44 protein-coding genes and 2 tRNA genes (2 of these 46 cut by a window edge) are annotated in these 57671 nt (G+C 66.7%); 39 read left to right on the top strand and 7 right to left on the bottom strand.

Translation table 11 applies throughout. The annotated features are described in order from the left end of the window. Positions 1 to 231: the 5' portion of a ribosome assembly RNA-binding protein YhbY gene (yhbY, locus tag D577_RS0104460; RefSeq protein ID WP_018946365.1), read on the bottom strand. 72 nt of this gene lie to the left of the window's left edge; the window shows 231 of its 303 coding nt (coding positions 1-231); the start codon lies at positions 229 to 231; its stop codon lies beyond the left edge, outside the window. 72 nt (positions 232 to 303) lie between these two features. Between yhbY and rlmE the strand changes: the two genes are divergently transcribed. The 28 genes from rlmE (at position 304) to truB (ending at position 28664) form a co-directional block, all read left to right on the top strand. Continuing rightward, positions 304 to 930 carry a 23S rRNA (uridine(2552)-2'-O)-methyltransferase RlmE gene (gene rlmE, locus D577_RS0104455; RefSeq protein ID WP_018946364.1) on the top strand — a complete coding sequence of 209 codons (627 nt, stop codon included), beginning with the start codon at positions 304 to 306 and terminating at the stop codon, positions 928 to 930. Between the two features lie 58 nt (positions 931 to 988). Next, entirely contained in the window at positions 989 to 2965 is a 1977-nt protein-coding gene (ftsH, locus tag D577_RS0104450) for an ATP-dependent zinc metalloprotease FtsH (RefSeq protein WP_018946363.1), read from the top strand. 114 nt (positions 2966 to 3079) lie between these two features. Continuing rightward, positions 3080 to 3964 carry a dihydropteroate synthase gene (gene folP / locus D577_RS0104445; RefSeq protein ID WP_018946362.1) on the top strand — a complete coding sequence of 295 codons (885 nt, stop codon included), beginning with the start codon at positions 3080 to 3082 and terminating at the stop codon, positions 3962 to 3964. 11 nt (positions 3965 to 3975) lie between these two features. Further along, entirely contained in the window at positions 3976 to 5316 is a 1341-nt protein-coding gene (gene glmM / locus D577_RS0104440) for a phosphoglucosamine mutase (RefSeq protein ID WP_018946361.1), read from the top strand. Between the two features lie 120 nt (positions 5317 to 5436). Continuing rightward, positions 5437 to 6201: a triose-phosphate isomerase gene (gene tpiA, locus D577_RS0104435; protein ID WP_018946360.1), complete on the top strand. Its 765-nt coding sequence runs from the start codon at positions 5437 to 5439 to the stop codon at positions 6199 to 6201. Beyond that, complete coding sequence (secG, locus tag D577_RS0104430; RefSeq protein ID WP_018946359.1) at positions 6198 to 6584, top strand: preprotein translocase subunit SecG; 387 nt, start codon at positions 6198 to 6200, stop codon at positions 6582 to 6584. Before tpiA ends, secG begins: the two co-directional genes overlap by 4 nt. An 18-nt stretch (positions 6585 to 6602) precedes the next feature. After that, a tRNA-Leu gene (locus tag D577_RS0104425) sits at positions 6603 to 6687 on the top strand. 266 nt (positions 6688 to 6953) lie between these two features. Further along, positions 6954 to 7310, top strand: a complete 357-nt coding sequence (locus tag D577_RS0104420) for an NADH-quinone oxidoreductase subunit A (RefSeq protein ID WP_018869963.1) — start codon at positions 6954 to 6956, stop codon at positions 7308 to 7310. Further along, complete coding sequence (locus D577_RS0104415; protein WP_018869962.1) at positions 7301 to 7777, top strand: NADH-quinone oxidoreductase subunit B family protein; 477 nt, start codon at positions 7301 to 7303, stop codon at positions 7775 to 7777. The genes D577_RS0104420 and D577_RS0104415 overlap by 10 nt, the downstream gene beginning before the upstream one ends. Before the next feature lie 17 nt (positions 7778 to 7794). Next, the gene (locus D577_RS0104410; RefSeq protein WP_018946358.1) at positions 7795 to 8520 is read left to right on the top strand and encodes an NADH-quinone oxidoreductase subunit C; all 726 of its coding nucleotides are present in this window, start codon (positions 7795 to 7797) and stop codon (positions 8518 to 8520) included. After that, entirely contained in the window at positions 8513 to 9766 is a 1254-nt protein-coding gene (locus D577_RS0104405) for an NADH-quinone oxidoreductase subunit D (RefSeq protein WP_018946357.1), read from the top strand. Before D577_RS0104410 ends, D577_RS0104405 begins: the two co-directional genes overlap by 8 nt. Further along, positions 9766 to 10296 carry an NAD(P)H-dependent oxidoreductase subunit E gene (gene nuoE, locus D577_RS0104400; protein ID WP_018946356.1) on the top strand — a complete coding sequence of 177 codons (531 nt, stop codon included), beginning with the start codon at positions 9766 to 9768 and terminating at the stop codon, positions 10294 to 10296. Before D577_RS0104405 ends, nuoE begins: the two co-directional genes overlap by 1 nt. 4 nt (positions 10297 to 10300) lie before the next feature. Then, positions 10301 to 11581 carry an NADH-quinone oxidoreductase subunit NuoF gene (gene nuoF, locus D577_RS0104395; protein ID WP_018946355.1) on the top strand — a complete coding sequence of 427 codons (1281 nt, stop codon included), beginning with the start codon at positions 10301 to 10303 and terminating at the stop codon, positions 11579 to 11581. A 34-nt stretch (positions 11582 to 11615) separates the two neighbouring features. Continuing rightward, positions 11616 to 14021 (top strand): NADH-quinone oxidoreductase subunit NuoG, encoded by a 2406-nt coding sequence (gene nuoG / locus D577_RS0104390; protein ID WP_018946354.1) that lies wholly within the window; start codon positions 11616 to 11618, stop codon positions 14019 to 14021. A gap of 14 nt (positions 14022 to 14035) precedes the next feature. Continuing rightward, positions 14036 to 15100, top strand: coding sequence for an NADH-quinone oxidoreductase subunit NuoH (gene nuoH, locus D577_RS0104385; protein ID WP_018946353.1), 1065 nt, complete (start codon positions 14036 to 14038; stop codon positions 15098 to 15100). Between the two features lie 10 nt (positions 15101 to 15110). Next, a complete protein-coding gene (gene nuoI, locus D577_RS0104380) occupies positions 15111 to 15599 on the top strand; it encodes an NADH-quinone oxidoreductase subunit NuoI (RefSeq protein ID WP_018946352.1) in 489 nt (162 codons plus the stop codon). Positions 15600 to 15613: 14 nt separating this feature from the next. Next, positions 15614 to 16252 carry an NADH-quinone oxidoreductase subunit J gene (locus tag D577_RS0104375; protein ID WP_018946351.1) on the top strand — a complete coding sequence of 213 codons (639 nt, stop codon included), beginning with the start codon at positions 15614 to 15616 and terminating at the stop codon, positions 16250 to 16252. Between the two features lie 73 nt (positions 16253 to 16325). After that, positions 16326 to 16631, top strand: coding sequence for an NADH-quinone oxidoreductase subunit NuoK (nuoK, locus tag D577_RS0104370; RefSeq protein ID WP_018869953.1), 306 nt, complete (start codon positions 16326 to 16328; stop codon positions 16629 to 16631). Between the two features lie 6 nt (positions 16632 to 16637). Then, entirely contained in the window at positions 16638 to 18632 is a 1995-nt protein-coding gene (gene nuoL / locus D577_RS0104365; protein ID WP_018946350.1) for an NADH-quinone oxidoreductase subunit L, read from the top strand. A gap of 52 nt (positions 18633 to 18684) precedes the next feature. After that, on the top strand, positions 18685 to 20199 hold the full coding sequence (locus tag D577_RS0104360; protein ID WP_018869951.1) for an NADH-quinone oxidoreductase subunit M: 1515 nt from the start codon (positions 18685 to 18687) through the stop codon (positions 20197 to 20199). Between the two features lie 13 nt (positions 20200 to 20212). Next, a complete protein-coding gene (gene nuoN, locus D577_RS0104355; protein ID WP_018946349.1) occupies positions 20213 to 21661 on the top strand; it encodes an NADH-quinone oxidoreductase subunit NuoN in 1449 nt (482 codons plus the stop codon). A gap of 18 nt (positions 21662 to 21679) precedes the next feature. Further along, positions 21680 to 22024, top strand: coding sequence for a DUF2818 family protein (locus tag D577_RS0104350; protein WP_018869949.1), 345 nt, complete (start codon positions 21680 to 21682; stop codon positions 22022 to 22024). Positions 22025 to 22079: 55 nt separating this feature from the next. After that, positions 22080 to 22156, top strand: a tRNA-Met gene (locus D577_RS0104345). 174 nt (positions 22157 to 22330) lie between these two features. Beyond that, complete coding sequence (gene rimP, locus D577_RS0104340) at positions 22331 to 22801, top strand: ribosome maturation factor RimP (protein WP_018946348.1); 471 nt, start codon at positions 22331 to 22333, stop codon at positions 22799 to 22801. Positions 22802 to 22849: 48 nt separating this feature from the next. Continuing rightward, positions 22850 to 24343: a transcription termination factor NusA gene (gene nusA, locus D577_RS0104335; protein WP_018946347.1), complete on the top strand. Its 1494-nt coding sequence runs from the start codon at positions 22850 to 22852 to the stop codon at positions 24341 to 24343. A 66-nt stretch (positions 24344 to 24409) separates the two neighbouring features. Next, positions 24410 to 27241 carry a translation initiation factor IF-2 gene (infB, locus tag D577_RS0104330; RefSeq protein WP_026288906.1) on the top strand — a complete coding sequence of 944 codons (2832 nt, stop codon included), beginning with the start codon at positions 24410 to 24412 and terminating at the stop codon, positions 27239 to 27241. Further along, positions 27241 to 27693 (top strand): 30S ribosome-binding factor RbfA, encoded by a 453-nt coding sequence (gene rbfA, locus D577_RS0104325; protein WP_018946345.1) that lies wholly within the window; start codon positions 27241 to 27243, stop codon positions 27691 to 27693. The genes infB and rbfA overlap by 1 nt, the downstream gene beginning before the upstream one ends. Before the next feature lie 11 nt (positions 27694 to 27704). After that, a complete protein-coding gene (gene truB, locus D577_RS0104320) occupies positions 27705 to 28664 on the top strand; it encodes a tRNA pseudouridine(55) synthase TruB (protein ID WP_018946344.1) in 960 nt (319 codons plus the stop codon). A gap of 18 nt (positions 28665 to 28682) precedes the next feature. Here truB and D577_RS0104315 read toward each other — a convergent pair whose 3' ends face one another. Next, on the bottom strand, positions 28683 to 31316 hold the full coding sequence (locus D577_RS0104315; protein WP_018946343.1) for an EAL domain-containing protein: 2634 nt from the start codon (positions 31314 to 31316) through the stop codon (positions 28683 to 28685). A gap of 172 nt (positions 31317 to 31488) precedes the next feature. On the opposite strand from D577_RS0104315, the gene rpsO reads away from it, so the two are divergent. The 6 genes from rpsO (at position 31489) to D577_RS14215 (ending at position 43402) form a co-directional block, all read left to right on the top strand. Next, the gene (rpsO, locus tag D577_RS0104310) at positions 31489 to 31758 is read left to right on the top strand and encodes a 30S ribosomal protein S15 (protein ID WP_018934781.1); all 270 of its coding nucleotides are present in this window, start codon (positions 31489 to 31491) and stop codon (positions 31756 to 31758) included. 127 nt (positions 31759 to 31885) lie between these two features. Continuing rightward, a complete protein-coding gene (pnp, locus tag D577_RS0104305; protein ID WP_018946342.1) occupies positions 31886 to 33976 on the top strand; it encodes a polyribonucleotide nucleotidyltransferase in 2091 nt (696 codons plus the stop codon). A gap of 62 nt (positions 33977 to 34038) precedes the next feature. Then, on the top strand, positions 34039 to 34656 hold the full coding sequence (locus D577_RS0104300) for a class I SAM-dependent methyltransferase (protein WP_018946341.1): 618 nt from the start codon (positions 34039 to 34041) through the stop codon (positions 34654 to 34656). Between the two features lie 107 nt (positions 34657 to 34763). Beyond that, positions 34764 to 38024 (top strand): hybrid sensor histidine kinase/response regulator, encoded by a 3261-nt coding sequence (locus D577_RS0104295; protein WP_018946340.1) that lies wholly within the window; start codon positions 34764 to 34766, stop codon positions 38022 to 38024. Further along, on the top strand, positions 38021 to 38941 hold the full coding sequence (locus D577_RS0104290) for a diguanylate cyclase (RefSeq protein WP_018946339.1): 921 nt from the start codon (positions 38021 to 38023) through the stop codon (positions 38939 to 38941). The genes D577_RS0104295 and D577_RS0104290 overlap by 4 nt, the downstream gene beginning before the upstream one ends. Before the next feature lie 15 nt (positions 38942 to 38956). Then, on the top strand, positions 38957 to 43402 hold the full coding sequence (locus D577_RS14215) for a response regulator (RefSeq protein ID WP_018946338.1): 4446 nt from the start codon (positions 38957 to 38959) through the stop codon (positions 43400 to 43402). 15 nt (positions 43403 to 43417) lie between these two features. Here D577_RS14215 and D577_RS0104280 read toward each other — a convergent pair whose 3' ends face one another. From D577_RS0104280 to mgtE (D577_RS0104265), 4 genes are all read right to left on the bottom strand, one after another. Further along, the gene (locus D577_RS0104280; RefSeq protein ID WP_018946337.1) at positions 43418 to 43714 is read right to left on the bottom strand and encodes a hypothetical protein; all 297 of its coding nucleotides are present in this window, start codon (positions 43712 to 43714) and stop codon (positions 43418 to 43420) included. Continuing rightward, positions 43711 to 44937, bottom strand: coding sequence for a flavodoxin-dependent (E)-4-hydroxy-3-methylbut-2-enyl-diphosphate synthase (gene ispG / locus D577_RS0104275; protein WP_026288905.1), 1227 nt, complete (start codon positions 44935 to 44937; stop codon positions 43711 to 43713). The genes D577_RS0104280 and ispG overlap by 4 nt, the downstream gene beginning before the upstream one ends. 108 nt (positions 44938 to 45045) lie before the next feature. Further along, complete coding sequence (gene mgtE / locus D577_RS0104270) at positions 45046 to 46404, bottom strand: magnesium transporter (protein WP_018946335.1); 1359 nt, start codon at positions 46402 to 46404, stop codon at positions 45046 to 45048. A gap of 13 nt (positions 46405 to 46417) precedes the next feature. Further along, positions 46418 to 47779, bottom strand: a complete 1362-nt coding sequence (gene mgtE, locus D577_RS0104265; protein ID WP_018946334.1) for a magnesium transporter — start codon at positions 47777 to 47779, stop codon at positions 46418 to 46420. Positions 47780 to 48137: 358 nt separating this feature from the next. Between mgtE (D577_RS0104265) and D577_RS0104260 the strand changes: the two genes are divergently transcribed. From D577_RS0104260 to D577_RS0104245, 4 genes are read left to right on the top strand one after another with little or no spacing between them, the layout of a single operon-like run. Further along, positions 48138 to 48884: an ABC transporter ATP-binding protein gene (locus D577_RS0104260; RefSeq protein WP_246863894.1), complete on the top strand. Its 747-nt coding sequence runs from the start codon at positions 48138 to 48140 to the stop codon at positions 48882 to 48884. Further along, complete coding sequence (locus tag D577_RS0104255; RefSeq protein ID WP_018946332.1) at positions 48881 to 51427, top strand: ABC transporter permease; 2547 nt, start codon at positions 48881 to 48883, stop codon at positions 51425 to 51427. Before D577_RS0104260 ends, D577_RS0104255 begins: the two co-directional genes overlap by 4 nt. Continuing rightward, complete coding sequence (locus D577_RS0104250; RefSeq protein WP_018946331.1) at positions 51427 to 52629, top strand: lipocalin-like domain-containing protein; 1203 nt, start codon at positions 51427 to 51429, stop codon at positions 52627 to 52629. Before D577_RS0104255 ends, D577_RS0104250 begins: the two co-directional genes overlap by 1 nt. Before the next feature lie 5 nt (positions 52630 to 52634). After that, positions 52635 to 53309, top strand: a complete 675-nt coding sequence (locus D577_RS0104245; RefSeq protein ID WP_018946330.1) for a cytochrome b/b6 domain-containing protein — start codon at positions 52635 to 52637, stop codon at positions 53307 to 53309. A gap of 1265 nt (positions 53310 to 54574) precedes the next feature. On the opposite strand, the gene D577_RS0104240 is transcribed toward D577_RS0104245, so the two are convergent. After that, positions 54575 to 57352, bottom strand: coding sequence for a valine--tRNA ligase (locus D577_RS0104240; RefSeq protein WP_018946329.1), 2778 nt, complete (start codon positions 57350 to 57352; stop codon positions 54575 to 54577). A 187-nt stretch (positions 57353 to 57539) separates the two neighbouring features. Here D577_RS0104240 and D577_RS0104235 point away from each other — a divergent pair, with 187 nt between their 5' ends. Beyond that, positions 57540 to 57671 carry the beginning of a porin family protein gene (locus D577_RS0104235; RefSeq protein WP_018946328.1) on the top strand. 468 nt of this gene lie beyond the right edge of the window, so the window shows 132 of its 600 coding nt (coding positions 1-132); its start codon is at positions 57540 to 57542; the stop codon falls past the right edge of the window.

Genomic DNA, 57671 nt, shown 5'->3' with positions numbered 1-57671 from the left:
GCGCTGAACCAGCTCCGCGCCGGTGCGCTCGCACATGTCGTGGATGACCTCGGCGCGGGCGTCACGGTCGCCGATCCCGACCTTCACCTTGACCAGTTCGTGATGGGCCAGCGCCTGTTCCAGTTCGGCCAGCACTGCCTCGGACAGGCCGTGGCGACCAAGGGTCACGACGGGCTTGCGCGGGTGGGCGAGGCTGCGCAGATGGCGGCGTTGCGCGTCAGTCAGATTCACGGGAGGCTTGCTTCATTTTGAAACGGTACGAGTGTAGCACGCCGCCGCCGGCACGAAACCGGGGGGCGGGCGATGCCTAAGCGCAAGCGCTCCAGTCAGCGCTGGCTGAAGGAGCATTTCGATGACCCGTACGTGCAGCGCGCGCAGCAGGAAGGGTATCGTGGGCGTGCGGTCTACAAGCTGGAAGAGCTGGACCAGCGCGACCGCCTCCTGCGGCCCGGCATGCGCGTGGTGGATCTGGGGGCGGCCCCCGGAGGGTGGACCCAGTACGCGGCCGGGCGCGTCGGGCGCAAGGGCGTGCTGGTCGCCTCCGACATCCTGCCGATGGACCCAGTCCCCGGCGCGGAGGTCGTGACCGGGGATTTCCGCGAGGACGAAGTGCTGGACCGCATCCTCGAGACCCTGGGCGGCGAGGGTGCGGATCTTGTGCTTTCCGACATGGCCCCCAACCTTACCGGTACGGATGCCGTTGACCAGCCGCGTTCGATCCATCTGTGCGAGCTGGCGCTGGATCTGGCGCTGCGCGTCCTGAAACCGAATGGCGCGTTTCTGGTCAAGCTGTTCCAGGGGGAAGGCTCGGATGCCTACCTTGCGGAGCTGCGCCGGTGTTTCGCACAGGTGAAGGTGCGCAAGCCGAAGGCGTCGCGGCCCCGCTCACGCGAAGTGTACGTATTGGCGCGGAACCCACGGGATGTGTAACGATCCATTAGTATCCACGCATACGCGTTCGGCCCAGCACAGCTTTTGAGGTGTCGTTTTGAATGGCCTGGTAAAGAATCTGATCATCTGGGCGGTGATTGCCGTCGTCCTGATGTCCATCTTCAACAATTTCGCGCCCGATCCCGAGCAGCAGGCGACGCGCAGCATCACCTACTCGGAGTTCATCCAGCAGGTGCAGAGCGGTCGCGTGGACAGCGTCACCATCGAAGGTGACAAGATCTCCGGGCAGATGGCTGACGGAGAGCGCTTCTCCACTGTTAACCCCAACGATTCGGGGCTGATCGGCGATCTCCTCAACCACAACGTGGAGATCAACGCCGAGGAGGAGGCCGAGCGCGGCCTGTTGATGAGTATCCTCATCAGCTGGTTCCCGATCCTGCTGCTGATCGCCGTGTGGATCTACTTCATGCGGCAGATGCAGGGCGGTGGTGCCGGCGGCAAGGGCGCGATGTCCTTCGGCAAGTCCAAGGCCAAGCTGATGTCGGAGGATCAGGTGAAGGTTACCTTCGCCGACGTGGCCGGCTGCGACGAGGCCAAGGACGAGGTCGTGGAGCTGGTCGACTTCCTCAAGGACCCGGGCAAGTTCCAGAAGCTCGGCGGCCAGATCCCGCGCGGCGTGCTGATGGTCGGCTCCCCGGGTACCGGGAAGACCCTGCTGGCCAAGGCGATCGCCGGAGAGGCCAAGGTGCCGTTCTACAGCATCTCCGGCTCCGACTTCGTCGAGATGTTCGTGGGCGTGGGCGCCTCGCGCGTGCGCGACATGTTCGCCGAGGCCAAGAAAAACGCCCCGTGCATCATCTTTATCGACGAGCTGGACGCCGTCGGGCGTCAGCGCGGCGGCGGCATGGGCGGTGGCGGTCACGACGAGCGGGAGCAGACCCTCAACCAGTTGCTGGTCGAGATGGATGGCTTCGAGGGCACCGAGGGCGTGATCGTGATCGCCGCGACCAACCGTCCCGATGTGCTGGACCAGGCGCTGCTGCGTCCGGGCCGCTTCGACCGTCAGGTCGTGGTGCCGCCGCCGGACGTGCGCGGTCGCGAGCAGATCCTCAACGTGCACATGAAGAAGACGCCGATCGCGGAAGACGTGAACCCGCACAAGATCGCGCGCGGCACGCCGGGCTTCTCCGGTGCGGACCTGGCCAACCTGGTCAACGAGGCGGCGCTGTTCGCTGCCCGCGCCGGCAAGCGCCTGGTGGACATGAGCGACTTCGAGCGCGCCAAGGACAAGATCATGATGGGCGCCGAGCGCCGCTCCATGGTGATGTCCGAGGACGAGAAGAAGCTGACCGCCTATCACGAGGCCGGGCACGCGATCGTGGGGCTGACGGTCCCCGAGCACGACCCGGTGTACAAGGTCAGCATCATTCCGCGCGGCCGGGCACTGGGTGTCACCATGTTCCTGCCGGAGGAGGATCGTTACAGTCACTCCCGGACCAAGCTGGAGAGCCAGATCGCCAGCCTGTTCGGCGGGCGCCTGGCCGAGGAGATCATCTTCGGCGAGAAATCGGTGACCACGGGGGCATCCAACGACATTGAGAAGGCCTCGCAGATCGCGCGCAACATGGTGACCAAGTGGGGCCTGTCGGAGAAGCTGGGACCGCTGGACTATGGCGAAGACGAACAGCAGTCCTTCCTCGGACCGTCGATGGGCAAGCCGAAGCAGATGTCGGACGACACCGCCAACGCGATCGACGAGGAAGTGCGCAAGATTATCGATACCCATTACAACCATGCGCGTCAGATCCTGGTAGACAATCTCGACAAGCTGCACGCGATGGCGGGCGCGCTGATGAAGTACGAGACCATCGACGACAAGCAGATCGGGGACATCATGGCCGGTCGCGAGCCGCGTGAACCCGCCGACTGGAACGATGGTTCCTCCGGCGGCGACGATGCCGGCACTCCGGCCGGTGAAGGCGAGGCCGGGGACGGCTCTGACGATTCTCGCGACAGCGACAGCGACAGCGACAGCGACCGCGGGGTGGTCGGCGGGCCCGCGCCGCAGTCCTGATCGACGTTCGGCTCCGCCGCACTCCGGGGGGGCTGCCCGCGCATCATCATGGCCGCCGTGGCTCTGTCGCGGCGGCCTTTTCTGTTGCCGTGTTTCGCTTTCATGGGAGGACTGATGACGGTTCCAACGGCACCCACACTGCTGTATGGCCCGGCCGGTCCGCTGGCCTTCGATCGCCCGCGGGTGATGGGTATCCTCAACGTGACGCCGGATTCCTTCTCGGACGGTGGCGCACATGACCGCGTGGATCGGGCCGTGGCCCGTGCGCGGCAGATGCAGGACGAGGGCGCGGATCTGATCGACGTGGGCGGGGAATCTACCCGCCCGGGGGCCGAACCGGTGTCGCTCGCGGAAGAACGTCGACGTGTCCTGCCGGTGCTGGAGGCGCTGGCGGCGGAGGTTTCCTTGCCGGTCTCGGTCGATACCATGAAGCCGGAGATCATGCGCGACGCGGTGCGGGCGGGCGCGGCCATGCTCAACGACGTGAATGCCTTCCGTCGGCCGGGCGCCGAGGAGGAGGCGGTGGCGGCCGCCCGGGAGCACGGCGTGGCCCTGTGCGTGATGCACATGCAGGGCGAGCCGCAGTCCATGCAGCACGCCCCGCATTACGGCGACGTGACCGCCGAGGTCCGGGCGTTCCTCGACGCACGCTGCAGTGCACTGCAGGCCGCGGGGGTGCCGCCGGACCGGCTGGTGGTGGATCCGGGTTTCGGTTTCGGCAAGACGCTGGAGCACAATCTGGAACTGTTTCGCCATCTCCCGGACCTGGTCGGTGATGGTTGGCCAGTGCTGGTCGGGGTCTCGCGCAAGTCGATGATCGGGGCCCTGCTGGGACAGCGGCCGGTGACGGAGCGTGGCAGCGGGAGCGTGGCCGCCGCGTTGCTCGCCGCGCAGCAGGGGGCGCGCATCCTGCGTGTGCACGACGTCGCGGCCACGGCGGACGCCCTCGCGATATACTCCGCGCTGGATCCCCGCGGTACTGACGGGGTCATGTCTTAGGGAGGAACCGCATGGGACGTTATTTCGGGACCGACGGCATCCGCGGGCGAACCGGCGAATGGCCGATGACGCCGGAGTTTGCCCTGCGCCTGGGCTACGCCGTGGGCGAGATCCTGGGCGAGAACGGACATGCCCAGGGGCCGGTGCTGGTCGGCAAGGATACCCGGGTCTCCGGCTACATGTTCGAATCGGCGCTGGAGGCGGGCCTGTCGGCGGCCGGGCTCGACGTGGCCCTGCTGGGCCCGATGCCCACGCCGGCCATCGCCTATCTGACCCGGACCTTCCGCGCGACGGCGGGCGTGGTGATCAGTGCCTCGCACAACCCTTTCAACGATAACGGCTTCAAGTTCTTCACTCCGGAAGGCGACAAGCTGCCGGACGCGGTGGAGGCCGCGATCGAGGCGCGCCTCGACGAACCCGCGCAGGCCATCGACGGGCGGCGCCTGGGCAAGGCGGTACGCATCTCCGACGCTGCCGGGCGCTATGTCGAATTCTGCAAGAGCGCCATACCCGCGCGGTCCGAATTGCGCGGCATGCGCATCGTCCTCGACTGTGCCCACGGGGCGACCTACAACGTCGCGCCGCATGTCTTCGAGGAGCTGGGGGCGGAGGTCGAGCTGACCGGCGCCATGCCCGATGGCTACAACATCAACGAGGGTGTGGGGGCATTGCACCCCGACCGCCTCGCGGAACGTGTACGCGCGACAGGATCCGATCTGGGCATCGCTCTGGACGGGGATGGTGACCGCGTGATCCTGGTGGACGCTGCCGGCCAGATCGTGGACGGTGATCGCATCCTCGGGATCCTCGCCCTGGAACGCCTGCACCTGGGTACGCTGGGCGGTGGCGTGGTCGGCACCCAGATGACCAATCTCGGCCTGGAAAACGCGCTGGCGGAGGTCGGAGTGCCGTTCGTGCGCGCGCGGGTGGGGGACCGCTATGTCCTCGAGGAACTGCGGCGCTACGGCTGGTTGCTGGGCGGTGAGAGTTCCGGACATATCATCTGTCTGGATCACACCACCACCGGTGACGGCACCGTGGCCGGACTGCAGATCGCGCACCTGATGCAGCGCAGCGGCCGGTCCCTGGCCGAACTGGCCGCGGCCATCCCGCAGTTCCCGCAGGCCCTTGTCAACGTGCGCCTGGACGAGGGAGCAGACGAACGTCTGGATGCGCCGCCGGTCCGCGCCGCCGTGGCCGAAGTGGAATCCGAGCTGGGTCGCCGCGGCCGGGTGCTGTTGCGACCGTCGGGCACGGAACCCCTGATCCGCGTCATGGTCGAGGCGGAAGACGCAGGCGCCACGCAGGCTGCCGCGGAACGCATTGCGGACGCGATCCGCGCGGTCGCCTGACTCCCGCCACCCGGTGCGCGTGACGCGGCGCCCGGGTGGTCGGTTGATTTGCCGGGAACGCGCCGGTAACATCCCGCCGCTCAATCATGGAACCCTGGCCATCGCAGGAGGAACCACCGCATGCGCAAGCCGCTGGTCGCCGGAAACTGGAAAATGAACGGCTCCCGCGACGCCAATCGCGAGCTTCTGTCCGCGCTCCAGTCGGAGCTGGACGGGCTGGCCGGCGTCGAGCTGGCCGTGTGCCCGCCTGCGGTCTATCTGCCCGAAGTGGTCGAGGCCCTGGCCGACAGCCCCATTGAGGTCGGGGGGCAGGACTGCTCCGATCAGGCTTCCGGCGCTTACACCGGCGAGGTCGCCGCGGCCATGCTCAAGGATGTGGGCTGCCGTTATGTGATCGTGGGGCACTCCGAGCGCCGCGACCGCCAGGCCGAGGACAGCGCCTGGGTGGCGGCCAAGTATCAGGCGGCCCTGGCCGCCGGCGTGACCCCGATCCTGTGCGTGGGCGAGCAGAAGGAAGAGCGCGAAGCCGGCCGCACCGAAGCGGTGGTGGGCGAGCAGCTCGATGCCGTGCTGGATGCCGCCGGAGTCGAATCGCTGGACCGCGCCGTGATCGCCTACGAGCCGGTCTGGGCGATCGGCACCGGCCTGACGGCCACCCCGGAGCAGGCGGCCGAGGTGCATGCGTTCATCCGTAACCGGGTCGCCGGCCGCGATCCGCGCGTGGCTGCCGACCTGCGCATCCTGTATGGCGGGTCGATGAAGGCCGACAACGCCGCCGGGCTGCTGGCGCACGATGACATCGATGGCGGCCTGGTGGGCGGCGCCTCGCTGGATGCCGCGAATTTCGCCGGGATTGCACGGGCCGCGACCGGGGCGGGCGAATGATCTACGGGATCCTCCTGGTCGTTCAGGTGGTGGTGTCGATCTCCATCATCGCGCTGGTGCTGATGCAGCACGGCAAGGGCGCGGATGCCGGGGCCGCATTTGGCAGCGGGGCTTCGGCCACCGTGTTCGGTGCCCAGGGGTCGGCCAACTTCCTGAGCCGCGCCACGGCCTTTCTGGCCGCGGTGTTTTTCATCAACGGGCTGGCGCTGGCCTATATCGCTGCGTCGGAACCCGAGGCGCGCAGCCTGATGGATGAACCGACGCCCGAAGAGGCGGTCGAGGACGATATCCCGATCGGGGATGTTCCGGGCATGGCGCCTGACGATTCCCCTGCCGACGAGCCGGCGGATCCGCCCTCGCGGCCGCAGGACGTGCCACAATAGGGCTTCAGTCAGGAATACGCAGATGTGGTGGAATTGGTAGACACGCTATCTTGAGGGGGTAGTGGCGCAAGCCGTGTGGGTTCGAGTCCCACCATCTGCACCATTTTTCAGGGAAGGTTCCGTCCGGAGGTCCGGGCGGAACCTTTTTATTGTAAAGCCTTTATAAACAATAACTTGGCGTTTTAAGTGAGCTTGACACCGTTTTCCGGCTTCACCTAGACTGCCTCACCGGTGAGCGCACCGGCCCGATCGCCCGAGGGCCGCGGCCCCGGCGCATTCACCCAGCAACGCTGAACCGCCCATGGTCCGGCCCTCCTGTTCGGCCGACCCGTGGACCTGCCCGCCCGAGGCGGCGTACGGGAGAGAGACATGCTGGAAGGATATCTGCCCATCCTGCTGTTCATTGCAGTAGGCATCGTGATCGGTATCGTGCCGCTGGTGATCGGCATGGCCGTGGGGCCCCGCAAGGCGGATGCCGCCAAGGATTCGCCGTATGAATGCGGCTTCGAGGCGTTCGAGGATTCGCGCCTCAAGTTCGACGTTCGGTTCTATCTGGTCGCCATCCTTTTCATCATCTTCGATCTCGAGATCGCCTTTCTGTTTCCCTGGGCCGTCTCCCTCGATGCCGTAGGCCTGTTCGGGCTTCTTGCGATGGCGCTGTTTCTGCTGATTCTGGTAGTCGGCTTTGTCTACGAATGGAAGAAGGGGGCGCTGGAATGGGAATAGAAGGCGTTCTGGAAAAGGGCTACGTCACCACCTCGGCTGACAAGCTCATCAACTGGGCCCGCACCGGCTCCCTGTGGCCGATGACCTTCGGCCTGGCCTGCTGCGCGGTGGAGATGATGCACACGGGTGCCGCGCGCTACGACATGGACCGGTTCGGGGTGGTGTTCCGCCCGAGTCCGCGCCAGTCCGACGTGATGATCGTGGCGGGTACGCTGGTCAACAAGATGGCACCGGCGCTGCGCAAGGTGTACGACCAGATGTCGGAACCGCGCTGGGTGATCTCCATGGGCTCCTGTGCCAACGGCGGTGGCTACTACCACTATTCGTATGCCGTGGTTCGGGGGTGCGACCGCATCGTGCCGGTGGATATCTACGTGCCGGGCTGTCCGCCGACGGCCGAGGCTCTGCTTTACGGCATCATCCAGCTTCAGAACAAGATCCGGCGCACGAACACGATCGCGCGCTGAGCGACCCGGGGTGGCAGATGGCTGAACAACAGACCTGGATTGACGTACTGCGCGCGAAGCTGGGCGAACGCCTGGACGGAGTGCGGGTGGTCAACGGCGAGGCAACCATTGAAGTACCGGCGGACGCCTGGCGCGAGATCGCCGAGACCCTGCGCGACGACGAGGATTTCGGATTCGAAATCCTGATCGACCTGTGCGGGGTGGACTATCTCGAGTACGGACAGACCGAGTGGGCCACCGATGACGCCTCCAGTGAGGGTTTCAGTCGTGGCGTCCAGTCCGCCACCTCGGGCCGGTTCACGTTCGATGATGCGCCCGGCGAATCGTGCTGGGACGGTCCGCGCTTCGCCGTGGTGGTGCATCTGCTGTCGGTGCAGAACAATCGTCGCCTGCGCATGCGTGCCTGGCTGCCGGATGACGAATTCCCGGAGCTGGAGTCGCTGGTGGACGTCTGGGCGTCGGCCAACTGGTTCGAGCGCGAGGCCTTCGATCTGTTCGGGATCCTGTTTTCGGGGCATCCGGACCTGCGTCGCATCCTGACCGACTACGGTTTTGTCGGCCATCCGTTCCGCAAGGACTTCCCGCTGATCGGGCACGTGGAGATGCGCTACGACACCGAGCAGGCGCGCGTGGTGTACCAGCCGGTGACCATCGAGCCGCGCGTGCTGGTGCCGAAGGTGATCCGCGACGACCATCGCTACACCGATGGCGACGCGCCGGCGGAAGGAGCCGATCATGCCTGAGATTCGCAATTTCACCCTGAATTTCGGTCCCCAGCATCCGTCTGCACACGGCGTGCTGCGGCTGGTCCTGGAGATGGACGGCGAGGTGGTGCAGCGCGCCGATCCGCATATCGGCCTGCTGCATCGGGGGACCGAGAAACTTGCCGAGAGCAAGCCATATAACCAGTCGATCGGCTACATGGATCGTCTGGACTACGTGTCCATGATGTGCAACGAGCACGGTTACGTGCTCGCCATGGAGCGTCTGCTTGGTATCGAAGCGCCGCTGCGGGCGCAGTACATCCGGGTGATGTTCGACGAGATCACCCGAATCCTGAATCACCTGATGTGGCTGGGCGCGCACGCTCTGGACATCGGCGCGATGACGGTGTTCCTGTACGCGTTCCGCGAGCGCGAGGACCTGATGGACTGCTACGAGGCGGTCTCCGGCGCGCGCATGCACGCCACCTACTACCGGCCCGGAGGGGTCGCCCGCGACCTGCCCGGCACCATGCCGAAATACCAGCCCTCGGCCTGGAAGTCGCAGGAAACGGTCGACGAGCTTAATGCCAATCGCCAGGGCTCGCTGCTGGACTTCATCGAGTCGTTCACCGAGCGGTTCCCGGGGTGCGTGGACGAATACGAGACCCTGCTGACCGACAACCGTATCTGGAAACAGCGGACGGTCGGTATCGGGGTGGTGGATGCCGACCGGGCGAAACAGCTCGGTTTCACCGGCCCGATGCTGCGCGGATCCGGGGTGGAATGGGACCTGCGCAAGAAGCAGCCCTACGAGGTCTACGATCAGCTGGATTTCGACATCCCGGTCGGGGTCAATGGGGACTGCTACGACCGTTACCTGGTGCGCATGGAAGAAATGCGCCAGTCCAACCGCATCATTCGGCAGTGCGTCGACTGGCTGCGCAGGAATCCCGGCCCGGTGCTGCTGGAGGATCACAAGATCACGCCGCCGAAGCGCGAAGAGATGAAGGCGGACATGGAATCGCTGATCCATCACTTCAAGCTGTTTACCGAAGGGATGTGCCTGCCGGAGGGCGAAGCTTACGCCGGCATCGAGCATCCCAAGGGCGAGTTCGGCTGCTATCTGGTGTCGGATGGCGCCAACAAACCGTATCGCCTCAAGGTGCGCCCGCCGGGCTTTGTCCACCTTTCCGCCCTGGACGAGATGGCGCGGGGCCACATGCTGGCCGACGTCGTGGCCATTATCGGAACCCAGGATATCGTCTTCGGGGAGATTGATCGCTGATGGCTGCCGAACCCAAACCCGTTGCCTTTCACAAGCCGGCCGAGCACAAGGTCGACCTGAGCGACCACGAGCGCGAGGAGATCGATCACTGGCTGGCCCGCTATCCGGAGGACCAGAAGCGCTCGGCGGTACTCGCCGCACTGCGGGTGGTCCAGCACGAGGACGGCTACGTTTCCACCGCGAAGATGGACGCGGTTGCCGACTACCTGGGGCTCCCGGCGATCGCCGTCTACGAAGTGGGTTCGTTCTACTCGATGTTCGAGCTCGAGCCGGTGGGCAAGCACACCATCGCGGTGTGCAACAACATCTCCTGCAGTCTGCGCGGCTCGGCCGGGATTATCGAGCATCTGGAAAACCGGCTCGGCATCACCCTGGGCGAAACCACGCCCGACGGGAAGTTCTACCTGAAGAAGGAAGAAGAATGCCTCGCCGCGTGTTGCGGGGCGCCGATGATGCAGGTGAACCACGTCTATTACGAGAATCTGACGCCGGAGCGCGTGGACGAGATTCTCGACGGCCTGGAGTCCTGAAACGATGGCCAACCAGATCTGTTTCGCGACCCGCTACCTGGATGACCCGTCGTCGCTCGAGACCTATCGCAGCGTCGGCGGTTACCAGGCGCTGGAAAAGGTGTTCGGCGGCAAGATGGCCGCGGAAGACGTGATCGAGGAGGTCAAGACCTCCAACCTCCGCGGCCGCGGAGGCGCGGGGTTCCCGACCGGGATGAAATGGTCGTTCATGCCGCGCAATTCCCCGGGCCAGAAATACATCGTCTGCAACTCGGACGAATCGGAGCCCGGCACCTGCAAGGATCGCGAGATCCTGATGTACAACCCCCATGCGCTGATCGAGGGCATGGCGATCGCGGGTTACGCGATCGGCGCAACGGTGGGATACAACTACATGCGCGGCGAGTTCATGGACGAGGTCAATACGCGCTTCGAGGCCGCCCTGAAGGAGGCCTACGAGGCCGGCTACCTCGGGAAGGATATCCTTGGCTCGGGCGTGGACTTCGATCTGTATCCGACGCTGGGCGCGGGCGCCTATATCTGCGGCGAGGAAACCGCGTTGCTGGAGTCGCTGGAGGGCAAGAAGGGGCAGCCGCGCTTCAAACCGCCATTCCCGGCGAACTTCGGCGTCTACGGGAAGCCGACGACGGTCAACAACACCGAGTCGCTGGCTTCCATCCCGTCGATCATCCGCAACGGCGGCCAGTGGTTCGCGGACCTGGGCGTGCCCAAATCGGGCGGCGAGAAACTGTTCTCTGTGTCCGGACACGTCAACAAACCCGGCAACTTCGAAGTGCCCCTGGGTATGCCGTTTCGGGAACTGCTGGAGATGGCCGGTGGCGTGCTCGATGGCCGCCAGCTCAAGGCGGTGATCCCGGGCGGTTCGTCCGTGCCGGTGGTGCCTGGCGACACGATGCTGCAGACCAACATGGATTACGACTCCATTACCCAGGCCGGATCCATGCTCGGCTCCGGCGCGGTGATCGTGATGGACGAGACCACCGACATGGTGAAGGCGCTGCAGACGATCTCGCGCTTCTATTATTCGGAATCCTGCGGCCAGTGCACGCCGTGCCGCGAGGGCACCGGGTGGCTGTACCGCATGCTGACCCGCATCGTGGAAGGAAAGGGTCGTCCCGAGGACCTGGAACGCCTGGACGACGTCGCGAGCAAGATTGAGGGGCACACCATTTGCGCCCTGGGGGATGCCGCCGCGATGCCGGTGCGCAGTTTCGTGAAGCATTTCCGTCACGAATTCGAACACTACATCCAGCACGGCCGGAGCCCGGTGGCCAGCGCCGCCTGATCGCCCCGTCGCGCACACGCAGCAGGAATCGAACATGAGTCAGGATCAGCCACAGGATCTGGTCACCGTCGAGATCGACGGGCAGACCTTGCAGGCGCCCAAGGGCACCATGCTCATCGAGGTTGCGGACGAGGCCGATATCCGGATTCCGCGCTTCTGCTATCACAAGAAACTGTCCGTGGCCGCCAATTGCCGGATGTGCCTGGTGGAGGTCGAGCGAGCGCCCAAGCCGCTGCCGGCCTGTGCCACGCCGGTGATGGACGGCATGAAGGTGTACACTCAGTCGCCCCTCGCGATTTCCGCGCAGAAGGGCACGATGGAATTCCTGCTGATCAATCACCCGCTGGATTGTCCGATTTGTGATCAGGGCGGCGAGTGTGAACTGCAGGACGTGGCGATGGGGTATGGCGAGTCCGTTTCGCAATACACCGAAGCCAAGCGGGTCGTGCACGACAAGGATATCGGTCCGCTGATCGAAACCGAGATGACCCGCTGCATTCACTGCACACGCTGCGTGCGCTTTGGCGAGGAGATCGCGGGCGTGCGCGAACTGGGTGCGACCGGGCGCGGCGAAGACATGCGGATCGGGACCTATGTCGAGAAGACCGTCGCGCACGAGCTCTCCGGGAACGTGATCGATCTGTGTCCGGTGGGCGCGCTCACCGCCAAGCCGTCGCGCTACGGCGCACGTGCCTGGGAATACGCCCAGGCCCCCAGTATTGCCCCGCACGACGCGGTGGGTTCCAACATTGCCGCCCATACCTATGACGGGCGCGTGATGCGGGTGGTCCCGCGCGACAACGAAGCGGTCAACGAGACCTGGATCTCGGACCGGGACCGTTTCTCCTACGCGGGGCTGTATGCCGAGGACCGCGTGACCACTCCGCGGATCAAGCGCGACGGGCAGTGGCAGGACGTGGACTGGGAGACCGCCCTGCAGCATGCGGTGGAAGGCCTGCGCAAGGTGGCCCCCGAGCGGATCGGCGGGCTGTTTTCTCCGTCGCTGTCGCTGGAGGAACACTACCTCGGCCAGAAACTGCTTCGCGGGCTGGGCGTGCGCGACATCGACCATCGCATGAGCCAGCAGGATTTCCGCGACGACGACGCCGCGCCCCTGTTCCCCTGGCTGGGCAGCCCGATCGCCGATCTGGACCGCGCCGATGCGATCCTGCTGGTCGGCACCAATCCGCGGCGCGAGCAGCCGCTGCTGGCGCATCGCCTGCGCAAGGCGGCTCTCAACCACGACGCCAGGGTTACCCTGGTGCATAACCAGCTGCTGGACCTGACCTACCCGGTGGCGGCCCAGCTGGTCGGCAACGAGCACGACCAGGTCATGGCCCTGGCCGGGATTGCCGGGCGTATCGCGGCGGCCGGCGAGGGGCTGCCGCCCCGCCTGGAAAAGATCGTCAAGGCCGCCCAAAGCGACGATCCGGACACCCGCGAAGCGTTCGAGCGGGCCGCGCGCTCGCTGCTGGACGGGGAACAGGGCCACGTGCTGCTGGGTGCGGACGCCATGGCCAGCCCGGCGTTTGCGACCCTGCGGGCCCTGGCCGGCTGGATCGCCCGCCATACCGGGGCCCGTCTCGGGTACATGCCCGAGGGCGCGAATGCTGCCGGTGCCTGGCTGGCCGGGGTGCTGCCGCATCGCGGCGTGGCCGGTCAGGCGCTCGAGACCAGCGGACGCCCGGCGCCGGAGATGATGAACGAAGGCCGCGACGCGTTCGTCGTTGCCGGACTCGAGCCCGGCCGCGACGGACATGATCCGGTCGCTTTCCAGCAGGCAGTGCGCGAGGCGGGATTCGTGGTCGCACTGACCGCGTTTGCCGACGCCGAATTGCAGGCATCGGCCGACGTTCTGCTGCCGGTCGCGACCAGCTTCGAATCCTCCGGGACCTTCGTGAACGCCGAAGGACGCTGGCAGAGCTTCCGCGCGGCGAGCCGCGCCCCGGGCGAGGCTCGTCCGGGATGGAAGGTCTGGCGCGTGCTGGGCAACCTGTTCGCGCAGAAGGGCTTCGATTACCTCGATTCGCCCGCAGTGCGCGACGAGCTGAAGGGCCTCCTCGCGGACGTCAGCTTCGACAACACGGTCAACCTGAACCGTGTGCACGTTGAGGAACCGGAAATCGCAGACCCGGGCAAACGAGGGTTGCGGCGCGTCGCCTCGCGTTCGCTGTACGCCACCGATCCGCTCGTGCGTCGGGCCGAACCGCTGCAGCGCAGCCCCGAGGGGCAGCTGGCGAACGCGGTGCAGGTGCACCCCGACTCGGCCGGCGGGATCCCCGACGGCAGCCGGGTTCGCGTGCAGCAGGGCCGGGCCGAGGCCGAACTGACGCTTGTGCTTGACGATTCCGTACCGCCGGGCCTGGCCATCACCCTCACCGGTGGTGCCGCCGCCCCGCTTGGTGCCCCGGGCGAGCCGGTCACGCTCGCACGCGCCTGACAAGGGACTGAACCATGTTCGACTGGATTCTCAACCTGTTCCATTCGCTGCCAACGGTGATGCAGATCCTGATCGGCATCCAGCTGATCATCATCCCGTTGATGCTGGGTGTCGCCTATCTGACCTTCGCCGAGCGCAAGATCATCGGCTATATCCAGGTGCGCGTCGGGCCCAATCGCGTGGGACCGCGCGGATGGCTGCAGCCGATCGCGGACGCGCTGAAGCTCCTCATGAAGGAGGTGATCGTCCCGTCGAATGCCAACCGGTTCCTGTTCTTCAGCGCACCGGTGCTGACGATCGCACCGGCGCTGGCGGCCTGGGCCGTGATTCCGTTCTTCGAGGGCGGTGCGCTGGCGGACGTGAATGCCGGTCTTCTCTATCTCCTGGCGCTGACGTCGCTGGGCGCCTACGGGATCATCATTGCGGGATGGGCATCCAACTCGAAATACGCCCTGATGGGCTCGCTGCGATCGGCGGCGCAGCTGGTTTCGTACGAGATCGCGATGGGCTTCGCCCTGGTGGGCGTACTGATGGCCGCGGGTTCCATGAACGTCGGCGACATCGTCCAGGCCCAGTCGGGCAGCGTCTACCACTGGTTCCTGCTGCCGCTGCTGCCGTTGTTCTTCGTATTCTTTATCTCCGGGGTTGCCGAAACCAACCGCGCCCCGTTCGACGTGGCCGAAGGGGAATCCGAGATCGTGGCCGGCTTCCACGTGGAATATTCCGGGATGGCGTTCGCGGTGTTCTTCCTCGCCGAATACGCGAACATGATCCTGGTATCCGCGTTGACCGCCGTGCTGTTCCTGGGGGGATGGCTGTCGCCGTTCCAGGGCATCCTCCCGGCGGCGATGTTCGACTGGCCGCTGATCGGAACCCTGTTGGGCGACGGTCTGCACTGGTTTCTGATCAAGACCGCGCTGTTCCTGTTCATCTTCCTGTGGCTACGTGCCACCTTCCCGCGCTATCGCTATGACCAGATCATGCGGCTGGGCTGGAAGGTGCTGATCCCGGTCACCATCGTATGGCTGTTCGTGCTGGGCGTGTTCGTCGCGTTCGACGTCGGCCCGTGGTTCGCGTAAGGAGTTCGCCATGAAATCCGTGCGTCATTTCTTCAAGAGCTTCCTGTTCTTCGAACTGCTGCTGGGCTTGCGGCTGACCGGCCGGTACCTGTTCCGCCGCAAGTTCACCGTGCAGTACCCGGACGAGAAGACCCCGATGTCGCCGCGTTTCCGCGGGTTGCACGCGCTGCGCCGTTATCCCAACGGCGAGGAGCGCTGCATCGCCTGCAAGCTGTGCGAAGCGGTGTGCCCGGCGCTGGCGATCACGATTCATTCGGAAGAGCGCGAGGACGGTACGCGGCGGACGTCGCGGTATGACATCGACCTGTTCAAGTGCATCTTCTGCGGGTTCTGCGAAGAGGCCTGCCCGGTGGATTCCATCGTCGAGACGCACATCTTCGAATACCACTTCGAGAATCGGGGCGAGCAGATCATGACCAAGGACAAACTCCTGGCGATCGGTGATCGCTTCGAGAAGGAGATCGCCGAGGCCCGTGCGATCGACGCCCCGTACCGGTAATCAGGGACGCAACGATGACCTTCGAGCTCTTTCTGTTCTATCTTTTTGGCGCCATCCTGCTGGGTGCCGCGCTGGCGATGATCAGCGTGCGCAATCCGGTGCATGCCGCGCTGTTTCTGGTGGTGTGCTTTGTCTCGGCTGCGGCGCTGTGGTTGATGGCGGAGGCCGAGTTCCTCGGACTTGTACTCGTGCTGGTCTATGTCGGCGCAGTCATGGTGCTGTTCCTGTTCGTGGTGATGATGCTGGACATCAACATCGCCCGGCTGCGGGAGGGCTTCAGTGAATACCTCCCGGTTGGCCTGGTGGTCGCTGCCGCGATGGCGACCGTGCTGGTGCTGGTGATCACGCGTTACATCACCATGGATGCACCGGAACGGGCAGGCCCCGAGTACGCCAACACCGAGGCGCTGGGGGCGGTTCTGTACACCGAATACGTGTACCCGTTCGAGATTGCCGCCGTGATCCTGCTGGTGGCGATCATCGCGGCGATCTCCCTGACCATGCGCCGGCGGCCGGACAACAAGCGGATCGACCCGGCGCGCCAGATCGAGGTCTCGCGCGAGGGGCGCGTGCGCATGGTGTCGATGAAGTCGGAGGATAAGGCGCGCCGGGCCCGCGGGGCCGAACGCGACGACGACCCGAACCAAGAGTGACGCCGGCGGGAGCGCCGGTGCCGAGCCACCGCGGGGCGGATGACCGTCCCCCAACGGAATTCAGGGCCAGACAATGATTACGCTAGAGCACTACCTGGTGCTGGCCGCGCTGTTGTTTTCGATCAGCGTGGCCGGGATCTTCCTGAACCGAAAGAACGTGATCGTGCTGTTGATGTGCATCGAACTGATGCTGCTGGCGGTGAACATCAACTTCATTGCGTTCTCGTTCTTCCTGCAGGATCTGGCCGGGCAGGTCTTCGTGTTCTTCATCCTCACCGTTGCCGCGGCGGAAGCCGCGATCGGGCTGGCCATCCTGGTGTTGCTGTTCCGTAATCGCGGGACGATCAACGTCCAGGATCTGGACGAAATGAAAGGATAACGGGCCATGGATACGATCTATCTCCTTATTGTCCTGGCGCCGCTGGCGGGCGCGATCATCGCCGGTCTGTTCGGGCGTCAGATCGGCCGGGTGGGCGCGCACAGCGTGACGATCGCCGGGGTGGCCATCTCCTTCCTGCTGTCCGTGGTGGTGTTCTATCAGCACGTGTTCGGCGGAGTCGGGGTGTACAACGAATCGGTGTACACCTGGATGGTTTCTGACGGGATCCGGTTCGAGGTCGGTTTCCTGGTCGACAACCTGACCGCCATGATGATGCTGGTGGTGACCTTCGTGTCGCTGATGGTGCACATCTACACCATCGGCTATATGCAGGACGATCCCGGCTACCAGCGGTTCTTCGCGTACATTTCGCTGTTCACCTTCTCCATGCTGATGCTGGTGATGGCGAACAACTTCATGCAGCTGTTCTTCGGCTGGGAGGCCGTGGGGCTGGTCTCCTACCTGCTGATCGGCTTCTGGTACAAACGCCCCACGGCCATTTACGCCAACATGAAGGCGTTCATCGTCAACCGCGTCGGGGACTTCGGATTCCTGATCGGGATCGCCGCGCTGGTGTTCTACACCGGCAGCCTCAACTACACCGAGGTGTTCGCCGAAGGGCAGGCGATGAGCGAGGCGACCATCACCATCTGGCCGGGCTGGACCTTCGGTCTGCTGGATCTGGCGCTGATCTTCCTGTTCATTGGTGCGATGGGTAAATCCGCCCAGGTGCCGCTGCACGTATGGCTGCCGGACTCCATGGAAGGCCCGACCCCGATCTCGGCGCTGATCCACGCGGCGACCATGGTGACCGCGGGCATCTTCATGGTGGCGCGCATGTCGCCGCTGTACGAGTTCTCCGTGCCGGCTCTGTCGTTCATCCTGGTGATCGGGGCGATCACGGCCTTCTTCATGGGTCTGATCGGTCTGGTGCAGAACGACATCAAGCGCGTGGTCGCGTATTCGACGCTGTCGCAGCTCGGATACATGACCGTCGCCCTGGGGGCCTCGGCGTATGCGGCCGGTGTGTTCCACCTGATGACCCACGCGTTCTTCAAGGCGCTTCTGTTCCTGGCCGCCGGCTCGGTGATCATTGCGATGCACCATCTGCAGGACATGCGCGCCATGGGCGGGCTGCGCCGGCACATGCCGATCACCTACGTGACCGCGCTGATCGGGTCGCTGGCGCTGATCGGGTTCCCGTTCTTCTCCGGGTTCTTTTCCAAGGACGCGATCATCGAAGCAGTCGGGTACTCCGAGATTCCGGGGGCGACCTTTGCTTACTGGATGGTGCTGCTGGGCGTGTTCGTAACCGCGCTGTACACCTTCCGCATGTTCTTCATGGTGTTCCACGGGGAGGAACGCTACGACCAGGCACATCACTACATGCCGGATCACGGGGACGGTGAAGATCACCATCATCACGGTACCCCGCATCCGCACGAGACCCCGTGGGTGGTTACGCTGCCGCTGATCCTGCTGGCGATCCCGTCGGTGGTGGCCGGGTACTTCATCGGCCCGATGCTGTTTGGCGACTTCTTTGCCGATTCGATCTTCGTCAGCGAGGCGAAGGACGTACTGGCGCAGAAGGGCGAGAGCTACACCGGGGTATTCGGGTTCGTGCTGCACGGGCTCGTGGCGCCGGCGTTCTGGTTCGCGATGGCCGGGCTGGTGACCGCCTGGTACCTCTACATCAAACGGCCCGATCTGCCGGCGGTGATCGCCGACCGTCTGCGGCCGGGTGTGCGCATCCTCGAGGACAAGTACGGGTTTGACCGCTTCAACGACTGGTTCTTCGCCGGTGGCACGCGGCGCCTCGGGCGCTGGCTGTGGCGCTATGGCGACGCGATGATCATTGACGGCTGGCTGGTCAACGGCGCCGCGCGTTCGGTGGGCTGGGTGTCGGCCCGGGTGCGCCATGTGCAGTCCGGCTTCCTCTATCACTATGCATTCGTGATGATCATCGGCCTGCTGGTCCTGATGTTCGCCTTCGTGATCTGAGGGGTTTCGACGATGACCGCTGCGAAGCCCACCGCTGTTTCAAGGAACGACCATGTTTGCTGACTGGCCCATTCTGAGTCTGTTGATCTGGCTGCCGATCCTCGGTGGCTTCCTGACGCTTGCCGCCGGGCGCGACGCGCCGGTGGTGGCCCGGCGCCTGGGCCTCAGCGTGGCCGTGGCCACTTTCGTGGCAAGCCTGCCGCTGTGGTTCATGTTCGAGCGCGGCACCGCGGAGATGCAGTTCCAGGAGGTGGCCTCCTGGATCCCTGCGTTCAACGTGAACTATCACCTCGGGGTCGACGGCATCTCCATGCCCCTGATCCTCCTGACCACGCTGATCACGGTGGTCGTGGTCATCGCCGCATGGGAGTCGGTGAAGGATCGCATCGCCTACTACCTCGCCGCGATGCTGGTCATGGAAGGACTGATGATCGGCATGTTCGCGGCGATGGACGCGGTGCTGTTCTATGTGTTCTTCGAGGCGATGCTGATCCCCATGTTCCTTGTCATCGGGATCTGGGGCGGGCCGCGCCGCGTGTACGCAACGATCAAGTTCTTCCTCTACACCTTCCTCGGGTCGGTGTTCATGCTGGTCGCACTGATCTGGATGTACATCCAGTCCGGCAGCTTCCTGATCCAGGACTTCCATGCCCTGCAGATCGGGATGACCGCGCAGATACTGATCTTCCTCGCGTTCTTCCTGGCGTTTGCGGTCAAGATCCCGATGTTCCCGGTGCATACCTGGCTGCCGGACGCGCACGTCGAGGCGCCGACGGGGGGGTCGGTGATCCTGGCGGCGATCATGCTGAAGATCGGCGGCTACGGCTTCCTGCGTTTCTCGCTGCCGATCACGCCGGATGCGTCCGCGGTGCTGGACACGCTGATGATCGTGCTGTCGCTGATCGCGGTGGTGTACATCGGGGTGGTGGCGCTGATCCAGAGCGACATGAAGAAGCTGATCGCGTACTCGTCGATCGCCCACATGGGCTTCGTGACTCTGGGCTTCTTCCTGGCGTTCTACATCTACTCGAATACCGGCGACTGGCAGGGCGCGTCGCTGGGTATCGCCGGCGGCATGGTGCAGATGATCTCGCACGGCTTCATCTCTGCGGCGATGTTCCTCGCGGTGGGCGTGCTTTACGACCGGCTGCACAGTCGGCAGATCGCGGATTATGGCGGCGTCGTCAACACCATGCCGTGGTTCGCCGCGTTCTTTGTGCTGTTCGCGATGGCCAATACCGGTCTGCCGGGCACCTCGGGCTTCGTGGGTGAATTCATGGTGATCCTGGCTGCCTTCAAGGCTGATTTCTGGATTGCCTTCCTCGCCGCGACCACGCTGATCCTGGCGGCGGGGTACACCCTGTGGCTGGTCAAGCGCGTGATCTTTGGCACCGTGGCCAACGAGAACGTGGCCGGCCTGTCCGATATGAACCGGCGCGAATTCTTCCTGATGGGGCTGCTGGCGTTTTTCACGCTGCTGCTGGGCGTGTGGCCGGCACCGCTGCTGGAAGTGATGAACGCGACCATCGACAACCTCGTGGCGCATATCGCGCACTCGAAGCTCTGAACGGACGCCTGACATGAATTTCGAGATTCCTGCCTTTCTGCCCGCCGTTCCCGAGATGTTCGTCCTCGGGATGGCGTGCTTCATCCTGATACTGGATGCGTTCCTGCCGGATTCGCGCCGCGACATCACCTACGGCCTGGTGCAGGCGACGCTCGCGGGAGCCGCGGTGCTGACGCTGTGGCTGGCCGGTCCGGAAGTGGTGCTGACCTTCAGCGACAGCTTCATCAAGGACCCGATGAGCGACGTGCTGAAGCTGGCGGTGTACGTCACGAGCTTCTTCGTCTTCCTCTACTCGCGGCCGTATCTGATGGCGCGCGACATCCACAAGGGGGAGTTCTACATCCTCGGGCTGTTCGCGGTCCTGGGGATGATGATCATGATCTCGGGGCACAATCTGCTGACCCTGTACCTGGGCCTGGAACTGCTGTCGTTGTCCTCGTATGCGCTGGTGGCGTTCTGGCGCGACAACACCCGGGCCAGCGAAGCCGCGATGAAGTACTTCGTGCTGGGGGCGCTGGCGTCCGGACTGCTGCTGTACGGCATGTCCATGATCTACGGCATGACCGGCTCGCTGGATATCGCGGTGATCGCCTCCGAACTGACGACGGCCGACGAGGCCCTGAACGTCCCGCTGGTGTTCGGTCTGGTGTTCCTGGTGGTGGCGATCGCGTTCAAGCTGGGGGCGGTGCCGTTCCACATGTGGGTGCCCGACGTCTATGACGGGGCGCCGACGGCGGTGACGCTGTTCATCGCGACCGCGCCGAAGATCGCGGCCTTCGCGTTCCTGATGCGGCTGCTGGTCGAGGGCATGGGACCGATGCATGCCGACTGGCAGGGCATGCTCATCATCCTGACCGTGCTGTCGCTGGCGGTGGGCAACGTGATTGCGATCGCGCAGACCAGCATCAAGCGCATGTTCGCGTATTCGACCATCGCGCATGTCGGGTTCCTGTTCATGGGGATCCTCGCGGGGACCGATTCGGGCTACGCCTCGGCGATGTTCTACGTGATCGTGTATGCCCTCACTGCGGCCGGCGGGTTCGGCATGATCGTGTTCCTGTCGCGCCGGGGTTACGAGGCCGATCGCCTGGACGACTTCGCCGGGCTGGCGAAACGCAACCCGTGGTTCGCCTTCATCATGCTCCTGCTGCTGTTCTCCATGGCCGGGGTCCCGCCGACCGTCGGTTTCTACGCCAAGCTGGCCGTGATTCAGGCGGCCGTGGGTGCGGGCCTGGTCTGGCTGGGTGTGGTCGCGGTGATCTTCAGCATCATCGGTGCGTTCTACTACCTGCGGGTGGTGAAGATCATGTTCTTCGACGAGCCGAAGGAGGAGGCCAGCGAGCCGGTGCAGCCTTCGGGTGCGCTGGCCACGGCGCTGAGCATCAATGGCCTGGCAGTGCTGTTGCTGGGAATTTTTCCGGGCCTTCTGCTGTCCGTTACCCACTACGCCATTGCTGGCTGATCCGCCCCGGAGGATGTCTTGAATCAACTGGTCCCGTTTGAAGTCCTGGTCTGGGGGTTTGTGGCGTTTGCCTTCGTGGCCGCCAACCTGCCGTGGCTGACCGATCGCATCGCGCTGATGTTCCTCCCGGCGAGCGGGAGCAAGGGAGGCTGGACCCGGGTGTTCGAATGGCTGGTGCTGTTCCTGCTGGTGGGGCTGATCGGCAAGGGACTCGAGCATCAGGCGACGGGCAGTGTTCATGCACAGGGCTGGGAGTTCTACGTGATCGGGCTGTCGATGTTTGCGGTGTTCGCGATCCCGGGGTTCATCTGGCGGCATGATCTTCGCCCGCATCTGCGGCAGCGGGCGCGCCGTTCTCGCTGATTCCGATCGGGGCTTGCAAGCCGGCCCGCGGCTTGGTAAAGTACGTTTTCTCGGATGCGGGGTGGAGCAGTCTGGCAGCTCGTCGGGCTCATAACCCGAAGGTCGCAGGTTCAAATCCTGCCCCCGCTACCAGTTTTCGAAAGGGCCCCTTCGCGGGGCCTTTTTCTTGGGGCCGCGCTCCCGCGCGCCGACAGGCTTCGAGCTGCAGCCTGTTTCCATGACGGAAGGTGTAAAGGGGCGTTCAACGCCCTTTTTTTGTTTCCGGGCTCCGTGCACCGGTGCAGTGGAATCGAGGTCGACAGGCATTTGTCCGAGCAGGTTGAACAACTGAAGGCGCTACTGGGACCCGTGGTCGAAGGCCAGGGTTGTGAGCTCTGGGGTATCGAACACCATGCGGGTTCGAAGCCGCAGATGCTGCGCATTTATATCGATCGTTCGACCGGCGTGACCGTGGATGACTGTGCGCGCGTCAGCGAGCAGGTCAGCGCGGTCCTCGATGTGGAAGAGCCGATCCGCGCGGACTACACGCTCGAGGTGTCCAGTCCGGGCATCGAACGTCCCCTGTTTACTCCCGATCAGTTCCGCGAGTACGTCGGACGTGCGGTCAAGGTGCGTCTGACCTGGCCGGAGCACGGGCGGCGGAACTACCGTGGGCAGCTGTTGTCCGCGGACGACACCATGATCGAGGTGGCGGTCGATGGCACGGCCTACGAGTTGCCGCTGGCCGCGATTCACAATGCGCGCGTGCTGGAAGAAGACCCGGGGACGCAATCATGAACAACCTGATGTCGACAGGCGACTGTCGAGGCTGCGAAGAGGCATGACATGAACAAGGAGATCCTGCTGGTCGTCGACGCCGTTTCCAACGAGAAGGGCGTCGAGAAGGGCGTTATCTTCGAGGCCCTGGAATCGGCCCTGGCGATGGCCACGCGCAAGTATCACGGTGGGCGCATGGATGTGCGCGTGAGCATCGACCGCGAAAGCGGCGATTACGAGGCCTATCGCCGCTGGACGGTGGTGGACGACGAGGATCCCGAGTTCGAGTCTCCCGACTATCAGATGCTGCTGTCCTACGCGCAGCAGAAATACCCGGAGATTCAGATCGGAGAGGTGATCGAGGAACCGGTCGAGGCCGTGGACTTCGGGCGTATCGCCGCGCAGACCGCCAAGCAGGTGATCGTGCAGAAGGTGCGTGATGCCGAGCGGCAGAAGGTCGTCGAGGAGTACGAGGACCGGGTCGGTTCGCTGGTGATGGGGATCGTCAAGCGTACCGACCGCAACGGGACCTACGTGGACCTGGGCAACAACGCCGAGGCCCTGGTCCCGCGCGAGCACATGATTCCGCGCGAGACGGTACGCACCAATGATCGCCTGCGCGGCTATCTCAAGGAGATCCGGCCGGACGCTCGCGGACCGCAACTGATCCTCAGCCGCACCGCGCCGGAGTTCCTCATCGAGCTGTTCAAACTCGAGGTCCCGGAGGTGGGACAGGAGATCATCGACATCCTCGGGGCGGCCCGCGATCCGGGCATGCGGGCGAAGATCGCGGTGCGCTCGAATGACCCGCGGCTGGATCCGGTGGGGGCCTGCGTGGGCATGCGCGGTTCGCGTGTGCAGTCGGTCTCCAACGAGCTCGCGGGCGAACGCATCGATATCATCGTATGGGACGAGAATCCGGCCCAGTTCGTGATCAATGCGATGTCGCCGGCGGAAGTCCTCTCGATCGTGGTCGACGAAGAGAAGCAGTCGATGGACATCGCGGTGGCCGAGGACAAGCTTTCGCTGGCGATCGGTCGCGGGGGGCAGAACATCCGTCTGGCCTCGCAGCTGACCGGCTGGGAGCTGAACGTGATGACCGAGGAGCAGGCCGAGGAGAAGAGCGAGGCCGAGGCCCGGCAGCTGGTGACCTACTTCATGGAGGCGCTGGACGTCGACGAGGAGGTGGCCGGGATCCTGGTGCAGGAAGGCTTCAGCACCCTGGACGAGGTGGCCTATGTGGACGAGGCGGAACTGCTGTCGATTGAGGAATTCGATGAGGACGTGGTCGCGGAACTTCGCAACCGGGCCAGCGACGCGCTCCTGACGCGGGCGATCGCGGCACAGGACGGCGGGGGTGGCGAGCCGGCCGAGGATCTGCTGAACATGGATGGCATGACCGTGGCGCTGGCGAATCGGCTGGCAGCCAGCGGGGTGTGCACCATGGAGGACCTCGCCGAGCAGGCCGCGGACGACGTGGTGGAAATGCTGGGCATCTCCGAGCAGGAGGCGTCCGAATTGATCATGACCGCGCGCGCCCCCTGGTTCGAAACCGGGGAATGATCGCGACGCAGCGGCGGTGGTCGGGCAGCGGCACGCCGGAACAGAATCTGGAATGGAGGTAGCGCCATGGCGCAAATGACAGTGCAGCAATTCGCGGAATCGGTGGGCAAGCCCGTCGATCGTCTCCTGGAGCAGCTCAAGGAGGCGGGCGTCGAGGTGGCCGGGCCCGAGGCGCCCATCACCGATGCCGAGAAGCGCCAGCTGCTGGACCATCTGCGCCAGGGTTCCTCCGGCGGGGCGAGTGACCGCGTGACTCTGCGGCGGCGTTCCCAGGCGCAGACGCTGAAGGTCAGCTCGGGCCAGGGCAAGACCAAGACGGTTAACGTGGAGGTGCGCAAGAAGCGCACCCTCAAGCGCAAGCCGGCGGATGCAACACCGGCGCCGGAGGATCGCCCGGAGGCGGCCGAGAATGTGGAATCCGAAGCCGCTGCGGCACCGGAAGAGACCCGTCCCGATGCAGAATCGCCGGTGACCCCGGAAGTCGAGGAGGCCGCAGCCGGCGAGGCGTCGGAGGCGGAAGCACCGGCGGATGAGCCGGTGGTGGCCGAGACGCCGGAACCGGAACCTGAACCGGCGGCCGACGAGGCCGCGGCGGAGGAACCGGCGGACGTCGAGGAAGAGCCCGAAGCGGCGGAGGCGGCCGCAGCCGAGGCACCGGAGTCACCCGAGGCGGAAGAGGCGGCCGAGGAGCCGGCCGCAGCCGCGGAAGAAGCGCCGGCCGCCCCGAAGAAGCCGCTGAGCCGCACGCAGCAGCTGGCCATGCAGCTGGAAGCCGAGCGGGAAGCTCAGCGCAAGGCTGTGGAAGCGCGCAAGCAGGAAGAGGTCGAACGCGAGGAGCGCCAGAAGCGCAAGCAGGAAGAGCAGGAGAAGCAGGAGGCGAAGCGCGAGAAGGAAGAACAGGCGCGCCTGGAACGCGAGGCCGCGCAGCAGCGCCAGGCACCGGCTCCCGCCGCGGCACCGGCGGAACCCGCCAAGTCCGGCAAGGGCCGCAAGGGTGGCCGCAAGGACGACCGCAAGGAACTGCATGTCGCCGGCGACCGTCGTGGTCGGCGCAAGAAGGGTGACAAGGGCAAGGGCGCCGGGCAGTCGCAGGCGGCCCAGGCCGTGGCCGGCAAGCACGGCTTCGCCAAGCCGACCGCACCGGTGGTGCGCGAGGTGGAAGTGCCGGAGACCATCACGGTGGCCGATCTGGCGCAGGCGATGGCGATCAAGGCACCGCAGCTGATCAAGACCCTGATGGGCATGGGCGTGATGGCCACCATCAACCAGTCCATCGATCAGGAAACGGCGATGCTGGTGGTCGAGGAAATGGGCCACACCGCGGTGCCCGCAAGGGAAGAGACCATCGAGGATCAGATCGAGGTTGCCCAGGAGCAGACCGCCGAGCCCAAGGCCCGTCCGCCGGTGGTGACCGTGATGGGCCACGTGGACCATGGCAAGACGTCGCTGCTGGACCATATCCGCAAGACGCGCGTGGCCTCCGGAGAAGCCGGCGGGATCACCCAGCACATCGGGGCCTATCACGTCGAGAACGGGCATGACGGGGTGACGTTCCTCGATACGCCGGGACATGCGGCGTTCACCGCGATGCGTGCCCGGGGTGCCCAGTCCACGGACATCGTGATCCTGGTGGTTGCGGCGGATGACGGCGTGATGCCGCAGACGCTCGAAGCCATCAACCATGCGAAGGCCGCCGGCGTACCGATCGTGGTCGCGGTCAACAAGATCGACAAGCCGGAGGCGGATGCCGACCGGGTGATCAACGATCTCGCCCAGCACGAGGTAATCCCCGAGGAATGGGGTGGCGACACCCAGTTCATCCGGGTCTCGGCGCATTCCGGGGAAGGCATCGACGAGCTGCTGGAAGGCCTGGGTCTGCAGGCGGAGCTGATGGAGCTGATGGCCCCGGACGAGGGGCCGGCGCGCGGCGTGGTGATCGAGTCGCGGCTGGACAAGGGCCGTGGCCCGGTGGCCACGGTGCTGGTGCAGTCCGGCAGCCTGAAACATGGCGACATCGTGCTGACCGGCAAGGAATACGGCCGTGTGCGGGCGATGTTCGACGACACCGGCACGGCGGTAAAGGAAGTCGGTCCGTCGATGCCGGTGGAGATCCTGGGGCTCTCCGGGGTGCCGGAGGCCGGCGACGAGATGCTGGTGGTCGCGGACGAAAAGACTGCCCGCGAAGTGGCCGAGTACCGCGACACCAAGCAGCGCGAGCGCAAGCTGGCGGCGCAGCAGGCGGCCAAGCTGGAAAACATCTTCAACCAGATGCAGGAAGGCGACGTCGGCACGGTCAACATCCTGATCAAGGCCGACGTGCAGGGATCCGCCGAGGCGCTGCGCGAATCGCTGGTCAAGCTGTCCAACGAGGAGGTCCGGGTCAAGGTGATTTCCACCGGGGTCGGCGGTATCTCCGAGTCGGATATCAACCTGGCGACCGCTTCGGATGCGATCGTGATCGCGTTCAACGTGCGTGCCGACGCCGGCGCCAAGCGTGTGGCGCAGGAAAACGGGATCGACGTCCGCTACTACTCGGTCATCTACGAGGCCATCGAGGACGTGAAGCAGGCCCTGTCCGGGCTGCTGGCGCCGGAGACCCGCGAGGAAATCGTGGGCCTGGCCGAGGTGCGCGAGGTGTTCAAGGCCTCGAGCTTCGGCCAGGTGGCCGGCTGCCTGGTGGTCGAGGGTTCGGTCAAGCGGGGCAACCCGATCCGCGTGCTGCGTGACAACGTGGTGGTGTACGAGGGCGAGCTGGAAAGCCTGCGCCGCTTCAAGGACGACGTGAACGAGGTTCGCGCCGGTACCGAGTGCGGCATCGCGGTGAAGAACTACAACGACGTGAAGGCCGGAGACCAGATCGAGGTCTTCCAGCGCGTCGAGGTCCAGCGGTCGCTGTAATGCCCGGACCCCGCGACTTTCAGCGTAGTGATCGGGTCGGCGAGCAGATCCAGCGCGAGCTCGCCGAGCTGGTGCGTGTCGAGGTGAAGGACCCGCGGGTCGGCATGGTGACCATCTCGGGGGTGGAGGTCTCGAAGGACCTGGCCCACGCCCGGGTGTATTTTACCCGGCTGGGTGGCGAGGAGGGTGGCCGCGAGGCGCAGCAGGGCCTCAACAACGCGGCCGGCTTCCTGCGGCGGGCGCTGGGTAGCCGGATTCGCATGCGCAGCATCCCGCAACTGCGGTTCATCTACGATGACACGCCCGAACGGGGCGCGCGCATGTCTTCGCTGATCAGTCAGGCGCTGGCGGAGGATCGCGAGCGGCACGGCGACAGCGATGGGGAGGCCGATCCGGAAGGCGGCGGGGATCCGGATGGCTCCGGTGGTCCCGACGTCCCGGAAGACCGGTAAACCGACTCCCCGTGGCGCGCAGGAAGGGGCGTAACGTCGACGGCATCCTGCTGCTCGACAAGCCGCAGGGGCTCAGTTCGAGCCAGGCGCTGGGTCGGGTGAAATACCTCCTCGGTGCGCGCAAGGCGGGCCATACCGGCGCCCTGGATCCACGGGCGACCGGGCTTCTTCCTCTGTGTTTCGGGCAGGCGACCAAGGTGTCCGGCTGGCTGCTGGACGCGGACAAGCGTTACGTCGCCGTCGCGCGGCTGGGCGTGGAGACCGACTCGGCGGACATGGACGGAGAGATTCTCGCCGAATCTCCGGTCCCCGTGATCACGGACGAGGATCTTGCGCGGCTGGAACGCGACTTCACCGGCGATCTGGAGCAGGTTCCCCCGATGGTGTCAGCCCTGAAGAAGGACGGCCGGCGGCTGTATGAACTGGCGCGCGAAGGGGTCGAAGTGGACCGTCCGCCCCGGCCCGTGCGGATCCATTCGCTGAACATCGAACGGCTGGCGGATGATCGTCTGCGGCTGGAGGTGTATTGCAGCAAGGGCACCTATATCCGGTCGCTGGTGGCCGACATCGGGGATGCCCTGGGTTGCGGGGCGGCGGTGGAAGAGCTGCGGCGTACGGCGCACGGCGTCTTCGATGCCGAGGCGATGTGGACCCGCGAAGCCCTGGAGGAACGATTCGAGGCCGGTGGGCCGGCGGCGATCGAGGCCTGTCTTCTGCCGGCCGAGGCAGCCCTGGCGGGCTGGCCGCAGGTGCACCTGAATGCAACCGGCGCCGCGGCGCTGCGTCACGGGAATCCGGCGGACGCGGAGACGGTGGACCGGCAGGTCACGGGGGCCTCGCCGGTGCCGGACGAGGCCGGGCCAGCCGGGATACTGGTGCGCATGCACGGCCCTGAAGGCGAGTTCCTGGGCGTGGGTTTGCAGGACGCGAAGGGGGCGGTCCGGCCGCGGCGCCTGTTCACCACGGCCTGAGGCTTGTCCGAGCCGGGTTCAGTCCCGGCGACAGGCCGGGACGGGGTCCTCGATCAAGGCCCCCATCTGCTCGGTGGACATCGGGCGGGCCAGGTAATAACCCTGAGCCTCGTCGCAACCGTCCAGGATGATCATGTCGCGCTGAGTGGCGGTTTCCACACCTTCGGCGATGACCGTCAGGCCAAGTTTGTGGCCCATGGCGATGATGGACGCGGTGAGCGCGGCGTCGGCGGCGTCGGTGTCGGCCCCCTGGACGAACGAGGCGTCGACCTTCAGGCGCTGGACGGGCAGGCGCTTGAGATAACTCAGCGACGAATAGCCGGTGCCGAAGTCGTCGATCGCCAGCTGCACGCCCATGGCCCGCAGCTCTTCGAGTACCGCGATGCCGCGTTCGGCATGGTCCATTACGAAGCCCTCGGTGATCTCCAGTTCCAGGCGCCACGGCTCCAGGCCGGTCTCTTCCAGCACCGCCCGCACGTCCCCGGCGATGTCGCCGAACAGGACCTGGTGCCCGGAGACGTTGACGCCGATTCGCCCCAGTCGTTGCGGTCCCCATTCGCAGGTCCTGCGGACTGCCTCCCGCAGGACCCACCGCCCCAGCAGTCCGATGGTGCCGTTCTCTTCCGCCACCGGGATGAATTCGGCCGGGCTGATCATGCCGAAATCCGGATGCCGCCAGCGGACCAGCGCCTCCGCGCCGGACAGGCCTTCGCCAGGCAGATACCATTGTGGCTGATACACGACCTCCAGCTCGTTGCCCTCGATTGCGCGGCGCAGGCCGGCCTCGATCGCCAGCCGGCGCTGACTGGCATCGGTGAGGTCCGCCGTGTAGAGCTGGACGTTATTGCGTCCGCGAGCCTTGGCGCGGTACATCGCCGAGTCCGCGTTGCGGATCAGCATGTCCGAGGAGGCCGCATCATCGGGAAACAGGCTGATGCCGATACTCGCCCCAATGAACAGTTCCTGACCTGCCACGTGGAAGGGGGCCTCCAGCGCACGCAGGAGATTATCGGCGACCCGTTCGGCATCGTCGGTGCCGGCAATGTGTTCGGTCAGGACCACGAATTCGTCGCCCCCGTGGCGCGCGATGGTGGAGTGCCGGTCGATGGCGCCCAGCAGGCGCCGGGCGACCGCTTCCAGGAGCTCGTCTCCGCGATGGTGGCCCAGACTGTCGTTCACGTACTTGAAGCCGTCCAGGTCGACGAACAGTACCGCCAGGCGCTCGTCGTGGAGCCGGCAGCGTTCAATCGCGCGCGCCAGGCGCTCGTCGAGCTGGGTGCGGTTGGGCAGGTCGGTGAGTGGGTCGTAGTTGGCCAGGTGACTGACCCGGCGCCGGGCCTCCTCGCGGCTGGTGACGTCGCGGGCCACGCCAAAGATATCCACTACGTGGCCGCTGTTGTATCGGACACGGGCGTTGAGTTCCAGCACCACCGGGTTGCCCGCCTTGTCAGTCACCTCGGCGCGGGCCGGTGGCAGCTCGGAATCGGTGCCGCCGTCGATGGGCACGGCGGTGCCCTCGAGATAGGGCAGGAAGGGTTCGACCAGGGCGCGCAGGGTGGTCTCTGGCAGGCGGTCCATGCTGCGGCCGAGGACCCGTTCCACGCCCGGCGAGATGTAGCGCGCCCGACCCGAGCGGTCGAAGCGATAGACGAAGCCGCTGGCGTACTCCAGCAGATCCTCCTGCTCCTCGGACGCGCGCTCCAGGGCCTCGGACTGCGCCACCACCTGGCGTGACAGCGGCCGGATCACGCCGATCAGCCCCAGTCCCGACAGCAATGCCATGCCCAGGACCAGTCCGACCGGCAGCGCCAGGTGGGCCATCATGCCGGCGTAGAGTTCCTCCTCCGGTACGGCCATCGACAGCCCCCAGCCCGGGCGTACCGGCACCGCAAAGACCACCTCGCCGTCCGTGCGCTGCAGGGCCTGCGATCCTCCGCGGGCCTGCTGCAGTGCCGGGGCCACCAGGTTCCCGGCGCCGGTCGGCTTCAGGCTCCAGGTGATGTCGTCCACCCGCAGCACCACTCCCTGCGGGCCCTCCAGCCAGGCGGCCTTGCCGCCCTCGGCGGCGGACTCCAGCACGCCGACCAGGGCCTCGGCGGGGAACACCAGGATGTCGGCGCCCAGCCATTCGTCCTCGCGGGAGAGGATCGGCACCGCGATCATGATCCAGGCCCGGCCCTCCCAGGCCAGGTGATCACGCATGCGGGTCTCGCGCATCGCCGGGTCGATGTCCGGCCAGTAGATCGGGTCCGGGTTGGCGTCGCCCACCGCCAGTACCTGGCGGCCTTCCGCATCCAGGCGGATGATGCCGGCCGCGCCGGAGGGGCGCAGGGCATCTTCCAGCTTGTCGTGACTGAAGTCCTGCAGGTCTTCGAGATCGGTCGCGCCGCGATTGTAGGCGGCCAGTTCGTCGCGGATGCGGCTGCGGCTGGCGACCTGCCAGGCGATGTCTTCCAGGCGGTCGAAATACTGCGCCACCGCCTGCCCGTGATGCTGCAGCGCGGCCTGCTGCGCCAGGTCCGCGCGGTCGCGCGCCTGCTGGTAGTAGGCGTGGGCCGTCAGACTGGCCGCAATCAGGCCCAGCAGCACCAGCACCGCAAGTGCCAGCAGCAGGATGCGGGCCTGGAGGCGGCGGGTTTCCTGCGTGGTCATGACTGTCCCTGTCGGGGAGTGATGGAGTTCACAATACAACAGAAACAGGTCAGGGGCAGCCGTTCGTCCGTTCGCTGTTCACGGTGCTTGAGCGCGTGCTAACATACGCGCCTGTTCGCCAGCGCCACTGGCCACTCAGACAGACGGTTCAGGAATCAGGAGTCAGCCTTACATGTCGCTCACTACCGAAGAGAAATCGGCTATCGTCGAGAAGCACAAGCGCGATGCCAGTGATACCGGATCGCCCGAAGTGCAGATTGCGCTCCTGACGGCGCGTATCCAGCATCTGATGGGTCATTTCGACAAGCACAAGCAGGACCACCATTCCCGGCGTGGCCTGCTGAAGATGGTCAGCCAGCGTCGCAAGCTGCTGTCCTATCTCAAACGCAAGGACGTCGAACGCTATCAGTCGATCGTGAAGGAACTGGGCCTGCGCCGCTAGGCCCCGCCCCCCGGGCCCGCGCCATTGGTGCGGGCCTGTTTGTTTGGGGCATTGATTGCGGAGAGAACTTTCAGCGGCTCGTCCACCGACGAGTCACATCGGGATTCAAAGGGAAACGGGAAAAAACGTGTCATACAAGAAGTCGTTCCAGTACGGAAATCACACCGTCACGCTCGAAACCGGGGACATCGCGCGCCAGGCCAGCGGCGCGGTGCTGGTGAACATGGCCGAAACCGTGGTCCTGGTCACCGTGGTCGCCCGCAAGGAAGCCGATCCGGGCCGCGACTTCTTCCCCCTGACCGTCAACTACCAGGAACGGACCTACGCCGCCGGCAAGATTCCGGGCGGTTTCTTCAAGCGTGAAGGGCGTCCGAGCGAGAAGGAAACCCTGACCTCGCGCCTGATCGACCGTCCGATCCGGCCGCTGTTTCCCGAAGGCTTCAAGAACGAAACCCAGGTCATCGCGACGGTGGTCTCGATCAACCCCGAGGTGGATCCCGACATCCCCGCGATGATCGGTGCTTCCGCGGCGCTGGCACTCTCGGGTGTGCCGTTCGGCGGGCCCATCGGCGCCGCCCGCGTGGGGTACCGCGCCGGTGAGTACCAGTTGAATCCGAGCTTCAGCGCGCTGGAGGAATCCGAGCTGAACCTGGTCGTGGCGGGGACCGAAAACGCGGTCCTGATGGTGGAGTCGGAGGCAAGCGAGCTGTCCGAGGAAACCATGCTGGGCGCGGTGATGTACGGCCACGAACAGCTGCAGGCTGCGATCCGCGCCATCAACGAACTGGCGGCCGAGGCGGGCGAACCCGCCTGGGACTGGCAGCCGCCGGAGAGCGAGGCCTCGGTGGAAGACCGCGTGGCCGCGGCCGCGCGCGATGAGCTGACCGAGATTTACCAGATCGCCGACAAGCAGACCCGCAGCCAGCGCCTGAGCGAACTGCGCAGCCGCCTGGTTGAATCGCTGGTGAGCGACGACGGTTCCGGCCCCGATGCCGATGCGGTCAAGACCACCCTGCACGATCTGGAATACCGTCTAGTGCGTGATCGCATTCTTGACGGGCATCCGCGTATCGATGGACGTGACACGAAGACTGTCCGTCCGATCGACGTGCAGACCGGCCTGTTGCCGCGTGCCCACGGCTCCGCGCTGTTTACCCGGGGCGAGACCCAGGCGATGGTCGTCGCCACCCTGGGCACCGACCGCGACGCCCAGGTGATCGACGCGATCGAGGGCGAGCGCCGCGACCGCTTCATGCTGCATTACAACTTCCCGCCATACTGCACCGGGGAGACCGGTTTCGTCGGCTCGCCCAAGCGCCGCGAGATCGGCCACGGCCGTCTGGCCAAGCGCGGCGTGGCCGCGGTGATGCCGAACGACGAGGACTTCCCCTACGTGGTGCGTGTGGTCTCCGAGATCACCGAGTCGAACGGTTCCAGTTCCATGGCCTCGGTGTGCGGCACCTCGCTGGCGCTGATGGACGCCGGCGTGCCGCTGAAGGCCCCGGTCGCGGGCATCGCGATGGGCCTGATCAAGGAAGACGACCGCTTCGCCGTGCTTTCCGACATCCTCGGCGACGAGGATCACCTCGGCGACATGGACTTCAAAGTGGCCGGCACCCATGACGGCGTGACCGCGCTGCAGATGGACATCAAGATCGACGGGATTACCCGAGAGATCATGGAAAAGGCCCTGGAGCAGGCGCGCGAGGGCCGGCTGCACATCCTGGGTTGCATGAACGCGGAACTGGACACCCATCGCCAGGAGATGTCCGAGCATGCGCCGCGCTTCATCACCCTGAAGATCAACCCGGACAAGATCCGCGACGTGATCGGCAAGGGCGGGGCGACCATCCGTACCCTGACCGAGGAGACCGGCACCACCATCGACATCGGTGACGATGGCACGGTCAAGATCGCCTCCACCGATGCGGCTGCCGGCAACGAGGCGAAGCGCCGCATCGAGGAGCTGACCGCGGACATCGAGGTGGGGCGTCAGTACACCGGAAAGGTCGCCAAGATCATGGACTTCGGCGCATTCGTGTCGATCCTTCCGGGGCGTGACGGTCTGGTGCATATCTCGCAGATCTCCGACGAGCGCGTGGAGAACGTGAGTGATTTCCTCTCCGAGGGGGATTCGGTCACCGTGCGGGTGCTGGAGGTCGACAAGCAGGGCCGTATCCGCCTGAGCATGAAGGCGGTTGAAGAAGAGAACGGCTGACGACCGCGCGTGGCCGGGACGTCCGGCACGGGTGGTCCGTGGTTTCCATCGGGGACGCTAGCATGGATCTGGTCAGCATTCGCAAGAGTTATCGGCGCTATGCGCGACATTACGATGCGACTTTCGGCCGGGTGTTCGCCACCGGCCGGCACAGTGCTCAGAAGACCCTGGCACCGCTGAACGGCAAGCGCGTGCTGGAAGTGGGCGTCGGGACCGGTATCTCATTCCCGGAATATCCGGAGGGCGTCGATCTGGTCGGGATCGACGTGTCGCGCGAGATGCTGCAGGTCGCGCAGGAACGCATCAACGGCGGTCTGCCGGGGGTGCGCGGCGTGGCCGAGATGGACGCCGAAGCACTCGGTTTCCGCGACGACAGCTTCGACGCCGTGGTCGGGATGTACGTGGCGTCCGTGGTCCCCAATCCCGACCGCATGTTCGCCGAGATGTGGCGGGTGTGCCGCCCGGGCGGACAGATCCTTCTGGTCAACCATTTCGCGTCCCGGCAATGGCTGCTGCGCGGGGTGGAACGCAGCCTGCGGCCTCTTTCGCGGGCGGTGGGCTTTCGTCCGGACATGGAGCTGGACCACTTCGTGCACCTGACCGGCTGCGAGCCCGAGGCGGTGGAACCCGCCAGCCTGTTCGGTTACTGGAAACAGGTGGCTTTCCGCAAACCCGCCTGATTCCCGGCCATCCGGCGGTGGTTGCGGTACGAGGGGCAAGACCCTTAGGGTTGTGCTGGAATAATCCCACGGCCGCAGCATGACATGCCCACCCCGGGGAACCGCGGATGACACAGCGCGATCAGGCCTCCTTTCAGTCCTTCCATTATCGGCTTCTGCTGCTGGTGCTTGCCGCCATCGTGCTGCTGGGCGCGGTGCTGGCGACCGTCGCCTACCAGATGCTGGAGACCGAGACCCGCGAGGCCGTCCGTTCGGAGGTTGCCTCCACCTCCGATTCCACTGCCCTGTACGTTTCTCACTGGTTCACGTCCAATGCGCGCCTGATCCGGGGGCTCGCCGGCGAGATCCCGCAGGGGCGGGATCCGCGTCCCGTCCTGCAGCAGTTCGAACGCATGGGCGAGGTGGATCTGACCTACATCGGGGATCAGCAGGGCGGCATGATCATGTCCGACCCCGAGGCCACGCTGCCGGACGATTTCGATCCGCGCACCCGCCCCTGGTACCAGGGGGCGGTGGAAGCGGATGATCTCTACATCACCGCGCCTTTCGAGGATGCCGCCCAGGACCGGCTGATCATCTCCATGGGCATGCCGGTGTATCGCGATACCGGAGGGCTTTACGGGGTCGCCGCGGGGGACATCGGTCTGCAGGAAGTGACGCGAAGCGTGACCGGTCTGGATCTGCGCTGGGACGGCGAGATCGTGCTGGTAGACGAGGATGGCATGGTGGTGGCCCATCCGGACTCCTCGCGGGTTCTCCGCCCGCTGGTCGACAGCATCGACGAAGGCAGGGGCTTCGATCCGCTGGATCCCGATCGCGAGGGCGAGCTCCGGGAGGTGACGGTTGACGGAGAGCAGCGCCTGCTGCACGTCACCCGGATCCCCGGAACCGACTGGCATCAGGTGCTCAGTCTGGATCGGGCGGCGGTCACCGAGCCCCTGCGCAATCTGCTGATCCAGTTCGCGGCCTGGACCGTGCTGGTGGTCCTGATCGTGGGCGGGGTCACCACGCTGATCCTGAATCGTCTGGTGCGGGTGCGTCGTGATCTCGAGGCCGAGATGCGTCGCGCCCGCGAGCAGGCGGAAAGCGCGACGCGTGCCAAGAGCGAGTTTCTTGCCAATATGAGCCACGAGATCCGCACCCCGATGAACGCGATCATCGGCATGAGCCATCTGGCACGGCGGACCGAGCTGACCCCGCGCCAGCGCGGGTACATGGACAAGATCGACAACGCCGCCCAGCGCCTGCTCGGCCTGATCAACGACATCCTCGACTTTTCCAAGATCGAGGCCGGCAAGCTCGAACTGGAAGATGCTCCGTTCCACCTCGATTCCGTGCTCAACGGGGTCACCGACGTGGTCGGCCACCGGGCCGAGGAGAAGGGACTGGAACTGGTGCACCACGTCGCGCCGGGTACACCGCGCCTGCTGCGAGGGGATGCCCTCCGGCTGGGGCAGATTCTGACCAATCTCGCCGGCAATGCGGTCAAGTTCACCGAGCAGGGCGAGGTTGTGGTGCATGTCTCGGCCGAGGCGATCGACGACGGCTATGCCACCCTGCGCTTCTCGGTGCGCGACACAGGACCGGGGATGTCCGAGGAGGAGGCCCGCAGGCTGTTCCGTTCTTTCACGCAGCTGGACAGCTCGGTGACCCGGCGCCAGGAAGGCACCGGGCTCGGGCTGGCGATCAGCAAGCAGCTGGTGGAAATGATGCACGGCGACATCGGGGTGGAAAGCACGCCCGGCGAGGGGGCGACATTCAGCTTTACCGCACGTCTGGGCGTGGAGACGGAGCAGGTACAGCCCGCGCGTCCGGTCGTGTCCCGATCACTGCGCGGGCGCCGGGTGCTGGTGGTCGATGACTCGGACGCGGCCCGGGAAACCCTGGCCGCGATGCTGAGCGATCTGGGAATCGAGGCGGATACGGCGCCCTCCGGCCCGGATGCCCTGGGCATGCTGGACCGGGCGGTGGAAAAGGGCGTGCATTACGATATGGTGCTGACCGACTGGCGCATGCCGGGGATGGATGGTCTGGAGGTGGCGCAGAACATCAATGCCGAACGCAAGCGACAGGTCCCTTCGGTTCTGATGGTGACCGGGTTCAGCCGCGATGAAATCCTGCAGAAGGCGGAAGAGACCGTGGATGGTCTCCTGCTCAAGCCGGTGACCGAATCCACGCTGCACGACACCCTGGTCGAACTCCTGAATGCGGATGATGAAGGCGACCGGGTGCGCGAAGCGGCCCCCGGCATGACGGCCGACACGCCGCGCCTGGACGGCTGCCGCATCCTGCTGGCGGAGGACAACGCCATCAATCGGGATCTGGCGGTGGAGCTCCTGGAGGATCTGGGCTGTGACGTCACCACGGTGGAGGACGGTCGCGAGGCGCTGGCGGCCGTTGAGGCCGCATCCTTCGACGCGGTGCTGATGGACATCCAGATGCCCGAAATGGACGGGCTGAGTGCCACGCGCGAGCTGCGGTGGGACGCGCGTTTCCGGGACCTTCCGGTGATCGCGATGACGGCCCATGCGATGGCCGGCGATCGCGAGAAGAGCCTGGAGGCGGGGATGAACGACCATGTCACCAAGCCGATCGACCCCGCTGCCCTGGCCCGGACACTTTCCGAGTGGATCGGATGCGTGCACCAGGGAGCCGCGTCCGGGGGGGCGGGCGATGACAGCACGGGCTCGCCAATGCCGTCTGCGACCACCGGTTCCGGTGCGTCGGGCGGCGACGGGCTGCCGCAGGAGCTGCCGCCGTTCGATCTCCCGGCGGCACTGGCGCGCTGCAACGGCAAGGCGTCGCTGCTGCGGCGCATGATCCTCAGCCTGGAGGAGCGTTACAGCGGGGTGGTCGAGGAATTGCGGTCGCTGCTGGAAACCGGCCACCGCGACGAGGCGCATCGACTGGCGCACTCGCTCAAGGGCGTCGCGGGTTCCCTGGAGTTGCGCGAAGTGCAGGCCTGCGCGCAGCGGATCGAGAATGAACTCGCGCAGGGAGACGAGGGCGCCGCGTTCGGGCGCCTTGCGGAGCTGGACGAGCACCTGGCGCCGGCACTGGAAGCGGCCCGTGGTCTGGTTGCCGACGGGGACGCGGAGGATGCCCCGGAGAGCGGTTCCGGGGACGGGCCCCTTCACGATATGGAGACCGGCCCCCTGCCCGAGGATGAGCTGCGCGAGCTGCGTGTGCTGATCGAAGGCAACAACCTGCGTGCCCGGGCGCATTTCCGCGAGCTGAGCGGACGGCTCCTCGGGCACGGCCAGGACGCCCTCGTGCGGGAACTGGGGTCCCGCATTGAACAACTGGATTTCGAACAGGCGCTGGTGGCGGTGGACCGGCTGCTGAGGGAAAGTGGGGAAGGCTTATGAACAGTGACCATCGGGCACGTATCCTCGTGGTGGATGACGAGCCTGCCAACATCGAGTTGCTGGCCGGGATCTTCGAGGACGAACACGAGGTGCTGTTCGCCACGAACGGGAAACGCGCGCTGGATCTTGCCGCCTCGGCGCGTCCGGACGTGATCCTGCTCGACGTGATGATGCCGGGAACGGACGGTTTTCAGGTCTGTGAATGGCTGAAGTCCGAGCGCGCGACGGCGAACGTCCCGGTGATCTTCATTACCGGGGTGGGAGATACCGAGGGCGAGGCCCGGGGTCTGGAACTGGGCGCGGTCGACTACGTGAACAAGCCCATCAATCCGCCGGTGGTCCGGTTGCGGGTGCAGCATCAGATCGAGCTCAAGCGCGCCCGCGATCAACTGACCCGCATGGCGGTGACCGACGGACTGACCGGCCTGGCCAACCGGCGCCAGTTCGAGGAGACCCTGGAGCGTGAAAATGCGCGTCTGGCGCGGACCGGGGACGCCCTTTCGGTGATCCTGATGGACATCGATTATTTCAAGCCCTTCAACGACACCCTGGGCCATGTCCGCGGGGATGACTGTCTGCGCGAAGTGTCGCGGGTGCTGGACGAGACCATCTCGCGTCCCGCCGACCTGGCCGCACGTTACGGGGGGGAGGAGTTCGGCTGCATCCTGCCGGAAACCGCGCTGGAGGATGCCGCGGCAGTGGCCGAGCGGGTGCGGGAGGCGATCGTCGAACTCGGTGTCCCCCATCCGGCGTCCGAAGTGGCGGATCACGTGACCGCCAGCCTTGGCGTGGCCACGCTGCATTGCCAGCCGCGCCAGTCCGCCCTGCGGGTGGTGGCGCGGGCCGATGAGCAGCTCTACCGCGCCAAGGCGGAGGGACGGAACCGGGTCTGTGCTGCCGGCTCCGCGGAGCGCTGAGCAACGCAGCGCAAAGTGGGGGCTTCCAGAAAGACCGTACTGATTGCCGGAGCCGGCCCTGTCGGGCTGGAAGCGGCCCTGTATGCCACGCGCCTGGGCTATCGTGTGCTGCTGGCCGAGCGTTCCCGCGCGGTCGCTCCCGCGTTGCGCGACTGGGCCGGGATACGGATGTTCACCTCCTGGAAACAGTGCACCTCGCCGCTGGGGCGTGACGCGTTGCGCGGGCAGGGGCACGCCCTTCCCGATCCGGATGCTTTCCCGACCGCCGGCGAGTTTCGTCGCGAGTACTGCGAGCGGCTCGCCGGGGTGCTGGCACACCGGGATTGCGACCTTCTGCTCGAGACGCGAGTGCTGGCGGCAAGTCGCGACGGCATGCGGGCGAATACCGGCATTGGCGATCCGGAGCGCGCCCGTCACCCGTTCCGCGTTCTGGTGGACGAGCAGGGATGCGAGCGCCAGCTGGAGGCCGATCTGCTGATCGACACCACCGGCGTGGCGGGACACCCACAGTGGCTGGGTCCCGGCGGGTTGCCGGCCGCGGGGGAGCGCGAGCTGAGCGGGCGCATCCTGTACGGGCCCCGGGCGCCGGAGGTCGAGGAGGGGCAAGCCCTGCCGCCCGCCGAACGCATCCTGGTGGCCGGGGGTGGCGCCGAGGCCGCGCTGGCGGTCGAATACTGGCTGGATCCGCCGACGGGCTCGCCGCCCGTGGAGCTGCTGTGGGCCTTCGAGGAACCGGCCCCCCTGCCGCCCGACTGGCCGCAGCGGGATCCGTTTCCCGAGCGCGGGGCCCGGTTCGCGCGGGTCCTGGACGCGACCGCCGGTGACCGTGGCGCACGGCGGCTGCCGCAGACGCAGGTGGTACGGCTGGAGCACGGCCCGGGCGTGCGTGGCGGGCTGGATGTGGAGCTCCGGGGACCCGACGGGACCCGGCGCATGAGCGTGGACCGGGTGCACGCGCTGATCGGCCATGTCCCGGACAACGCCTGGCTGGAAACGCTGCAGTTCCACGCCTGTTATGCCACCGGCGCGCCCATGGGGCTGGCTGCGGCCATGCTCGCGACCGTCGAGGATTCGCACGAGCTGTGGCACAGCCTCGGGGTGTCCACCGTGGGCAATCCCGAGCCGGGGCTTTTCGTGCTCGGGCGCAAGAGTTACGGACGCAGCCCCGGGTTCGTGCTGCCGGTCGGTCTGGGCCAGATCGTCGAGACCTTTCAGTCCATCACCGGGGACACGAGCCTGGATCTCTATGGCGACACCGTCCCGCGCCAGGGCAACCGTCCCGGCGGGGCCGCCATTGAGTCCGCGCAGCCGGTGACCTGTGATCTCCCGCCCGCAGCCACCGACACCGCCGGACCGGCCGGGCGTGATGCCGTGATCCCGGGCGACGGAGGAGAGGATGCCGCGGCCGACTATCATTTCCGGGTGATCGCCGAGAATCTCAAGGAGGTGGTGTTCCAGACGGATCTGGAGCATCGCATCACCTATCTGAGTCCGTCGTGGAGCGAAGTTACGGGCCTGGCGCGGGAGCCGTTCATCGGGCACAGCTGGATGGATCTGCTGCACCCGGAGGATCAGGGGTACGGTCGCAACCAGTGCGACGCCTTCGTGGGTGACCGGCTGGCCGAGTACAACGAGGAGTTGCGCGTGCGGACCAGCGAGGGTGCGGTGCGCTGGATGGACGTCACCGCGCGGGTGCTGCGGGATCGACAGGGTCGGGCGCGCGGGACGGTGGGCTCCATGCTGGATGTGACCCGCCGGCGCGAAAGCGAGGCCGAGCTGCGCGAGAGTCAGGAGCGCTTTCGCCTGATCAGCGATCTGGCGACTGACTGGATCTACTGGCTGACTCCCGAGTTCGAGTTCCGCTACTGCTCGCCTTCCTGTCAGGCGGTGACCGGCTACGGCGATGCCGAGTTCTACCGGAACCCCGACCTGTTGCGCGAGATCGTGCACGTGGAGGATCGCGAGGGGTTCGATCAGCATTTGTACGAGATCCACGAGAAGCATGTGGACGGCGCGTTTGATTTCCGCATCGTCACGCGCGCGGGCGAGGAGCGCTGGCTGCGCCATCACTGCACCCCGGTGTATGCGGAAAGCGGGCTGTACATGGGGCAGCGGGCGGCCAACTACGACATCACCGATCGCATCCGGGCCGAGGAGGCCCTGACCCGGGCCCGTGACGAGGCCGAATCTGCCACCCGGGCCAAGAGCGAATTTCTCGCCAACATGAGCCACGAGATCCGTACGCCGATGAATGCGATCATCGGCATGACGCACCTGGCCCGGCGCACCGACCTGACTCCAAAACAGCGTGGCTATCTGGACCGTATTGACAGTGCCTCCCAGGCCCTGCTGGGGCTGATCAACGACATTCTGGATTTCTCCAAGATCGAGGCCGGAAAGCTGGAGCTGGAGGAGAGCCCGTTCGCGCTGGAAGACGTGCTGCGCAACGTCTGGGACATCGTCGGTCTGAAGGCCGAGGACAAGGGGCTGGAGCTCGTGCACCGGGTGGATCCCGCTCTTCCGCACCACCTGACGGGGGACGCCCTGCGGCTCGGGCAGATCCTCACCAACCTGGTCGGCAACGCGGTGAAATTTACCGAGGAAGGCGAGGTGGTGGTGGGCGCGACCTGCGAACGCATGGAAGAGGACGAAGCCGTGCTGCGTTTCGAAGTGCGCGATACTGGCCCCGGCATGAGCCGGGAGGAGACCCGGCGGCTGTTCCAGTCCTTCACCCAGCTCGACGGCTCCGTGACCCGCCAGCAGGAGGGCACGGGCCTGGGTCTGGCGATCTCCAGGCAGCTGGTGGAGATGATGGGGGGCGAAATCGGTGTCGAGAGCGAGCCGGGACGGGGCAGTACCTTCCATTTCAGTGTGCGCCTGGGGCTGAATACGGCCGCCGGGGATCCGCACGAGACCCTGGGTGAACGGCTTACCGGCGCGGAGCTGGCCGGCCGCCGCGCGCTGGTGGTGGATGACAACGCCAGCGCGCGCGAGACGCTGGAGGAGATGTGCCGTTACCTCGGGATGGAGGTGGAGGTGGTGCCCTCCGGTGCTGCCGCACTGGCGCAGATCGATCAGGCACTGGAAGAGGGACGTCCCTACGATCTTGTGCTGACCGACTGGCGCATGCCGGGCGTCGACGGCATTGAAGTGGCGCAGCGCATCAAGGCCCACGAAGGGGCGCGAATGCCCGCGGTTCTGATGGTCACCGGCTTTGCCCGCGAGGAGGTTCTGGGGCGTGCGGAGCGCGCGGGGGTCGACGGCATCCTGCTCAAGCCGGTGAGCCAGTCCACCCTGCTGGATACCCTTTCGGGACTGTTTCACGTGCACCCGGAGGAGACCTCCCCGATGCCCGCGCCGGCGGAAAAGGGCAAACGGGAATCCGCGGACATGTCCGGGAGCCGGGTCCTGCTGGTGGAGGACAATGTCATCAACCGCGAGCTGGCGACCGAACTCCTGCAGGACCTGAGCTGCGAAGTGACCTGGGCGGAGGATGGGCGCGAGGGGGTGGAGAAGGCACGCAACGAGACGTTCGACCTGATCCTGATGGATATCCAGATGCCCCGGATGGACGGACTGACCGCGACCCGGCGCATCCGCGCACGCCCCGATCTGGCCGAGATTCCGATCATCGCCATGACCGCCCACGCGATGGAGGGCGACCGCGAGCGCAGCCTGGAGGCGGGCATGGACGACCACGTGACCAAGCCCATCGATCCGCAGGTGCTGGAGGAAACGCTCGGCCGCTGGATGAACAACGTCCCGGGGGCGGGTGACTCGCAGGCATGCGAGGCCGGCGCGGACGCCATGCAGGCGGCGCCGGAGCCCGCGCCCGAGCCCGATCTGCCGGAGTCGCTGCCACCGTTCGACCTTCCGGCCGCGCTGGCTCGTTGTGGTGGCAAGCCGGCCCTGCTGCGCAAGATGCTGGCCGGTCTGGAGCGGGATTACAGCGACGCCGGCCGGCGTCTGCGGGAGCGGCTCGAGCAGGATCGCGCGGAAGACGCACAACGCCTGGCGCATTCCCTCAAGGGGGTGGCCGCGGCACTGGAGGCCGCCGAATTGCGCACGGCCGCGGAGGCGGTGGAACTGGCCCTGCGTGACGGCGACCCGGAAACGCAGGAGCTGGAGACGCGTCTGCAGTCCCTGGAAGCCGCCCTGGCCGAGGCGACGGCAGCGGTGGCCGGACTGGGCGGGGTGGCGCACGGGGGTGACCGGGAGAACCCGAGTCCGGCTTCGGCGGAGCCCTGCGGGCCGTTCCCGCACGAGGCGCTGCGCGCCCTGCGCGAACGCGTGGCACAGAATCAGCTGGGTGCGCGCCGCGAGTTCGACGGGCTGCGGCCGCAGCTCGAGGGGCGCGGTTTCGATCCGGAGGTGCAGGCGATTGCCGAGGGGCTGGAGAGCCTGGATTTCGACGCCGCCCTGACGGCACTGGACCGGCTGCTGGACGGCATGCGGGAATGAGCCGGGTCCGGCGGTTCAGACGCGGGTGAACAGCGGGAGTTCGTGGCGCCGGGCGTTGGCAGCGAGGAAGCGTCCGCGCCCGGGATGGTCGGTCTCCAGCGCGTCGAGATACTGCGACGCCTCGCCCGCCACCGTCGCCAGGAACACCTCCAGTTCGCGCGGGTCCACCCGCGGCGCACCGAAGGCACCACCGCTTTCCGTCGGGTGCCAGAACAGCCGCGGCTGCCAGTTGCAGCCCTGAATGCGCGGGTCCTCGAACAGGGCCTGCACGCGTCGCAGCAGTTGCGGGTCGTGGTCGGCGCTTACGTTCATCCGGCCTGTCCGTAGCGGCGTTCGATGTAGGCCTCGACGCGGGCCTGGAAGTCCTCGGCGATATGCTCGCCCTTGAGGGTCACGGTCTTCTCGCCGTCCTCGTAGACCGGCGCGACTGGCTGCTCCCCGGTGCCGGGCAGGGAGATGCCGATGTCGGCATGCTTGCTCTCGCCGGGGCCGTTGACCACGCAGCCCATCACCGCGACGGTCATCTCTTCCACTCCGGGGTAATGCTGTTTCCAGGTCGGCATCTGCTGGCGGATATAACTCTGGATGTCCTGCGCCAGGTGCTGGAAGTACTCGCTGGAGGTGCGGCCGCAGCCGGGGCAGGCCACCACCGAGGGCAGGAAGCTGCGCAGGCCCATGCTCTGCAGGATCTCCTGCGCGACGCTCACCTCCTGTGTGCGGTCCCCGCCGGGCTCCGGGGTCAGCGAGATGCGGATGGTGTCGCCGATGCCCTGCTGCAGCAGGACGGACAGCGCGGCGGTGGAGGCGACGATCCCCCTGGCCCCCATGCCGGCCTCGGTCAGGCCCAGATGCAGCGGGTAGTCGCAGCGCGCGGCCAGGTCCTGGTAGACGCGGATCAGTGGCTGCACGCCGCTGACCTTGGCCGACAGGATGATGCGGTCATGCGGCAGGCCGATGCGTTCGGCCTCGGCCGCGCTCTCCAGCGCCGAGGTGATCAGCGCCTGCTCCATCACCGCCTGGGGTTCCAGCGGCTCCGGCTGCTGCGCGTTTTCGTCCATCATGCGCGCCAGCAGTTCCTGATCCAGGCTGCCCCAGTTCACGCCGATGCGTACCGGCCGGTCGAAGCGGATGGCGGTCTCGATCATCGCCTGGTACTGCGCGTCGCGCTTCGATCCGCGGCCGACGTTGCCCGGGTTGATGCGCAGCTTGGCCAGGGCCTCGGCGCATTCGGGGTACTTCGTCAGCAGCTTGTGGCCGTTGAAGTGGAAGTCCCCCACCAGCGGCACGTCCAGGCCCATGGCGTCGAGCCGCTCGCGGATCTCCGGCACCGCCTTCGCGGCATCGGCCGAGTTGACCGTGATGCGCACGATCTCCGAGCCCGCGCGAGCCAGTTCCGCGACCTGCACTGCGGTACGCAGTGCGTCGGCGGTGTCGGTATTGGTCATGGACTGGACCACCACCGGGTGATCGCCACCCACGGTCACGGGGCCAACACGGACGGGGACGGTACGGTGGCGGACGGGGCTGCTGCTCATGGTCGTGTACTCGCGCGGAACGGGGTCGCCGGAAAGAGGCCCGAGTCTAACGCAGTCGCGCGGGCCTGCCGAACCGCCGCAGGCCGCACGGGTGTTTGCACGGTCGTTCTAAAGACCAAGCATGGCCACCGCCACGCCGAAATAGATCAGGATCCCGACGATGTCGATGACCGAGGTGATCAGCGGTGCGCTGGCCACCGCGGGGTCCATGCGCATGGCGGTCAGGGCGAAGGGCAGGAGCATGCCGAACATCGCCCCGAATACCACGACCAGGAACATGCCCAGGGCGATGGCGTTGGCGACCTCCAGCGAGCCCAGCCAGTTGCCGGAGAGCCAGATGGCGGCCGCCAGGGTGAGCCCCAGCGCGGTGGAGACCCCCAGTTCCTTGCCGCCCAGACGCCAGGCGTCGCGCAATCGGACATCGTTGATCGCCAGTGAGCGCACCACCAGGGTGGCGGCCTGCGAGCCGGTGTTGCCGCCGGAGGCGATGACCATCGGCAGGAAAAAGATCAGCGCGACGACCGACTCGATGGCCGCCTCGTAGTGGGCGATGGCCAGCCCGGCGAAGATGTTGACCACCACCAGGATCAGCAGCCAGCCGATGCGCTTGCGGTACAGCAGGCCCATGCTGGCGTCGCGCAGCGACAGCACCACGTCGCCCACCGCAGCCATGCGGTGGAAGTCCTCGGTGGTCTCTGCGCGCAGGACATCCATTACGTCGTCCACGGTGATGATCCCGAGCATGTGGCCCTGGTCGTCGACCACCGGCAGGACGTTGAGGTCGTAGTGGCTGATGCGGTGGGCTGCCTCCTCCCGGTCCTCCTCGGCGGTGATGCTGGCCACGTCGGTGTGCATCAGTTCCGATACCCGGTTCCACGGCCGTGCCAGAAGCAGCTCCTTCAGCCGCACCCAGGCCAGCAGCTCGCCGGCCGCGGTGGTCACGAACACCGTGTTCACGGTCTCCGCGACCTCGTGGTTGGCGCGCAGATGCTCCATGGCTTCGTTCACCGTCCATTCGGGCTGTACGGTGACGTACTCCGGGGTCATCACGCGGCCGGCGCTCTCCTCCGGATAGGCGAGCAGTGATCCGACCGCCTCCTGGCTCTCCGCCGGGAGGGTTTCCATCAGTGAGTCGGCATGCTCGTCGCCCAGGCCGTCGATCACCGCCACGGCGTCATCCAGCGAGAGCGCGCTGACCAGGTCCGCGGCCTGCTGCTCGTCCAGCGCGGCCAGCACCCGGGACTGGTGATCGGGCTCCAGGTGCGCGTACACCGGCGCGGCGCAAGCCGACTCCAGACGCTGGAAGAAGGCGACCGCCTGATCCTCGGGCAGGGTCTCCAGCGCGTCCGACAGGTCGGGGGGCGCGTGGGCGTTGCAGATCGCGTTCAGCGGCCCGTCCGAGCCCTGCTCCAGGGCGGTGCGCAGGGTGTCGGGGAGGTTCTCGATGTCGACGTCGGTCGGACTCATGGGGGTATCCCGTTCAGGCCGGCGTGGCAAGGCCGAGCATGGCCACGGCCAGCGAGAAATAGATGGCGATGCCGCCGAGGTCGGCGATGGCGGTGACCAGCGGTACGCTGGCGGTGGCGGGGTCCAGCTTCAGCCAGTCGAGGAGGAGCGGCAGCAGCATGCCCACCATGCTGGCACCGGTAACCACCAGGGTCATGGCCAGGGCGACCAGCATGGCGATCTCCGTTCCGCCCCGCCAGAGGCCCAGCAGGGATACGGCGATCCCCATGCTGACGCCGATGGTGGTCGCCACGCCCAGTTCCTTGGCCCACAGGCGCAGCCAGTCCCGCGCGGTGACTTCGCCGGTGGCCATGGCCCGCACCATCAGGGTCGAGCTCTGGGCTCCGGCGTTGCCCGCCGAGCCGATGATTAGCGGCAAGAAGAACACCAGCACCGCGACGGCTTCGATGGCCTCTTCGTACTGCGAGATCATCAAGGCGCCCAGGGTGTTGAACGCCACCAGCCCCAGCAGCCAGCCGACCCGCTTGCGATACAGCAGGAACGGACTGGCCTGGCGCGGACTCAGCGGGAGGTTGCCCACCGAACCCAGCTTGTGGAAATCCTCGGTGGACTCGGCCTCGATCACGTCCATGACGTCGTCCACCGTGACCACGCCCAGCAGCTCGCCGTTGTCGCCCACCACCGGCAGGCTCTCGATGTCGTAGTGCTGGATGCGCCGGGCGGCCTCGACGCGGTCGGCGTCCACCTGCACGGTGTAGGGCGATTCGTCGTCGATCAGGCTGCGCACGGGGCTGTCGGGCTCGGCGCGCAGGAACCGCCGGATGGGAATGGCGGCCAGCAGGGTGCGGTCATCGTCGACCACGAAGATCACGTTGTTGGAGTGTTCGTCACCGGTGCGCCGCACGTGGGCCAGTGCGCGCTTGAGCGTCCAGTCCGGGTCCACGGCTACCACCGACGGGGACATCACGCGGCCGACCGATTCCTCGGGGTAGTTGAGCTGCTTCAGCGCCCGGCGGATGGCCCGGAACGGGAGCAGACGCAGGTATTCGCGCAGACGCTCGGCATCCAGGGTCTGGAGCAGGGCGGTGAGGTCGTCGGTTTCCATCTCGGAGAGCAGAAACCGCGCATCCTCGCGCGAGGATGCATTCAGCAGTCGCAGCTGGAACGGGATGTCGAGATAGGCGAAGACGTCGGCCTTGCGTCCGGGATGCAGCCGGTTGAAGATCGGGGCCACGTCGTCCGAGGGCAGTTCCATCAGCGCATGCGCGATGTCCTGGATGCGCATGTAGTCCAGCAGCTCGTCGAGGCTGTCGCGGTCGTCCAGGCGGACGAGTTCGCGCAGCTCGATGATGGACTGTTCGAGGTTGTGTTCCATGCCCTGCTCCCGGCGGTCGATTGCGGATCACCGGCACGCGCGGTGCGGTGATGACGAAGGACCGTCGTAATCGGATTTCCAGGACGGGGCAGATCGAAGGATCCGGCCGCCTCCCGGCGCTCTTGTGTCATGAGGCCCGGCGGAAGCGGCGGAGAAGGGTGCACAGTGCTTACGGCCGGGCGACGATAGATCGACAGCGTGTTCGGCGTTTCATCATGCGTTCCCTTGTGGCAGGTTCCCTCATTTTAACGGGTCTTCCGTTTCATTCAAGTGCTTGCACGCAATGCTTGCACCGGTTTGCCCGCTGGCGCGAACCTTTCCGGCCGTGCCCGGTCGCTTGTTCATGATGGAGCCATACATGTCTTCCCATCCCTCCCCGCCCGCCGCTCCGTCAAGGGAACCGGTCCTTACCGTGAGTTCACTGGCGTTCGCCTATCCGGGCACGCCGGACACGCCGGTGCTGCGCGGGGTGGACCTGACACTGGCGCCGAGGGAGCGGGTGGCGATCGTCGGCGAGAGCGGTTCCGGCAAGTCCACCTTGCTGCACCTGGCCGCGGGGCTGGAGCACCCGGGCGAGGGCGAGGTGCGGCTGGCGGGGGCCTCGCTCGGTGCCCTGGACGAGGCCGGCCGCACGCGTCTGCGCCGGCGTGTCGCGGGGATCGTGTTCCAGTCGTTCCATCTGATCCCCACTCTCGATGCGCGCGAGAACGTGATGCTGGCGCTGGAGCTGGCCGGGCTCCCCGATGACGTTCCGGGCCGCCGGGCGCGGGTGGCGGAGCGCCGCCGGCGTGCGGACGCCGCGCTGGCGGCGGTCGGTCTGGAAGGACTGGGCGGACGCCTGCCCGAAGCCCTCAGCGGCGGGGAACAGCAGCGCGTGGCCATCGCCCGCGCGCTGGTGCATCAACCGGCCCTGATCCTGGCCGACGAACCGACCGGTAACCTCGATTCGGTCACCGGCGAGTCGGTCTTCTCGCTGCTGCTGGAGCAGGTGGCCACGCATGACAGCGCCCTGCTGCTGGTGACCCACAGCGCGGAACTGGCCGGACGCCTCGACCGCATTTACACCATGCGCGACGGCCGCCTGGAGGGTGCCGCAAGGCCATGAATCTGGTGTGGCGGGCCTGGATGCGGGACTGGCGGCGCCGTCCCCTGCAGCGGGTACTGACCCTGCTGGGGGTGGTGATCGCGGTCGCCGTGGTGCTGGCCGTGGATCTGGCCAACCAATCCGCGCAGCGGGCCTTCGACCGTTCCATGGAGACCGTCGCCGGTACCGCCACCCATCAGGTGCTGGGGCCGCCACAGGGATTCGCCGAGGCCGTGTATGCGGAGTTGCGCACCGCCGGCCAGCGGGAGACGGCGCCGGTGGTGGAGGGGGCCGCGCGGCTGGAAGATGGCCGCAGTATCTACCTGCTGGGCGTGGATCCGTTCGCCGAGGGGCCGTTCCGCGGCGCCGCCTCGGACATCGGCGCGGCACCCGTGCAGCGGCTGCTGACCGAGCCCGGGACGGTATTGCCGCCACGCCAGTGGTTCGCGGAGCAGGATGCGGCGGATGGCGACCGGGTCGAACTGCAGGCGGCCGGCGGGCGCCACGCGGTGCGGGTGCTCGCGGCCGACGGCGCCGGCCAGGACGACGGTCGGGTGTGGGTGACCGACATCGCCACCGCCCAGGTCCTGCTGGGCCGCGAGGGGCGCCTCGACCGCATCGACCTGCGGCTGGAGGACGCCGAGGCGCAACGGGCGATGGAACGCGCATTGGAGCGGGCCGCCGGGGCCGCGGGGGTGAACCCCGAGGAGCTGGAGATCGTCGCGTCCGGGGCACGCGATCAGGCCTCGCGCGAGCTGGCGCGGGCGTTTCGCATCAACCTGACGGCGATGAGTCTGCTGGCGCTGCTGATCGCGGCGTTTCTGGTCTACAACACCCAGACGTTTTCGGTGCTGCGCCGGCGCGAGCTCCTGTCCAGTCTGCGCCTGCTGGGAGTGGGACGCGGTCGGGTCGTCGCCGTGGTTTTGCTGGAGGCCGCGGTGGTCGGACTGATCGGGACGCTGCTGGGGGCGCTGGCCGGGATTGCCCTGGCGCAGGTGCTGGTTGCGCAGGTGGCGCAGACGGTCACCGATCATTTCTTCGCCGCAGCGGTCACCCGGGTGACACCCCGCCCGCTGGCACTGCTGGCCGTGCTGGTGCTGGGCGTGGGCGTGGCGCTGCTGGCCGCGCTGGCCCCGGCACTGGAAGCGGCCCGCCACGCGGGCCCCTCGGCGCAGGGGGCGGGGGGTGGCGAGTTGCGGGCGCGGCGGCGGGTGCAACGCGTCGCGGCGGCTTCCCTGATCCTGCTGGCGGCCGGGGCGCTGGTGCTGATCAGCGCACTCGGGGGCCTGCCGGGGGCGTTCTTCGGGCTGTTCCTGCTGATTGCCGGGTTCGTGCTGTTGCTGCCGTGGGCCCTGGCGTGGGTGCTGCGTGGTCTCGCCGTCGCCAGCGCCGGTCGGACCCTGACGCGGATCGGCTTGCGCAGCCTGGAACGCAGTCTCTCGCGCAGCGGTCCGGCCGTCTCGGCCCTGACCCTGGCTCTGGCCGCGACCATCGCGGTGTCGGTGATGGTGGGCAGTTTTCGCGGCAGCGTGGAACAGTGGCTGGGGCAGGCCCTGACCTCCGATCTCTATGTCACTCCGGTCGCGCCGGCCGCGGCACGGGATTCGGCGCGGCTGCCGCAGGACTGGGCCGGGCCGCTGTTGAGCGAATCCGGGGCCGAATCGCTGAGTACCGGTACCACGGTGGAGACCGGCAGCGACGCGGGTCGGGTCGAGCTGTTCGTGGTGCGGCCGCACCCCGACTGGCTGGAACACCTGCCGCTGCTGCAGGTGGATGGTCCCCGGGGCGGGCTGGCGGACCGTCTGGCCGCCGGCGAGGCCGTGCTGGTGACCGAGCCGTTCGCCGCGCACCATGGCCTGCAGGCCGGGGAGACCCTCGAGCTGATGGTGCCGGGCGGCCGCCGGTCATTCGCGGTGGCAGGGGTCTACCGGGACTATGGCTCGCCTCGGGGGCGGGTAATGATGCCCCATGCGGCGTACGCGCGTGACGGTCCGGCGCCGGACGGCGTGGGGTCCTTCGGGCTTGTCCTGCCATCGGGTGCGGATGCCGCCGCTGCGGCCGAACGCATCGAGGCGTGGCTGGCGGAGCGGGATCCGGCCGCGGTGGTAACGCGGCCCGACACTCTCGAGGAGGAATCCATGGCGATCTTCGACCGGACCTTCGCGGTCACCCACCTGCTGCGGATCATCACCCTCGTAGTAGCCTTCATCGCCATCCTCGGGGCATTGATGGCGCTGCAGATGGAGCGCGCCCGCGAGTTCGCGACGCTGCGCAGCCTGGGGCTGGAACCCCGGGGCGTGCGGGGCCTGGTGCTGCTGCAGGGCGGGGTGCTGGGGCTGTTCGCGGTGCTCGCGGCGATCCCCGGGGGGCTGGGGATGGGCTGGATCCTGATCGAGGTGATCAATCGTCAGGCCTTCGGCTGGGGCATGGACCTGCGCTGGCCGGGACGCGAGGTGGCCGGGACGGTGTTCATCGGTCTCGTGGCCGCCCTGCTGGCCTCGCTGTGGCCGGCCTGGCGCATGGCGCGGATGCGCCTGCTGCCGGCGTTGCGGGAGGTGGCTTGATGGCGGGAATGATGCGCCGAGGACTGGATGTGCTCCGGGAGGGCGCCCCGGGCGTGTTTCTGATGGCCCTGGTGGCGTGCACCGGGGAGCCCCCGGAGCCCGATGCCGGGGTCGACGGGAACGGCGGAGCGCTGCGGGTCGGCGATGCCCTGGGGGTGGAGGATGTCGAGGGCTTTCGTCGCGCCGACGGACCGCGGGCCTTCGAGTTTCCCCGGGATCACGGACCGCACCCGGGGTTTCGCAACGAGTGGTGGTATCTGACCGGCAATCTGGATGACCCCGACGGCGGACGCCATGGCTTTCACATCACCTTCTTCCGGGTGGCGCTGGCGCCGGAGCTGGAGGGCGACCCGGCGTTTCATGGGTCGAGCTGGGCCACGCCGCGGCTGTGGATGGCGCATGCTGCGATCCTCGACGTGGAGGGCGACTGGCACGGTTCGGAGGAGCGTTTCGCCCGGGATGCCGCCGGGCTGGCCGGGGCCAGCGAGCCGGCGGGTCGGGTGTGGCTGGAGGACTGGGAGCTGGCCGGCCTGGCGGGCGACACCTGGGACCTGCGGTTCACGGTGGACGGGCGCGAGCTGGAACTGGAGCTGGACCCGGAGCGCGCCCCGGTGCTGCAGGGCGAGGCAGGTCTGAGCCAGAAGGGGCCGGAGCCGGGCAATGCGTCTTACTACTACTCGGTCCCGCGGATCGCCGCGCGGGGTACCCTGCGCGACGCCAACGACGACGAACGGTTGCTGTCGGGGCAGGCCTGGCTGGACCGCGAATGGAGCAGCGGCGCGCTGGCCGCGGGCCAGATCGGCTGGAACTGGTTTGCGCTGCAGTTCGACGACGGGACCGACCTCATGTACTACCAGCTGCGCCGCGAGGACGGCGCGCCCCACGAGCGGTCGAAGGGCCGCTGGATGCCGGCCGATGCCCCGGACCACGAGCTGCGCCCGGAGCATGTGGAGCTGGAGCCGCTGCGGCATGCGCGCATGCCCTCGGGGAACCGCTATCCGGTGGTCTGGGCGATGACGGTCACGCTGCCGGATGGCAACTCGCCCCGGCGTTTCCGCGTGGAGGCGGTGCGGGAATTTCAGGAAATGGATACGGTCATTCCCTACTGGGAAGGCGCGGTGGACATCCGTGACGAGGAGGGCGAGCTTCTGGGCCGCGGCTTCGTGGAACTGACCGGCTATGAACGCGAGGACGAAGAATGAACGGAATGACCGGTGGCAACGCGGATGCCCTGCGGGTGAAGGTCTGGGACTGGCCGACGCGGGTTTTTCACTGGGGACTGCTGCTGTGTCTGGTGGGCCTGTGGTACACCAGCACCGAATTCATGCTGTTCCGGTGGCACAAGTGGCTGGGTTACACCGTGCTGGGGCTGCTGCTGTTCCGCATCGTGTGGGGCTTTGTCGGCAGCGAGACGGCGCGTTTTCGCCACTGGCTGGCGGGGCCGGTGACGGTCGCGCGTTACGTGTGGGGCCGACTGCGCGGGACGGCACCCGAATACCTCGGCCACAACCCGCTGGGTGGCTGGGCGGTCCTGCTGATGCTGGTGCTGCTGCTGGTGCAGGCGGTCACCGGGCTGTTCGCCAATGACGACATCTTCAACCAGGGGCCGCTGGCCGATTCCGTCAGCCGTGACGTCGAACGTACGATGACGCGGCTGCACAACTGGAACTTCGATCTGTTGCTGATCGTGATCGGCGTCCACGTACTGGCCGTGTTCACCTACCAGTTCATCCTGCGGATCCGCCTGATTGGGGCGATGATCACCGGCTACAAGCGCGGGGCCTGGTCGGACCACCCGCATATCGCGAATCCCTGGTTCGGGCTGGTGCTGGCGCTGATGGTGGCCGCACTGGTGTTCGGGGTCGGGTCCGTCTGGGGATAACAGGTTGTGGGAGCTTGCTTGCAAGCGAACGGGCTGCTGCCGGGTCTGACCGCTGCCGCGGCCCTTCGAACTGACGCTGCGGAGTCGGCGGCTTTGGCTGCCGCCGGGGGTGTTGCGCTCTCTCGCGAGCGCGCCGCGCCCGTTGTCGATCAAAAACGGGCTTTCTTGTGTGAACAAGAAAGGACCCAAAGAAGTCACCCCGACTGCCGCATCCCGGTCCGCTGACGCGGCCCGGGATGCCCTCGCTCCGAGGCCGATCGCGGGCGGCGCTGAACTCGCGAAGCTGCGCTTCGCTCAGACAAGCAGCGCCTTTTCTCCCGCGCCCGACCTCTGCGCTCGGTGCGGCAAACGGGGCCGCAGGACGACCGCCCGTTCCTTTTTCGCCAGGCGGGCAGGCCGGGGGTTGTGAACGCCCCGGCCGAGACCAGGACCGTTGGCAACCGATTGTGCCGGATCGGCGAGAGGGCTCGCCTCCCACCGTGTTGAAGCCTGCCCCCCGCAGGAGGCCGGCCCTCCGGCCGATCGGGGGCCGGATGCCGTGTCGCATGGGAAGATGTCGCCCCCAAAGGACACCACGAGCCTTCGGTTCGCTTGCAAGCAAGCTCCCACAGTCACTGTTGCATACCCGGCACCGGGAGGGTGCCCGGGTAGGGCCATGGGCATGCCCTGCCGAGCCACATGATCTTCTTCCATCAGGGTTTCGGGGTGGAGCCTCTGCCCACACGCGATTCCTTTGTAAGGATGGACGGGAATGAGCTCTGCGAAGGGCCCGTACCAAAGCTTGAATCCGTTGGTGCACCGGACCGCCGCTGCATCAGGAACCGGGGAATGCACGATTCGGGCGCCCCACGATCAGCCGGGCCGGGACCGGGGCACCAATGGCCGGAGCGCCTCCGGTTTACCCCCTCCCGTTGCGAGCCCCTTGCGGAGGGTGCCTCGCGCCGGAAACAAGGCGCCGGATGTCTGAGCGAAGCGTAGCTTCGCGAGTTCGGCGCCGCCGGCGCGGGGCGCCCGGAGCAAGGTTCCCGGGCGAGCTCCGGGTGCCCTTCTTTGGGTCCTTTCTTGGGCAAGCAAGAAAGGACCTCGCGGTGCGCTCGCGAGAGAGCGCAACCCCCGGCGGCAGCCAAAGCCGCCGACTCCGCAGCGCCAGCTCAAGGCCCCGCGGCAGCGGTCAGGCACGGGCAGCAGCCCGTGTTCGCTTGCAAGCAAGCTCCCACAGCCGTTGCCGGGCGCCGTCCCGACACCCGGCCAGCGCTGCGCCGGTGTTACATCGCCCGGATGCGTTCGCGCTGGGCGGCGAGCTGTTCGCGGGTGGCCTGCATCTCGGCGACGCGGTCGCGCTCCTTCTGCACCACCTCGGCCGGGGCGCGGTCGACGAAGCTCTCGTTGGCAAGGCGCTTTTCGCTTTGCTCGAGATTCTTGTCGAGCTTGTCGATCTCCTTGTCCAGGCGGGCGAGCTCGGCGTCCTTGTCGATCAGTCCGGCCAGCGGGATCAGCAGCTGCATCTCGTCGACCAGGGCCATCGCGGATTCCGGGGCCTCGTCGGTGGCGTCCAGCCAGGTCACGCTCTCGGGTTTCGCCAGAAACTCCAGCAGCCCGCGGTGGCGCGCGTAACGCTGCTGGTCGGCCTCGCTCCAGTTCTTCACCAGCACCGGCAGCGGCTTGCCCGGGGCGATGTCCATCTCGGCGCGAATGCGGCGCAGCCCGGTGATGAAATCCTTGACCCAGTCGAGCTCGGCGGTGGCGGTGGCATCACGCGGGAAGCCGTCCTGCGCGGGCCAGGGGCGCTGGACCAGGAACTCGATGTCGTCGCCGATGCCGGCGTGCGGCTTCACACTGGTCCAGATCGCCTCGGTGATGAACGGGATCACCGGGTGCAGCAGACGCAGCAGGGCCTCGAGCACGCTGACGAGCGTATGGCGCGTGGCACGCTTGACCGCCTCCGGCGTGGCCTCGTCGTTCAGCACCGGCTTGGTCAGCTCCAGGTACCAGTCGCAGTAGTCGTGCCAGGTGAACTCGTAGAGCGTCTGCGCGGCGAGGTCGAAGCGGTAGGCGTCGAGCTGCTGCGTGGCGGTCGCGGCGGTGGCGGCCAGGCGGTCGAGGATCCAGCGATCGGCCAGGGTGCGTTGTTCCGCCGTGTCGGCAGCAGGCGAGCAGTCCTGGCCCTCGACGTTCATCAGCACGAAGCGCGAGGCGTTCCACAGCTTGTTGCAGAAGTTGCGGTAGCCCTCGATGCGGCCGAGATCGAACTTGATGTCGCGCCCGGTGGTGGCGAGTGCCGCGAGGGTGAAGCGCAGGGCGTCGGTGCCGAAGGCGGGGAAGCCGTCGGGGAAGGCCTTGCGTGTGGTCTTCTCGATCTTCTTCGCCATCTGCGGCTGCATCAGGCCCTGGGTGCGCTTGGCCACCAGGTCGTCGGCGCTGATGCCGTCGATCAGGTCAATCGGGTCGATCACGTTGCCCTTGGACTTGGACATCTTCTGGCCTTCCGAGTCGCGGATCAGGCCGGTTACGTAGACCTCGCGGAAAGGCACGTCCCCCATGAAGTGCTCGCCCATCATGATCATGCGGGCGACCCAGAAGAAGATGATGTCGAAGCCGGTGACCAGCACGCTGGTCGGGTAGAAGTCCTTGAGCTCCTGCGTCTGCTCCGGCCAGCCGAGGGTGGAGAATGGCCACAGCGCCGAGCTGAACCAGGTGTCGAGCACGTCCTCGTCCTGTTCCAGCGCCACCTCGGCGCCCAGGCCGTGCTTCTCGCGCACCTCGTCCTCGGAACGCCCGACGTACACGTTGCCATCGCCGTCGTACCAGGCGGGGATGCGGTGGCCCCACCAGATCTGGCGCGAGATGCACCAGTCCTCGATGTTGCGCATCCACTCGAAGTAGGTCTTCGACCAGTTCTCCGGCACGAAGCGGATGCGGCCGTCCTCCACCGCCTTGATCGCCGGTTCGGCCAGCGGGCCGGCCTTCACGTACCACTGGTCGGTCAGGTAGGGCTCGACCACGGTGCCGGAGCGGTCGCCGCGCGGGACCATCAGCTTGTGGTCCTCGGTCTTTTCCAGCAGGCCGAGGTGATCCAGATCGGCGACCACGCGCTTGCGGGCCTCGTAACGGTCCAGTCCGCGGTAGGCCTCGGGCACGCTGTCGTTCAGGCAGGCATCGATGGTCAGGATGTTGATCACCGGCAGGTCGTGGCGCTGCCCCATCGCGTAGTCGTTGAAGTCGTGCGCCGGGGTGATCTTCACGCAGCCGGAGCCGAACTCGGCCTCGACGTAATCGTCGGCGATGATCGGGATCTCGCGCCCGACCAGCGGCAGGCGGATGGTCTTGCCGATCAGGTGGCGGTAGCGCTCGTCCTCCGGGTGCACCGCGACGGCGGTATCGCCCAGCATGGTCTCGGGGCGCGTGGTGGCCACGGTCAGGTGCCCGGAGCCGTCCGCCAGCGGGTAGCGGAAGTGCCACAGATGACCGTTTTCCTCTTCCGACAGCACCTCCAGGTCGGACAGCGCGGTGTGCAGGACCGGGTCCCAGTTGACCAGGCGCTTGCCGCGGTAGATCAGGCCCTCGTCAAACAGGCGCACGAAGACCTCGAGCACCGCCTCGGACAGGCCGTCGTCCATGGTGAATCGCTCGCGCGACCAGTCCACCGAATCGCCCAGCCGGCGCATCTGGCGGGTGATGGTGCCGCCGGATTCGTTCTTCCAGTCCCAGACCGCGCGGACGAACTCCTCGCGCCCGAGGTCGTGGCGGGTCTTTTCCTGCGCCGCCAGCTGGCGCTCGACCACCATCTGCGTGGCGATCCCGGCATGGTCGGTCCCGCCCTGCCACAGGGTGCGGTCGCCGTGCATGCGCCGGTAGCGGATCAGGGTGTCCATCAGCGTGTGCTGGAACGCATGCCCCATGTGCAGCGTGCCGGTCACGTTCGGCGGCGGCAGCAGGATGCAGTAGTTTGCCTCGCCCGTCTCCGGCGGCGCGAAGATGTTCGCGGCCTCCCAGCGTTCGTACTGGGCCTGTTCGATGCTCTTGGGGTCGAAGCTCTTGTCCATGGTCGGGCCGGGCTCGGGGTGTGGATGGCAAAGCCGCGCATTATAACGAGGGATGCAGTTCGTGACCCGTTTTCCTGCGCGGCTTGTCGAAACCCTCGGCCCGTGTGCGAGAATAAGCCGAACGTGATGACCGCTGAGTGTGGCGGGCCTGTGCGCCGCAACCGGATAACAACGAGGAGAAAGACCGATGTTCACGAAAGGAAAGATTGCTGCCGCCGTCGGCGGTGCCCTGATGCTGGCCGGTGGCATGTCTGCGGCCCAGGCCGACACGTTCCACGGCGGATACGTCGGCGGCCAGCTGGTGATCGTGGATTACGAC

It is taken from the genome of Thioalkalivibrio sp. AKL17, from assembly GCF_000377885.1.
GTDB classification, from domain to species: Bacteria; Pseudomonadota; Gammaproteobacteria; order Ectothiorhodospirales; family Ectothiorhodospiraceae; genus Thioalkalivibrio; species Thioalkalivibrio halophilus.
Note: the sequence above shows the minus strand (reverse complement) of the source record. Positions and strands in the feature narration are given on the sequence as shown.

What these genes read in the sequence shown, in the direction of transcription:
- rlmE (WP_018946364.1), top strand. Translation starts at nt 304, where the DNA reads ATGCCTAAGCGCAAGCGCTCCAGTCAGCGCTGGCTGAAGGAGCATTTC.
- folP (WP_018946362.1), top strand. Translation starts at nt 3,080, where the DNA reads ATGACGGTTCCAACGGCACCCACACTGCTGTATGGCCCGGCCGGTCCG.
- glmM (WP_018946361.1), top strand. Translation starts at nt 3,976, where the DNA reads ATGGGACGTTATTTCGGGACCGACGGCATCCGCGGGCGAACCGGCGAA.
- tpiA (WP_018946360.1), top strand. Translation starts at nt 5,437, where the DNA reads ATGCGCAAGCCGCTGGTCGCCGGAAACTGGAAAATGAACGGCTCCCGC.
- secG (WP_018946359.1), top strand. Translation starts at nt 6,198, where the DNA reads ATGATCTACGGGATCCTCCTGGTCGTTCAGGTGGTGGTGTCGATCTCC.
- D577_RS0104420 (WP_018869963.1), top strand. Translation starts at nt 6,954, where the DNA reads ATGCTGGAAGGATATCTGCCCATCCTGCTGTTCATTGCAGTAGGCATC.
- D577_RS0104415 (WP_018869962.1), top strand. Translation starts at nt 7,301, where the DNA reads ATGGGAATAGAAGGCGTTCTGGAAAAGGGCTACGTCACCACCTCGGCT.
- D577_RS0104410 (WP_018946358.1), top strand. Translation starts at nt 7,795, where the DNA reads ATGGCTGAACAACAGACCTGGATTGACGTACTGCGCGCGAAGCTGGGC.
- D577_RS0104405 (WP_018946357.1), top strand. Translation starts at nt 8,513, where the DNA reads ATGCCTGAGATTCGCAATTTCACCCTGAATTTCGGTCCCCAGCATCCG.
- nuoE (WP_018946356.1), top strand. Translation starts at nt 9,766, where the DNA reads ATGGCTGCCGAACCCAAACCCGTTGCCTTTCACAAGCCGGCCGAGCAC.
- nuoF (WP_018946355.1), top strand. Translation starts at nt 10,301, where the DNA reads ATGGCCAACCAGATCTGTTTCGCGACCCGCTACCTGGATGACCCGTCG.
- nuoG (WP_018946354.1), top strand. Translation starts at nt 11,616, where the DNA reads ATGAGTCAGGATCAGCCACAGGATCTGGTCACCGTCGAGATCGACGGG.
- nuoH (WP_018946353.1), top strand. Translation starts at nt 14,036, where the DNA reads ATGTTCGACTGGATTCTCAACCTGTTCCATTCGCTGCCAACGGTGATG.
- nuoI (WP_018946352.1), top strand. Translation starts at nt 15,111, where the DNA reads ATGAAATCCGTGCGTCATTTCTTCAAGAGCTTCCTGTTCTTCGAACTG.
- D577_RS0104375 (WP_018946351.1), top strand. Translation starts at nt 15,614, where the DNA reads ATGACCTTCGAGCTCTTTCTGTTCTATCTTTTTGGCGCCATCCTGCTG.
- nuoK (WP_018869953.1), top strand. Translation starts at nt 16,326, where the DNA reads ATGATTACGCTAGAGCACTACCTGGTGCTGGCCGCGCTGTTGTTTTCG.
- nuoL (WP_018946350.1), top strand. Translation starts at nt 16,638, where the DNA reads ATGGATACGATCTATCTCCTTATTGTCCTGGCGCCGCTGGCGGGCGCG.
- D577_RS0104360 (WP_018869951.1), top strand. Translation starts at nt 18,685, where the DNA reads ATGTTTGCTGACTGGCCCATTCTGAGTCTGTTGATCTGGCTGCCGATC.
- nuoN (WP_018946349.1), top strand. Translation starts at nt 20,213, where the DNA reads ATGAATTTCGAGATTCCTGCCTTTCTGCCCGCCGTTCCCGAGATGTTC.
- nusA (WP_018946347.1), top strand. Translation starts at nt 22,850, where the DNA reads ATGAACAAGGAGATCCTGCTGGTCGTCGACGCCGTTTCCAACGAGAAG.
- infB (WP_026288906.1), top strand. Translation starts at nt 24,410, where the DNA reads ATGGCGCAAATGACAGTGCAGCAATTCGCGGAATCGGTGGGCAAGCCC.
- rbfA (WP_018946345.1), top strand. Translation starts at nt 27,241, where the DNA reads ATGCCCGGACCCCGCGACTTTCAGCGTAGTGATCGGGTCGGCGAGCAG.
- D577_RS0104315 (WP_018946343.1), bottom strand. Translation starts at nt 31,316, where the DNA reads ATGACCACGCAGGAAACCCGCCGCCTCCAGGCCCGCATCCTGCTGCTG.
- rpsO (WP_018934781.1), top strand. Translation starts at nt 31,489, where the DNA reads ATGTCGCTCACTACCGAAGAGAAATCGGCTATCGTCGAGAAGCACAAG.
- D577_RS0104300 (WP_018946341.1), top strand. Translation starts at nt 34,039, where the DNA reads ATGGATCTGGTCAGCATTCGCAAGAGTTATCGGCGCTATGCGCGACAT.
- D577_RS0104295 (WP_018946340.1), top strand. Translation starts at nt 34,764, where the DNA reads ATGACACAGCGCGATCAGGCCTCCTTTCAGTCCTTCCATTATCGGCTT.
- D577_RS0104290 (WP_018946339.1), top strand. Translation starts at nt 38,021, where the DNA reads ATGAACAGTGACCATCGGGCACGTATCCTCGTGGTGGATGACGAGCCT.
- D577_RS0104280 (WP_018946337.1), bottom strand. Translation starts at nt 43,714, where the DNA reads ATGAACGTAAGCGCCGACCACGACCCGCAACTGCTGCGACGCGTGCAG.
- ispG (WP_026288905.1), bottom strand. Translation starts at nt 44,937, where the DNA reads ATGAGCAGCAGCCCCGTCCGCCACCGTACCGTCCCCGTCCGTGTTGGC.
- mgtE (WP_018946335.1), bottom strand. Translation starts at nt 46,404, where the DNA reads ATGAGTCCGACCGACGTCGACATCGAGAACCTCCCCGACACCCTGCGC.
- mgtE (WP_018946334.1), bottom strand. Translation starts at nt 47,779, where the DNA reads ATGGAACACAACCTCGAACAGTCCATCATCGAGCTGCGCGAACTCGTC.
- D577_RS0104260 (WP_246863894.1), top strand. Translation starts at nt 48,138, where the DNA reads ATGTCTTCCCATCCCTCCCCGCCCGCCGCTCCGTCAAGGGAACCGGTC.
- D577_RS0104255 (WP_018946332.1), top strand. Translation starts at nt 48,881, where the DNA reads ATGAATCTGGTGTGGCGGGCCTGGATGCGGGACTGGCGGCGCCGTCCC.
- D577_RS0104250 (WP_018946331.1), top strand. Translation starts at nt 51,427, where the DNA reads ATGGCGGGAATGATGCGCCGAGGACTGGATGTGCTCCGGGAGGGCGCC.
- D577_RS0104245 (WP_018946330.1), top strand. Translation starts at nt 52,635, where the DNA reads ATGACCGGTGGCAACGCGGATGCCCTGCGGGTGAAGGTCTGGGACTGG.
- D577_RS0104240 (WP_018946329.1), bottom strand. Translation starts at nt 57,352, where the DNA reads ATGGACAAGAGCTTCGACCCCAAGAGCATCGAACAGGCCCAGTACGAA.